This is a genomic window from Streptomyces sp. NPDC001604 (assembly GCF_042893475.1).
In the GTDB taxonomy this organism is placed as follows: domain Bacteria; phylum Actinomycetota; class Actinomycetes; order Streptomycetales; family Streptomycetaceae; genus Streptomyces.
Map to the genome: position 1 here is coordinate 1 of NZ_JBIAUY010000033.1, position 57,671 is coordinate 57,671.

The window sequence follows — 57,671 nt, forward strand, 5'->3', positions numbered from 1 at the left end:
TCGCCGATCCTCTACTACGGCGACGAGATCGGCATGGGCGACAACATCTGGCTCGGCGACCGGGACGCCGTACGCACCCCGATGCAGTGGACACCGGATCGCAACGCAGGTTTTTCGTCCTGTGACCCCGGGCGGCTGTTCCTGCCGACCATCATGGACCCCGTCTACGGCTACCAGGTCACCAACGTCGAGGCGTCGATGTCGTCGCCCTCGTCGCTGCTGCACTGGACCCGCCGGATGATCGAGATCCGCAAGCAGAACCCGGCCTTCGGCCTCGGGTCCTACACGGAACTCCAGTCCTCCAACCCGGCGGTACTGGCCTTCCTGCGGGAGTACGAGGACGACCTGGTGCTGTGCGTGCACAACTTCTCGCGCTTCGCACAGCCGACGGAGCTGGATCTGCGTATCTTCAACGGGCGGCATCCGGTCGAGCTGTTCGGCGGGGTGCGTTTTCCGGCCATCGGGGAGCTGCCGTACCTGCTGACGCTGGCGGGGCACGGCTTCTACTGGTTCCGGCTCCGCAAGGACCCCGCGTAGTGCCGCGCAGCGTCTCGCAGAACCCGGGGTGGGGCGGTTTCTCCTGTCCCACCCGGGGCACGCATCAGTAACACCCCGCCCACCCGGGGAAAGGAATGTGACACCATGGCGGAAACTGTCACACTTTCCGGCAAGACAAGTCCTGGCCTGCTCGCGTCCCTCGATCCCCTCCTTCGGGAATGGCTGCCGCGGCAGCGCTGGTTCGCCGGCAAGGGACGACCGGTCACCGGGTTCTCGCTGGTCGCGGCCACCGAACTGTTGCGGGCCGACGGCAGGCTCGGCCTGTTCCATCTCCTGGTGCGCGCCCACCAGCCGCTCACACTCGGCGCCGAGCCCCACCCCGGCGACTGCTACCAGCTGCTGATAGGCGTGCGCGAGGCGCTGCCGCCCCGGCTGGCGCCCGCGCTGATCGGACACGTGGACCAGGGCCCGCTCACCGGACGCACGGTGTACGACGCCCTGTACGACTCCCGGCCCGCCGAGGTGCTCCTGGAGGCGCTGCGCACCCAGGCCCACATCGGCGGGCTGCGCTTCGAGCGGGAGCCAGGGCAGGAGATCCGGACCGGGCTGGTCCCGCGGCTGGTGACGGCCGAGCAGTCGAACTCGTCGGTCGTCTACGGAGATACGTTCATCCTCAAGCTGTTGCGCCGGGTCGTGCCCGGCGTCAACCCCGACCTGGAACTGCCGCTGGCGCTGGCCCGCGAAGGCTGCCCACGAGTGCCCGCGCCGACGGCGTGGCTGCGGGCGGAGCTGGCCGGGGAGTCGTATGTGCTCGGTGTGCTCCAGCCGTTTCTGCAGGGTGCGACGGACGGCTGGGAGCTGGCGCTGCGCGAGCTGGCCAAGGGCGAGGACTTCGGCGCCGAGGCGCGCGCGCTGGGCCGCGCCACGGCCGAGGTGCACACGGCACTCGCCCGCGCCCTGCCGACCGTCACCCTGGGTCACACCCAGCTGCAGCCGCTGGTCGACGGCATGATCGAGCGCCTCGACGTGGCCGCGCAGGCGGTGCCCACGCTACGGCCGTACGCCCCCGCCCTGCGCTCCGCGTTCACCGCGCTCGCCGACCTGGCCTCGGAGGGCCGCACCTGGACCGCGCAGCGCATCCACGGTGACCTGCACCTGGGGCAGTGCCTGCGCTCGCCGGCCGGTCAGTGGTGGCTGATCGACTTCGAGGGCGAGCCGTCCAAGCCGCTGGCGGAACGGCGGATGCCGCAGCCGCCGGTGCGGGACATCGCAGGGATGCTGCGGTCCTTCGACTACGCGGCCCACTCGGCCGCATCTCAGGCAGAGGGCTGGGCCGAGGCCTGCCGGGCCGCCTACTGTTCCGGATACGCCGAGGTCAGCGGCCGGGATCCGCGCACGGACCCGGTACTGCTGCGCGCGTACGAAACAGACAAGGCGATCTATGAAGTCGTCTACGAGGCCCGTCACCGCCCCGACTGGCTCCCCGTTCCCATGGCGGCGATAGAGCGTTACGCCGCATCCGACCCTCACTGACCCGACCTCACCTTCGCCGAGGAGGCGCCGCCCGTGACCCCCCGCCCCACGCCCAGCGGTTCGGATCCGAAGAAGAAGGCCGCGAAGGCCGCGGACAAGGCGACCGAGCCCAGGAAATCGGTGAAGAAGGCGGCGGCGAAGACCACCGCCGAGAAGGCAGTCACGAAAAAGGCCGTCGCGGCGAAGACGACGGCGGCCAAGACGACAGCGAAGAAGAGCCCGGCGAAGAAAAGCACGGCGAAGAAGACGACTGCGAAGAAGACGGCCGCCGAACAGACCACGACGAAGCAGACGACGGTCAAGACAGCAGCCAAGAAGCCGGCCACCAAGAAGGCAGTCGCCAAGAAGCCAGCCGCCAAGAAGACGACGGCCACGAAGACTCCCGCCAAGAAGACCGTCACCGCCGCGAAGAAGATCACCGCACCGGCTCCGGTTGCCTCGCCGGAGGTGCCCGCCGGGGACCGCGAGCGGCTGCTCGCCGGTACGCATCACGACCCGCACACCGTGCTGGGTGCCCACCCGGTGCCCGGCGGGGTCGCCTTCCGGGCCTTCCGGCCGTACGCGCTGTCCGTGACCGTCGTCGCCGCGGACCTGCGGGCCGAGCTGCACGACGACGGGGACGGGTTCTTCTCCGCCCTGCTGTCCCTGACCGAGGTCCCCGAGTACCGGCTCCTCGTGCGGTACGAGGAGACGGTCCTGGAGACCGAGGACGCGTACCGCTTCCTGCCCACGCTGGGCGAGCTCGACCTGCACCTGATCGGCGAGGGACGGCACGAGTATCTGTGGCAGGTGCTCGGCGCGCACCCGATGACGCACCAGGGCGTGCCCGGCACCCGTTTCTCCGTGTGGGCGCCGAACGCGCGCGGTGTGCATGTGGCCGGCACCTTCAACTTCTGGGACGGCACCGGTCACCCGATGCGCTCGCTCGGCTCCTCCGGTGTCTGGGAGCTGTTCGCGCCGGGGATCGGCGAGGGCGAGCTGTACAAGTTCGAGATCACCCGGCCCGACGGTTCCAAGACCCTCCGCGCCGACCCGCTGGCCCGGCGCACCGAGGCCCCGCCGAACACGTCGTCGATCGTCACCGCCTCCCACCACGAGTGGCAGGACGCGCAGTGGCTGGAGCAGCGTGCGAACGTGCCCGCGCACGAGGCCCCGTTCTCGGTCTACGAGGTCCACCTCCCCTCCTGGCGACCGGGCCTGACGTACCGTCAACTGGCGGAGCAGCTCCCCGCCTACGTCAAGGACCTGGGCTTCACGCACGTCGAACTGATGCCGATCGCGGAGCACCCCTTCGGCGGCTCCTGGGGCTACCAGGTCACCGGCTTCTACGCCCCCACGGCCCGCCTGGGCACCCCCGACGACTTCAGGTACCTGGTCGACGCACTGCACCAGGCGGGCATCGGCGTCCTCATGGACTGGGTGCCGGCACACTTCCCGCGCGACGACTGGGCCCTGGCGGAATTCGACGGCCGGCCCCTGTACGAGCACGAGGACCCGCTCCGCGCCGCACACCCCGACTGGGGCACCCTGGAGTTCGACTACGGCCGTCGCGAGGTGCGCAACTTCCTGGTCGCGAACGCCATCTACTGGTGCGAGGAGTTCCACATCGACGGCCTGCGTGTCGACGCGGTCGCCTCCATGCTCTACCTCGACTACTCGCGCGAGCCCGGCCAGTGGACCCCGAACGAGCACGGCGGCCGGGAGAACCTGGACGCGGTGGCGTTCCTGCAGGAGATGAACGCGACGGTGTACCGGCGGGTGCCGGGCGTGGTCACGATCGCCGAGGAGTCCACGGCCTGGGACGGCGTCACCCGGGCCACGCACCACCGGGGGCCTGGCGGCTTCGGCGGGCTCGGCTTCGGCCTCAAATGGAACATGGGCTGGATGCACGACTCCCTCGACTACATGAGCCACGAGCCGATCCACCGCAAGTACCACCACAACGAGATGACCTTCTCGATGGTGTACGCGTACAGCGAGAACTACGTGCTGCCCATCTCGCACGACGAGGTGGTCCACGGCAAACGCTCACTGGTCTCGAAGATGCCGGGCGACTGGTGGCAGCAGCGGGCCAATCTCCGCGCCTATCTGGGCTTCATGTGGGCCCACCCCGGCAAGCAGCTCCTCTTCATGGGGCAGGAGTTCGCGCAGGGCGCGGAGTGGTCGGAGGCGCACGGTCCGGACTGGTGGCTGCTGGACCCGGCGTACGGTGCCGAGGCCGACCACCGCGGGGTCCGTGACCTGGTCCGCGACCTGAACATCGTCTACCGCCACACCCCCGCCCTGTGGCAGCGGGACACCGATCCGTCCGGCTTCCAGTGGATCGTCGGCGACGCGGCCGAGGACAACGTCTTCGCGTTCCTGCGCCTCGCCGCGGACGGCACCCCGCTCCTGGCGGTCGCCAACCTGTCCCCCGTGGTCCGCCACGACTACCGTCTGGGCGTACCCGACGACGTCCCTGCCTGGCACGAGACCCTCAACACGGACATCGCAAAATACGGCGGCAGCGACGTGACGAACCCGGACATCATCAAGCCGGAACCCCACGGCCACCAGGGCCGCCCGGCAAGCATCAGGCTGACCCTGCCCCCACTGGCGACGGTGTGGCTCCGCCCGGCCTAGCCCGGGGGCCTCGTCCTCAAGCGCCGGAGGGGCTATTTAGCCTCTCCGGCGTTTGAGGAGCGGGGGTCCGGGGGCCGGCCCCCGGGTCGGGACGGGGAGGGGCGGCGGGGGCGAAATCAGCCGTTACCCCAGCGCCGCGGCCAAAGCCGCAGGCAACGCCCTGCTGTGCAGCACCCCCAACCGCTGCGTGGCCCGGGTCAACGCCACATACAGATCACTCGTGCCGTACAGCCCCGGCTCGACCACCAGCACCGAGTCGAACTCCAGCCCCTTGGCCCCCCGCGGATCCAGCAGCACAACCCTCCGCGTCAGATCCGGCGCCTCCCCCGCCACCACCCCGTCCAGCCGAGCGGCCAGCTTCCCGTGCAGATGCCGCGGTGCAATAACAGCCAGCCGCCCCTCCGCGGGCGTAAGTTCCTCCACCGCCTTCGCCACCGCGTCCGGCAGATCATCCACCGCCCGCGCCCAAGGCCGAACGCCAGTGGCCCGCACGGAACTCGGCGGTTCAAAGCCCGGCTGCTCGGCCCGCACCACCGCCGCCGCGACCTCCATGATCTCGGCAGGCGTACGGTAGTTGACGCCGAGCCGGGCGTGCTCCCAGCGGTCCTCGACATACGGCTCGAGAATCCCCGCCCAGGAACCGACCCCCGCCGCCTCCGCCGTCTGCGCCGGATCCCCCACCAGCGTCATCGACCGCGTCGGGCAGCGCCGCATCAGCAGCCGCCACGCCATCGGCGACAGCTCCTGCGCCTCGTCGACGATGATGTGCCCGAACGTCCAGGTCCGGTCGGCCGCCGCCCGCTCGGCGGCGCTGCGGTGGTCGTCCTCCTCCTGCCGCTCGGCGAACCGCTCGGCGTCGATGATGTCGTGCGCGGACAGGACCTCGGAGTCCTCCTCGTCCTTGTCCTCGAACTCGTAGGTCCGCGAGGCGTACGAGACGTCCAGCACGCCCTGCGCATACGCGACCTGCGTCTCCCGCTCCCGCTCCGCCCGCGCCCGCGCCACCCGCTCGTCCACGCCGAGCAGTTCGGCCGCCTCGTCGAGGAGCGGTACGTCCGCCACCGTCCACGCCCGCGTCACCGGACGGCGGATCGCGGCCGCGTCCTCGTCGGGGAGGTAACCGACGGGATCGGCGAGGAAGTCCGCGACCAGGCGCTGCGGGGTCAGCCGCGGCCACAACTGGTCGATGGCGGCCCACACTTCGGGGTTCTCGGCGATCTCGTCGCGGATCTGCGTGATGTCGCTCGGGTCCAGCAGGCTCGTGCCGTCGAAGGGGTCTGTCCCGACCCGCTCGGCGTACATCTCGGTGAGCGTGTTGAGGATGTGCCCCTCGAAGTGCTCCCGGGCCACGTTGTGCGGCAGCCGGGCGGCACGGGTGCGCTCGCGGGCCACCTTCACCAGGCCGTCGTCGAGCATCAGGATCTCCCGGTCGTGCTCGATCGCGATCACCGGGTCGGGCAGCGCCTGCCAGTCGCGTACGGCCTCGGCGAGGACGTCCGCCATGTCGGCGCGGCCCTTCACCGCGGCCGCCGCACGGCTGTCGCTCGCCGTCGCCTTCACCCCGGGGAACAGCTCCCCGACCGTCGCGAGCAGCACGCCCGTCTCGCCGAGCGAGGGCAGCACCTCGCCGATGTAGCCGAGGAAGGCGGGGTTGGGGCCGACGATGAGCACGGCACGCTTGGCGAGCAGTTCCCGGTGCTCGTAGAGCAGATACGCGGCCCGGTGCAGGGCGACGGCCGTCTTGCCGGTGCCCGGACCGCCCTCGACCACCAGCACGCCCCGGTGCGGCGCCCGGATGATCTCGTCCTGCTCGGCCTGGATGGTCTGCACGATGTCGTGCATACGGCCGGTGCGCGCGGCGTCGAGTGCGGCGAGCAGCACCGCGTCGCCGGTGGGGTCCTCGTGGCCGGTCCGCTCCTGGTCCCCGAGGTCGAGGATCTCGTCGTGCAGGGCGGTGACCCGGCGCCCCTCGGTGGTGAGGTGCCGGCGGCGGCGCAGGCCCATCGGGGTGTGGCCGGTGGCCAGGTAGAAGGGGCGGGCGACGTCGGCACGCCAGTCGATGAGGACCGGAGTGCGCTCGGCGTCGTCGGTGCGCAGCCCGATACGGCCGATGTGGTGCCGGGTGCCCGAGGTGAAGTCGATACGGCCGAAGCAGAGCGAACCGTCGACGGCGTTCAGCGCGGCGAGCAGCCCGGACCGCTCGGCGACCAGGATGTCCCGCTCCAGCCGGGCCTGCATGGGCGTGTTCCCCTGGGCGAGCGCATCCGTGACGCCCGCTTCGGTGTGGCCGCGCAGGGCGTCCACGCGCGCGTACAGGGCGTCGATGAATTCCTGTTCCCTGCGAATTTCATCGCTGTTTGACAATTCCACTCCCGGGCCGATACAATGACGCCAGTGAACTTCTTTGCGACCCAATCCCCTTGAAGTCGCGAATCATTAAACTTACACAGAGAAATCCCCCGGGCGCAATTGCCCGGGGGATTTCTTCTGTACTGCGTGCGGTCAGAGGACGTCCGCCAGCTCGGCCAGCAGCCGCCGCTTGGGCCTGGCCCCCACCATCGCCTTGATCGGCTCACCGTCGCGGAAGACCATGAACGTGGGCATCGAGAGCACCTTGTAGGCGTTCGTGGTCTCCGGATTGCGGTCCACGTTCAGCTGCACCACCTTGAGACGGCCGGCCTCCTCGGCGGCCAGGGCGTGCAGCACCGGACCCATCTGCCGGCACGGCGGGCACCAGTCCGCCGTGAACTCAACCAGCACCGGCAACTCGGACCCGATCACCTGCGCCGCGAAATCCTCGTCCGTCACGTCGATCACAGTTCCTGCCCTCCCATTTCGCACAACGGTGGTTCCCCGTCGGCCACGGCCAGCCGCACCGCGATCCGCGCCCGCACGGCCTGCAGCTCGCCGATCAGCGCGTCGAGTTCGTCCAGCTTGCGCCGGTAGACCGCGAGCGAGGCCGGGCAGGAGTCGCCCTCCGGGTGCCCGGCCCGCAGACATTCCACGAACGGCCGCGTCTCCTCCAGGTCGAACCCGAAGTCCTGCAGCGTCCGGATCTGCCGGAGCAGCTTCAGGTCGCTCTCGTCGTAGGTGCGGTAGCCGTTCCCACCGCGCCGCGCGGGCAGCAGCCCGCGCGACTCGTAGTACCTGAGCGTCCGCGTCGTGGTCCCGGCCCGTTCGGCCAGCTCGCCGATTCGCATGCGTACGAACGTAATCCTTGACGCCGACGTCAGGGCAAGGCCGGCAAACGTTCGAAGCGGCGGGCCCGCCTCCGGACCCGCCGCTTCGCTCCCCCGTGATTCCCCCGTCGGTCGGTCCTCCGTGGTTCCCCGCCTCACTGCTCGTGCGCGGTGGCGGCCGGGCGGAACACCGGTGGCTCGCATGCCGGCCGGTGCTGCGCCGTCGTCCAGGGCGGCTCCTCCGCCTCACCGGCCCCGGCGCGCTCGAACCAGGCACGGGCCGCCTCCGGTCGCCCCGTGAGCAGCAGGAGGAGGGCGGCGACCGGTCCGCGGATCTCCTCTCCGGCCTCCCCCCGCGCCCACTCGATGTCGGTGGCGACGAGCCGGGCGTGCGGGAGGGGCCAGGGCCGGGGTGGCACCCGCATCGTCCACACACGGTCGGCGGCGTCACGGGCGGCCGCGCGGGGCATCTCACGCATCCGGCCGAGGGCGAGGGCGATGTCCTGGCCGTGGACGAGGACGTCGAGCAGGGACTCACGGGGCGTGGTGAGCGGTGCCATGCGGCGCGAGCCGACGAGCGAGCGCAGGTCGGCGAGGATCTCCTCGACCGGCGCCGCCCCCGCCCGGACAGAGGCGTCGTGGATCATCCGGTCCATGTTGCCGCGGGCCCGGACCAGTTCCCGTAGCACCCAACGGTAGTCGGAGCGCGCCCCCAACGTCAGATGCGCGGCGACGTCCCGGATCCGCCAGTCCCCGCAGCGGGTCGGCGTATCCCACTCCGTGGGACCGAGCCGCTCCAGCAGATCGGCCAGATCTGCCCGCTCCCGGTCCACGACCCGCCAGAGCTCGTCCGTCTCCAGAGCCACGCCCACAGGGATCACCGCCCACTCAAGTGGTAAGCTTCTCTGACCAAATTAGTCAGAGACTCTGACCAGTGTCAAGGGTGCGGGGAAGGAGCGTCGACGATGGCGGCGGAGAGCGAGCTCAATACGGGAGTGCTTCTGTTCCTCCCCTATCGGGCCCTGGAGAACCGTATCTTCGCCACCCTCGCCGAGGCCGGGTACGACGACATCACGCCGGCCCAGGCCCGGGTGCTGCAACGCGTCGGCCCGGACGGCACCCGGCTGACCGAGCTCGCGGAACAGGCTCAGGTCACCAAGCAGACGGCCGGCTTCCTGGTCGACCAGATGGAAAAGACCGGCTATGTACGGCGCACCCCGGACCCGACCGACAGGCGGGCCCGGCTGGTGTGCCTGGCGGAGCGGGCCTGGGCGGCCAAGGAGATCGCCGACGGCGTGGTCGCCGAAGTGGAGCAGGAATGGGAGGCCCACCTCGGCAAACGCCGCATGAAGCAGCTGCGCGAGGCGCTGACGGCACTGCGGGAGATCACGGACCCCTGGGCCTAGGAGGCCCGGCCGCCCGGAACGGCCCGGACGGTTCAGACAGCCGGCGCGGTGTGGGCCGGCACCCCGGCCGACTCCTCGACCTCCAGCAGCGAGGCGCTCTCGCGCTCCTCCTCGAACGCCTTGCGGCCGCCCCTGAGGCCGAACAGCCGCTTGGCGAGGGCGATGTAGAGGACGGCGAGGACGTTGAGGACGAGAGTGCCGATCTTCAGCCAGCTGATGTGCTCGGTGAGCTCGTAGATCTCCAGGGGGAGGAAGGCGGCGGTGGCGACCACCGTGAGGTACTCCGCCCAGCGCTTGGCGTACCAGAGGCCGACCGCCTCGACGAGCTCGATCAGGGCGTACGCCAGCAGCAGTGCGGCCACCAGCAGCAGCGTGGAGTGCTTGTAGCCGAAGGTCTTCTGTATCGTGCCGACGATCGGCGAGTGGTCGAGGTCGTAGTGGAAGTGCCGGAAGACGGGCCGGAAGACGTCGAGGTACTCGTCGAAGAGCCGGCGCACCGAGTCCTGGCTGTTGCTGAACTTCCACACGGCGAGCGCCACCAGCACGATGAAGACGCCGCGCACGGCCCGCTCGATCGCCAGGAAGCGCAGGATGAACAGGTCCCGCAGGACCTTGCCGCGCGGCACGAGGGGCGCGTGGTCCGCCGGTCCCGAGCCGTGCGGCTCGCCGAGCACGAAGTCGCCGCAGCGCAGACAGCGCCAGACGTCCCCGAGAGCGGTCTGCGCGTGCAGCCGCTCCTTGAGCCCCGGCTCGTCCGGTGCATACGTCACGTGCCCCTTGCGGGCACATGTGCGCCGATCCCAGTCGATCTTCATCCCCCGTGCCTCCAACCAACCGGCGAACGCGCCGCGCGTGTACTGGACCGGCGCCGAACGCTAGTGGACTTCGGTAAGAGATCGGTGAGGATCGCCGGGCGTCTTTCCAGGTCGGAGGAGTTCCGGAGGAAACGACGAAGCCGAGCGGTCGGGTCCACGGGGGAGGAACCCGACCGCTCGGCTTCTGTGCCGGGCCGCTGATCCACGGGGGAGAGTTCAGCCGCCCGGAGTCCCGGCGGGGCTCAGGCCTTCGCCAGCTCCTTCTCGCCGCCCTGCTCCGGCACCTCGGCGAGCGGCCGGACCTCCTCGTCGTCCAGGAGGGTCGTCTCGTCGAAGGGCAGCTCACCGGCGAGCACGCGGCCCACGCGCTCCTTGTCGATCTCCTTGGTCCAGGTGCCGATCAGGACCGTGGCCACGGAGTTGCCCGCGAAGTTCGTCAGGGCGCGGGCCTCGCTCATGAAGCGGTCGATGCCGACGATCAGGCCGACGCCGTCCACCAGGGCGGGCTTGTGCGACTGCAGACCACCGGCCAGGGTCGCGAGGCCGGCGCCGCTGACACCCGCCGCGCCCTTGGAGGCGAGCAGCAGGAAGAGCAGCAGCGGGATCTGCTCGCCGATCGCCATCGGCGTACCCATGGCGTCGGCGATGAACAGCGAGGCCATGGTCATGTAGATCATGGTGCCGTCGAGGTTGAAGGAGTAGCCGGTCGGGACGGTGATGCCGACGACCGACTTGCTGACCCCGAGGTGCTCCATCTTCGCGATGAGGCGCGGCAGCGCCGACTCGGAGGAGGAGGTCGAGAGGATCAGCAGGAACTCACGGGCCAGGTACTTGAAGAACGTGAAGATGTTGAGTCCGGCGACGATCCGCAGCAGGGCACCGAGCACGATGAAGACGAAGAGGAAACAGGTGACGTAGAAGCCGAGCATCAGGATGGCCAGCTGCTTCAGCGCGTCGAAGCCCGCGGACCCGGTGACGGCGGCGATGGCGCCGAAGGCACCGACGGGGGCGGCCCACATCACCATGCCGAGGATGCGGAAGACGAGCTTCTGGAGGTGCTCCACGCCGCGCAGGATCGGCTGCCCGGCCGAGCCCATGGCCTGCAGGGCGAAACCGGTGAGCAGGGCGACCAGCAGGGTCTGCAGCACCTGCTGCTGGGTGAAGGCCGAGATGAAGGTCGTCGGGATGATCGACAGTACGAAGTCGACCGGCGACAGCGCCTCACTGTCCACCTGGTCGTGCCCGGTGGCCTTGATCGCATCGGTGATGTGCAGCCCGTCGCCCGGGTGCAGGACGTTGCCGACGACCAGGCCGATGGTCAGGGCGACCAGCGACATCGCCACGAAGTAGCCGAGCGCGATACCGCCGACGGCGCCGACCTTGGCGGCCTTCCGTACGGAGCCGATGCCGATCACGATCGTGCAGAAGATGATCGGGGAGATCATCATCTTGATCAGGTTCACAAAGCCCGTACCGAGCGGCTTGAGCTCGACGCCCACGCTCGGCCAGATCAGACCCACGGCGATACCGAGGGCCACCGCTGCGATGACGGCGATGTAGAGATAGTGGGTGCGGTCCCGCTTCCCAGCGGGTGCGGCAGGTGCCGTATCGGGGGTGCTGGCGGCCACGGCTGCCCTCCTTGACGTCTTCGTCGGCATCACCGGCGTGCGGCTCACGTCCGGGGGATGGGGATGGGGGTGCGGTTCACTGCACGGGAGGCGGTGGCTGGAACCGTATGTCCCGCTTCCACTGCTTCCTCGATGCCGTGACTATCCCCTGCGCCTGTGAGGGCGGTCACCCTTCCGTTCATTTAGTTCATGCTTAACCTGCGAGGCACACTGACGACATGCGCATCCCCGTCCCGCGCCCCCGCAGCCTGGCCACCCAGCTCTTCGCCATGCAGGCCGTGCTCATAGCGGTGCTCGTGGCCGGATACGCACTGTTCACCTACGTCAGCGACAAGCAGCAGGCCGAGGACGCGGCACGCCGGCAGGCCCTGGCGGTGGCCCGCTCGATCGCGGACGCCCCGTCCGTCCTGGCGGCGACCCGCACCGCCGACCCCAGCGCGCAGCTCCAGCCGTACGCGCTGCGGGTGATGCGCGACGCCGACGTCGACTTCGTCACGATCATGGACCCCCAGGGCATCCGCTGGACCCACCCCCACAAGGACGAGATCGGCAAGCACTTCCTCGGCAACATCGAGCAGTCCCAGCACGGCGAGACCATCACCGAGAGATACAAGGGCACCCTCGGCCTGTCGGTCCGCGCGGTGACCCCCATCGAGGACGCCGACAAGCGGGTCGTCGGCCTGGTCAGCGCGGGCATCAAGGTCAAGGCGATCAGCGAACGGGTGCAGGGCCAGGTCTCGGCCCTGCTCAGCGTCGCCGCCGGCGCCCTCGCCCTGGGGGCGATCGGTACGTACGTCGTCAACGCCCGGCTGCGCCGGCACACCCACGGCATGAACGCGACCCAGCTCAGCCGGATGCACGACTACCACCAGGCGGCGCTGCACGCGGTGCGGGAGGGGCTGCTGATGCTGGACGGGCAGTACAGGGTGGCCCTGATCAACGACGGCGGCCGGGAGTTGCTGGGCGTCGGCCCGGAGGGGGAGGTGGTCGGGAGGTCGGTGGCTGACCTCGGGCTGCCCGGCCCGCTGACCGGGGCGCTGCTGGCGTCCGAGCCACGGGTGGACGAGGTGCATCTGACCGCGGACCGCGTCCTCGTCGTCAACACCTCCCCGGTGTCGGGCGGCGAGCGCCGAGGCACCGTGGTCACCCTCCGCGACGTGACCGAACTCCAGTCCCTGATGGGCGAGTTGGACTCCGAGCGGGGCTTCACGCAGGCCCTGCGCTCGCAGGCCCACGAGGCGGCGAACCGCCTCCACACGGTCGTGTCGCTCATCGAACTCGGTCGCGCGGAGGAGGCGGTGGACTTCGCGACGGCCGAACTGGAGCTGGCCCAGGCGCTGACCGACCAGGTGGTGGCGGCGGTGAGCGAGCCGGTGCTGGCGGCTCTGCTGCTGGGAAAGACGGCTCAGGCGAACGAGCGGGGCGTGGAGCTGGTGGTGTCGGAGGACAGCCGCCTCGACGACGGCCTGCTCCCGCCGACCCTCCCGGCCCGCGACCTGGTGACGATCCTCGGCAATCTGATCGACAACGCGGTGGACGCGGCCCAGGGCAGCATCGGCGCCCGGGTGACGGTGACGGCGTACGCGGAGGGCACGGAGCTGGTGATGCGGGTCGCGGACACCGGCACGGGGGTGGATCCCGCCCATGCCGAGCTGGTATTCCAACGGGGGTTCTCGACGAAGCCGGCCGGTCCGGGCGGGCGGGGCCTCGGGCTGGCCCTGGTACGGCAGGCGGTCACCCGGCAGGAGGGCACGTTGACGGTGGCCGAGAGCGAGGAGGGCGGTGCGGTGTTCGAGGTACGGCTGCCTCTGGACCCGGGCGTCACTCCGGCCGCGGCGACCGGGCGCGCCACGGTGAGAGGTGACGCATGACGACCCTGCAGCGCATCCGGGTCCTGGTCGTGGACGCCCCCGTAGCGCCGGACCCGCACACCGTCCGGGTGCCGGACACCGCCGGCCACCGCGACCGGCACACACGGCCCGCGGCGCAAAGGCAGCAACGCGGCGCCGCGTTCGAAGCACGACTGCCTCCGGACGCAGCCGCCCGGCCCACCGGAGCGACCGGGCAGGCCGCCACGAGAGGTGACGCATGACGACCCGGCAGCCCATCCACATCCTCGTCGTGGACGCCGCCACGAGAGGTGACGCATGACGACCCAGCCCATCCGCGTCCTGGTCGTGGAGGACGACCCGGTGGCCGCCGACGCGCACGTCATGTACGTCGGCCGGGTTCCGGGCTTCGTGGCCGTCGGCAAGGCACACACGGGCGCGGAGGCCCGCCGGCTGCTGGACCGCACACCGGTGGACCTGCTGCTGCTGGATCTGCATCTGCCGGATGTGCACGGGCTGCAGCTCGCCCGCTCGCTGCGGGCGGCCGGTCACCACACGGACGTGATCGCGGTGACGTCGGCGCGGGACCTGACCGTGGTGCGGGAGGGGGTGTCGCTGGGGGTCGTGCAGTACGTACTGAAGCCGTTCACCTTCGCGACCCTGCGGGACCGGCTGGTGCGGTATGCCGAGTTCCACGCGGCGGTCGGCGAGGCGAGCGGGCAGGACGAGGTGGACCGGGCGCTGGCCACGCTGCGGGCGCCTTCGCCGGCGGCGCTGCCCAAGGGGCTGAGCGCGCCGACGCTGGAGCGCGTGACGGTGGCGCTGCGGGACTGCGGGGAGGGGCTGACCGCGGCGGGGCTGGCGGAGGCGGTGGGGATATCGCGGATCACCGCTCGGCGGTATCTGGAGCACCTGGTGGACGCGGGACGGGCGGCGCGGGCTCCGCAGTACGGGACGGTGGGGCGGCCGGAGTTGCAGTACCGGTGGGTGCGGAACGAGAAGGGGGAAGCAGATCGGGGACGTTAGGTCGCCGCACGGTCATTGACCTGACTAGACCACTCCTCCTACCTTCACCGGGCAACCATCTCGGCCGACAACGACGTTGAGCCCGCAGGAGGTCATGCCCGTGCGCCCCACCGCCGCCTTCCCCCTCCTCCCCGTCCTCCTCACCACCGCCCTCGCCGCAACCACCCTCACAGCCTGCGGCAACGGCTCCGGCAGCAGTCCGAACACCCTCAAGGTCTCCTTCAAGCAGTCGACGGACAACTCCATCAAGGTGATGGACGGCTTCCTCGCCGACATCAAGAAGCAGTTCGAGAAGAAGTACCCCGGCAAGAAGGTCGAACTCGTCCCGATCAAGGCCCCGGACTCGGAGTACTACACCAAGCTCCAGCAGATGCTCCGCTCCCCCAAGACGGCCCCGGATCTCGTCTACGAGGACACCTTCCTCATCAACTCCGACATCACCAGCGGGTACTTGAAGCCGCTGGACCCGTATCTCGACAAGTGGCCGGACTGGAAGCAGTTCATCGGCACGGCGAAGACCGCGGCCAGGGCCGAGGACGGGAGGACGTACGGCGTCCCGGACGGCACCGACACCCGCGGGCTCTGGTTCGACAAGGGCATCTTCAAGAAGGCCGGTCTGCCGGCGAACTGGCAGCCGAAGACCTGGGACGACGTGCTCGGCGCCGCCCGCGCCATCAAGAAGAAGGTTCCCGGGGTCACCCCCATCAACGTCTACACCGGCAAACCCGCCGGTGAGGCCGCCACCATGCAGACCTTCGAGATGCTGCTCTACGGCACCGGCGACGGAACCACCGACCCCCTCTACGACAAGTCGGCCAAGAAGTGGATCGCCGGGAGCCAGGGCTTCAAGGACAGCCTCCGGTTCGTCGAGACGGTCTACAAGGAGAAGCTCGGCCCGGACGTCTCCGACGCCCTTGATCCCAACATCCAGACCATCGTGGCCGGCGACCTGCTGCCGAAGGGCAAGCTGGGCATCGCCCTCGACGGCTCGTGGCTGCCGCAGGCCTGGCTGAAGGGCAGCGGCCACGAATGGCCGGAGTGGTCCAGCGAGTTGGGCCTGGCGTACATGCCGACCCAGCACGGCCAGGCCCCCGGCAAGGTGAGCATGTCCGGCGGCTGGACCTGGGCGATCCCCTCCAAGGCGGGCAACCCCGACCTCGCCTTCGACTTCATCAGGACGATGCAGACGAAGGCGAACGCGGAGAAGTGGTACATCGCCAACTCCGGTATCTCGGTCCGCAACGACGTGGCGCGCGACCCCTCGTACACAAGCGCCCAACCCGGCATCAAGTTCTTCACGGACCTGGTCGCGAGCACCCACTACCGGCCCGCGTACCCGGCGTATCCCAAGGTCTCCACGGCCGTCCAGGAGGCCATGGAGGGCGTCACGACGGGCGACATGTCCGTGGACAAGGCGGCGAGCGGCTACGACGACGCGCTCAAGGACGCCACCGACAACCAGGTCGTCAAGAAGTGACCGGCGGCCACGCATGACCGCCGCGACCCCGCACACGGCAGGCGTGGAGGCGGCCAAGTCGCCCTCACGCCCGCCCGCCCCGTCCGAGCGCCGGCCCCGCCGGACGCTCCCCCGCGCCCTCGCCCGCCTGCTTCCGCTTTCCCCCGCCGTCGCGCTCCTGCTCCTGTTCCTCGCCGGTCCGATCGCCTACTGCGCCTACATCGCCTTCACCGACCTCCAGCTCACCGGCCAGGCCCACTCGTCCTTCGTCGGCCTCGCGAACTTCCGCAAGGCCTTCGGGGACGAGGAGTTCCTCAACGCCGTCTGGCTGACGCTGGTGTTCACGGTCGTGTCGTCGCTGCTCGGCCAGAACACCCTCGGGCTGGCGCTGGCGGCGCTGATGCAGCGCGCGTCGAAGCCGGTCCGCACGCTGACGGGCGGCATCGTGGTCACGGCATGGGTCCTTCCGGAGGTCGTCGCCGGGTTCCTCCTCTACGCCTTCTTCCGCCGCGAGGGCACCCTGAACGCCATCCTGGACCGGCTCCATCTCCCCTCCCAGAACTGGCTGTTCACCCTCCCGATCCTGGCCGTGTCCTTCGCGAACGTCTGGCGGGGTACGGCCTTCTCGATGCTGGTCTACTCGGCTGCGCTGGGCGAGATCCCGAAGGAGATCACGGAGGCCGCCGAGGTCGACGGCGCGGGCGGCTGGCGCCGTATGTGGCACATCACCCTTCCGATGATCCGCCGCTCCATCGGCACGAACCTGATGCTGAACACCCTCCAGACCCTGTCCGTCTTCGGCCTGATCTGGGTGATGACGAGAGGCGGCCCGGGCGACAAGAGCCAGACCCTCCCGCTCTTCATGTACGAGCAGGCCTTCCAGAACAGCATGATCGGCTACGGCACCGCCGTCGCCCTGCTGCTGCTCCTGGTCGGCTCGCTGTTCTCCCTGGTGTACCTGCGCCTGCTGCGGACGGAGGTCTGACCCTCACCATGGCCCGCACACTCGCCTCCCGCCGCCGCAGCCGCCGGCTGGCCGCCGACGCCGGACTGCTGGTGGTGGCCGCCGCCTTCGCACTGCCGCTCGCCTGGGTGCTGCTGTCGTCGGTGGACCCGCATGCGAACTTGCAGGTGAAGGCCCCCGACGGTTTCACCTGGTCCAACTTCGACGCGATCCTGACCTCGGACATCACCTTCACACCCCTCCTCAACAGCCTGATCCTGTGCGGCGGCGCGACGCTGCTGACGGTGGTGTGCGCAGCCCTGGCGGCGTATCCGCTCTCCCGTTTCCGGTCCCGGCTGAACCGCCCGTTCCTCCTGACCATCCTCTTCGCGACGAGTCTGCCCATCACGGCGATCATGGTGCCGGTGTACGCGCTGTTCGTTCAGGTGAACCTGATCGACACCGTGCAGGGCACGATCCTCTTCTTCGCCGCCTCCCAACTCCCCTTCGCCATCTGGCTGATGAAGAACTTCATGGACGGCGTGCCGAAGGAGCTGGAGGAGGCGGCGTGGACCGACGGGGCGTCGTCGATGCAGTCGCTGGTGCGGATCGTGCTGCCGCTGATGGGTCCGGGGGTGGCGGTGGTGACGGTGTTCTCGTTCGTGGTCATGTGGGGGAACTTCTTCGTCCCCTTCATGCTGCTGCTGACCCCCGACCAGATGCCGGCCTCGGTGAGCATCAACGAGTTCTTCGGCAACCGGGGCATGGTGGCGTACGGGCAGCTGGCCGCGTTCTCGATCGTCTACTCGACGCCGGTGATCCTGCTGTACGTGCTGATCGCCCGGCGGCTGGGCGGCGGGTTCGCGCTGGGCGGGGCGGTCAAGGGGTGAACCTGTCCGGGAACCCCGCTCAGGCCTCCGGCAACACCCCCGCCCGAAACGGCTCCACCCCCACAACCCTCCGCACCCGCACCGGCTCGATCAGCAGCATCACCCGCCGCTCACCGGGCAGCAGCCACGGGTACCGGTCCTCGCCGATGTACTTCCGGGCCAGCCGGTCCATGCCCCGCTCCGCCTCCTCCCCCTCCACGAACCGGACGACCCGCCCCCGGATCTCGGCGCGGTCGTACGGGTTGCCGGCGTCGTGGTGGGACAGCGAGACGTTGGGATTGAGCCGCAGGTTGTCGATCTTCACGCGGCCGATCGACGTATTGACCATGGCGTACTCGTCTTCGATGTCCGCCCACATGGGCGAGACGTGCGGCATCCCGTCCGCGCCCACCGTGGCGAGATGCCAGAAGTTCGGCGCCAGCAGACGCTCGCGAATATGCCCCTCGAGCTTGACGTTCACAAAGTCACCGCCCCTCGGGCCGCCCGCCCGGACGGCTTCGCGCCATCGTCGCCAGCACACCCGCCACGACGACAGACGATCTTCGGCCACCCCCGTCCAATCCGCACGGGTGGCCGAATCCGTACGTTCCTACAATCCGTGATCCTGGCCGAACAGACCGTAGTCATCGCGTCACGGGCCGCCTACGTTGTGGCCCGTGCGCCATCGTCCCGCCCGCTCGAACCAGCCCGCCCCGCCCTTCAACGCCCCCGCCGCCCGCCGGCTCCGCACGGCCCTCAACATGGGCCCCGAACATGTCGCCTACGGCCTGCGTGCCTCATACGGGCTGCCGTATGTCTCCCCGGATCTCGTCCTCGCCTGGGAGCGCGGTTCCGTCGCCCCTTCCAGCCCCGAACTCACCGCTCTCGCAGGCGTGTTGTGGTGCTCCCCCGGCGAGATCACCGGGCCGCCCCGCACCCTGCGCGAGCACCGCATCGCCCGCGGCCTCGCCCCGGAGGACGTCGCCCGCACCGTCGGACTGGAGTTCCCCGCCTATATGCACATGGAGGAGCACAACGCCTGGCGCGGCAACGAGCGCCAGTCGGCCGTCCTCGCCGACGTGCTCGACCTCTCGCTCCCGGACTTCGTCACCGTCACGGGACGCGAACCGAAGCTGACCGAGCTGCTGTGCAGTGCGGTGACCACACGCTGGCAGGCGTACGTCCGCCCGGTGGCCAGAACCGTACCCCTGGACCGGCACCTCCTTCAGGACGCCCTCCAGACGCTGCACCAGGACTACCAGGGGCAGATGGCCGCCTCGCTGAGCTGGGGCGCCGGAAACGCGGCCAGCGAGTCGAGCGACGCCGGCCGCGAGTTCCTGGACCGCATCGTCGACCACTTCTGGGCGGCGGTCCAGGACAACACCGGATGATGTTTTCAGCCCGTCCGCCGTCTGAGGACGAGGCCGTTCAGGCCGAAGCGGCGGTCTGGGGGCGGCAGCCTCCAGGGAAGTCCCAGAAGTCCCAGAAGTCCTAGAACACAGACTCCGCCTCGTCCATCCGGTCCTTCGGGACCGTCTTCAGCTCGGTCACCGCCTCCGCCAGCGGCACCATCACGATGTCCGTGCCGCGCAGGGCCGTCATCCGGCCGAACTCGCCCCGGTGCGCCGCCTCCACCGCATGCCAGCCGAAGCGGGTGGCGAGGACGCGGTCGTAGGCGGTGGGGACGCCACCGCGCTGCACATGGCCGAGGATGACCGGCTTGGCCTCCTTGCCGAGCCGCCGCTCCAGCTCGTACGCCAGTGCCGTACCGATGCCCTGGAAGCGCTCGTGGCCGTACTGGTCGATCTCGCCCTTGCCGTAGTCCATGGTGCCCTCGGCGGGATGGGCGCCCTCCGCCACGCACACGACCGCGAACTTCTTTCCGCGGGCGAAGCGCTCCTCGACCATCTTGACCAGGTCGGCCGGGTCGAAGGGGCGCTCGGGCAGGCAGATGCCGTGCGCGCCGGCCGCCATGCCGGACTCCAGGGCGATCCAGCCCGCGTGCCGGCCCATGACCTCGACGACCATCACGCGCTGGTGGGACTCGGCCGTGGTCTTCAGGCGGTCCATCGCCTCCGTGGCGACCCCGACCGCGGTGTCGAAACCGAAGGTCCGGTCGGTGGAGGAGATGTCGTTGTCGATCGTCTTCGGTACGCCGACCACCGGCAGTCCCGCGTCGCTGAGCATCCGGGCCGCGGTCAGCGTGCCCTCGCCGCCGATCGGGATGAGTGCGTCGATGCCGAAGTCACGGGCGATGTCGGCCGCGCTCTCGCAGGCCTCGCGCAGGCGGTCACGCTCCAGCCGGGAGGAGCCGAGGATGGTGCCGCCGCGGGCCAGGATGCCGCCGACGTCATCGAGATCCAGGGTGCGGTAACGGCCGTCGAGCAGACCGGCGTAGCCGTCCTCGAAGCCGATGACCTCGTCGCCGTACTGGGCGACCGCTCGGTGCACGACCGACCGGATCACGGCGTTCAGGCCGGGGCAGTCGCCGCCTGCGGTGAGAACTCCGATGCGCATCGTGCTGTGTCTCCTGCTCGCTGTCGTTACCGGTGAGCCAGCCCGGTGGTTTCCGGTGAGCCGGTCCGATTGTTTCATGCCCGACAGGACGATATCCCTTCTGTCAGCTATGACCCGATTGGCCCTATCGGGTCATAGGCCCCGGCCCCGGTCCTGACGGGCGCCTTATCCAGCGCCAGGGGTATTGTCAAGAGGGTTCTGCTCACCTCGGTGGGCGATTTTTATAACGGCGCAAGGAAGGGGCGAGCACGCGTGACGCGCAGCGTGTACGTGACCGGGATCGACCGAGGCGACGGCCGACAGGTGGTGGAGCTGGGGGTCATGGAGCTCCTGACCCGGCAGGTCGACCGGGTCGGGGTGTTCCGGCCGCTCGTCCACCACCAGCCCGACCGCCTGTTCGAGCTGCTCCGCGCCCGCTACCGGCTCTCCCAGGACCCGGCCACGGTCTACGGCATGGACTACCACGAGGCCTCCGCCCTGCAGGCGGAGCGGGGGACGGACGAACTGGTGTCCACCCTCGTGGAACGCTTCCTCGTGGTCGCACGCGACTACGAGGTCGTCCTCGTCCTGGGCACGGACTTCGCCGACACGCAGCTCCCCGACGAGCTCTCCCTCAACGCCCGGCTGGCGAACGAGTTCGGCGCGTCCGTGCTCCCGGTCGTGGGCGGCCGTGGGCAGCCCACCGAGTCCGTGCTCGCCGAGACGCGCAACGCCTTCCGCGCGTACGAGGGCCTGGGCTGCGACGTCCTCGCCATGGTGACCAACCGGGTCGCGCGCGAGGACCGGGAGGAGATCGCGCAGAAGCTCGGCTCCCGCCTGCCCGTGCCGTGCTACGTCGTCCCGGACGACCCCGCCCTCGCCGCCCCCACCGTCTCCCAGATCGGCCAGGCGCTCGGCGCGAAGGTCGTCCTCGGCGACGACTCGGGGCTGGCGCGCGACGCCCTGGACTTCGTGTTCGGCGGGGCGATGCTGCCCAACTTCCTGCCCGCCCTGACCCCGGGCTGTCTGGTGGTGACCCCGGGCGACCGCGCCGACCTGGTCGTCGGCTCGCTGGCCGCGCACAGCGCCGGTACCCCGCCGATAGCCGGGGTGCTGCTCACCCTGAACGAGGTGCCGAGCGACGAGATCCTCACCCTCGCCGCCCGCCTCGCCCCGGGCACCCCGGTGCTCTCGGTGTCCGGCAACAGCTTCCCGACGGCCGCGGAACTCTTCGCCCTGGAGGGGAAGTTGAACGCGGCGACACCGCGCAAGGCGGAGACCGCGCTCGGCCTCTTCGAGCGTTACGTCGACACCGGCGACCTCAACAAGCGGGTCTCCGCGCCCAGCAGCGACCGCCTCACCCCGATGATGTTCGAGCACAAGCTGCTCGAACAGGCCCGCTCCGACAAGCGCCGGGTCGTTCTCCCGGAAGGCACCGAGGAGCGCGTCCTGCACGCCGCCGAGGTGCTCCTGCGCCGCGGGGTCTGCGACCTCACCCTGCTCGGCCCGGTCGAGCAGATCCGCAAGAAGGCCGCCGACCTGGGCATCGACCTGGGCGACTGCCAGCTGATCGACCCGGCCACCAGCGAGCTGCGCGACTCCTTCGCGGAGAAGTACGCGCAGTTCCGCGCCCACAAGGGCGTCACCGTGGAGCTGGCGTACGACGTCGTCGCGGACGTCAACTACTTCGGCACGCTGATGGTCCAGGAGGGGCTCGCGGACGGCATGGTGTCGGGCTCGGTGCACTCCACGGCCGCGACCATCCGCCCCGCCTTCGAGATCATCAAGACCAAGCCGGACGCCGACATCGTCTCGTCCGTCTTCTTCATGTGCCTCGCCGACAAGGTCCTCGTCTACGGCGACTGCGCCGTGAACCCCGACCCGGACGCGAAGCAGCTCGCGGACATCGCCATCCAGTCGGCCGCCACCGCCGAGCAGTTCGGTGTGGAGCCGCGGATCGCGATGCTGTCGTACTCGACGGGTACGTCCGGCTCGGGCGCCGACGTCGACAAGGTGCGCGAGGCGACCGAACTGGTCCGGGAGAGGCGCCCCGACCTGAAGATCGAGGGGCCGATCCAGTACGACGCCGCGGTGGAGCCGACGGTCGCGGCGACCAAGCTGCCGGAATCCGAAGTCGCCGGGCAGGCAACGGTTCTGATCTTCCCTGACCTCAATACAGGTAACAACACCTACAAGGCCGTGCAGCGTTCGGCCGGCGCGATCGCCGTCGGGCCGGTGCTCCAGGGCCTGCGCAAGCCCGTCAACGACCTGTCCCGGGGCGCTCTCGTCTCGGACATCGTCAACACCGTCGCCATCACCGCCATACAGGCCCAGCACCCGAACGAGAAGGCGTCCGCCCAGTGAGCCCGACCCGTGTCCTCGTCCTCAACTCCGGCTCCTCGTCGGTGAAGTACCAGCTGCTCGACATGCGGGACGGCAGCCGGCTCGCCGCGGGTCTCGTCGAGCGGATCGGCGAGGAGACCTCGCGGCTCAGGCACACCCCGCTCGGGACGGGCGGCGGGACCCGTGAGTGGAGCAGGACCATCGCCGACCACGAGGCGGCCCTGAAGGCCGTGGCGGAGGAGCTGGCGAAGGACGGGCTGGGGCTGGACTCCCCCGAGCTCGCGGCGATCGGGCACCGGGTCGTGCACGGCGGGCAGTCCTTCACCGAGCCGACCGTGATCGACGACGCCGTGCTCGCCGAGATCGAGCGGCTGATACCGGTGGCACCCCTGCACAACCCGGCCAACCTGACCGGCATCCGCACCGCGCAGGCGCTGCGGCCCGACCTGCCGCAGGTCGCCGTCTTCGACACCGCCTTCCACACCACGATGCCGGAGTCGGCCGCCCGCTACGCGATCGACGTGAAGACCGCCGACGAGCACCGGATCCGGCGCTACGGCTTCCACGGGACCTCGCACGCGTATGTGTCCCGGGCCACCGCCGAGCTGCTCGGGAAGGCGCCCGAGGAGGTCAACGTCATCGTGCTGCACCTCGGAAACGGGGCGTCCGCCTCCGCCGTGCGGGGCGGGAGGTGCGTGGACACCTCCATGGGGCTGACGCCTTTGGAGGGGCTCGTGATGGGTACGCGATCCGGGGACATGGATCCGGCCGTCATCTTCCATTTGATGCGGGTTGGCGGAATGTCCACCGACGAGATCGACACTCTTCTCAACAAGAAGAGCGGGTTGATCGGGCTGTGCGGTGACAACGACATGCGGGAGATCCGTCGCCGGATCGACGAAGGTGACGAAGAGGCGCAGCTCGCCTTCGACATCTACATTCACCGGCTGAAGAAGTACATCGGCGCCTATTACGCCGTACTCGGCCGGGTGGACGCGGTCGCCTTCACGGCGGGAGTCGGGGAGAACGCGAGCCCGGTGCGGGAGGCTGCCCTGGCGGGCCTTCAGGAGCTGGGCCTGGCGGTGGACAGCGAGCTGAACGCCGTACGCAGTGACGAACCGCGGCTGATCTCGCCCGCGCAGGCGCGCGTGGCGGTAGCCGTGGTGCCGACCGACGAGGAACTGGAGATCGCCACACAGACCTATGCGCTGGTCGGGCAGTAACGAATGCGGCTTCGCCGCATGACCGGCTGAAGAACCCCGAGGAATACACCGCAGTAACACGCCTGAGCGCGGACCCGCCCATTTGTATCTTCCGCCAGACGGAATATTCCGCGGCGAAACAAACCGATAGGATCGCCCCATGCGCCGTTCGAAAATCGTCTGTACTCTCGGCCCCGCGGTCGACTCCCACGAAATGCTGGTCTCGATGATCGAGGCCGGAATGAACGTGGCCAGGTTCAACTTCAGCCACGGCACCCACGCCGAGCACCAGGCGCGGTACGACCGCGTCCGGGCCGCGTCCAAGGAGACCGGCCGTGCCATCGGTGTCCTGGCCGACCTGCAGGGTCCGAAGATCCGTCTGGAGACCTTCGCCGAAGGCCCGGTCGAGCTCGAGCGCGGTGACGAGTTCGTCATCACCACCGAGGACGTCCCGGGCGACAAGTCCATCTGCGGTACGACGTACAAGGGCCTGCCCGGTGACGTCGACCGGGGCGACCAGATCCTGATCAACGACGGCAACGTCGAGCTGAAGGTCCTGGACGTCGAGGGCCCGCGGGTCAAGACGATCGTCATCGAGGGCGGTGTCGTCTCCGACCACAAGGGCATCAACCTGCCCGGCGCGGCCGTCAACGTGCCGGCGCTGTCCGAGAAGGACGTCGAGGACCTCCGCTTCGCGCTGCGCATGGGCTGCGACATGGTCGCGCTGTCCTTCGTGCGGGACGCCAAGGACGTGGACGACGTCCACCGGGTGATGGACGAGGAGGGCCGTCGCGTCCCCGTCATCGCCAAGGTGGAGAAGCCGCAGGCGGTCGACAACATGGAGGCCGTCGTGATGGCGTTCGACGCCGTGATGGTCGCCCGCGGTGACCTCGCCGTCGAATACCCGCTCGAGAAGGTCCCGATGGTGCAGAAGCGGCTCATCGAGCTGTGCCGCCGCAACGCCAAGCCGGTGATCGTGGCGACCCAGATGATGGAGTCGATGATCACCAACTCCCGTCCCACCCGCGCCGAGGCCTCGGACGTGGCCAACGCGATCCTGGACGGCGCGGACGCGGTCATGCTGTCCGCGGAGTCCAGCGTGGGCGCCTATCCGGTCGAGACCGTGAAGACGATGTCGAAGATCGTCGCCGCGGCCGAGCAGGAGCTGCTGAGCAAGGGCCTGCAGCCCCTCGTCCCCGGCAAGAAGCCGCGTACGCAGGGCGGTTCGGTCGCGCGCGCCGCGTGCGAGATCGCGGACTTCCTGGGCGGCCGGGGCCTGGTGGCCTTCACGCAGTCCGGTGACACGGCCCGCCGTCTGTCGCGCTACCGCGCCCAGCAGCCGATCATCGCCTTCACCACCGACGAGAACACCCGCAACCAGCTCACCCTCAGCTGGGGCGTGGAGTCGCACGTGGTGCCGTTCGTGAACACCACGGACGAGATGGTCGACATGGTCGACCAGGAGATCGCCAAGATCAACCGCTTCAACCCGGGCGAGATCGTCATCATCACGGCCGGCTCGCCCCCCGGCGTCCCCGGCACCACCAACATGCTCCGCGTGCACCACATCGCGGGCGGCGGCGCCAACTGACACAACCTCAAAGGCTCTTGTACGGCGCTGAGGGCGCCCCCTGCGGACAGGGGGCGCCCTCACGCATGTGCAGTGACCACCGACACTGAGAACCCCCTACCGGTTTTACCTTTCATATGTAAATCTTGAGGCGCCCTTGGGGAGAGGGCGTGGGGGGCGTGTGCCTGACCAGCACACAGCGCTCAGACCAGCGCATGAACGGCTCTTGGTGGACGTCGCGCGTCCGCAGTACGACCACGTTCGCCGCACAGCCATGCCCGCCTGCCTCTTTCCTGGGCCGACCATTCGACCCGTAGACAGGCGAATCACATGCGAAGAGCCCTGCGCTCAGGGGGAGTGACCGGGACCGCTCTGCTGGCGGCCTCGGCACTACTGACAGGACTGGTGCACGCGGTACCCGCTCGCGCCGATGAACCGGCCGAGGACCCGGATGCCGGGCGGCTCCGGATCAGCCTCGGAGAGGACGCCCGGATCGACCGCTGCATCGCCGGGGTGGCGCTGCACATCGGTGGCCCTGCCCTCAAAACCGCGGCCGCCAAGGCCCTGAACGGTACGGCCGCCGACCTCACCGCCGCCCTCGAAGGCGCTCGATCGGGGCTCGGCACCCTCGGCGACGCCCGCCGCAAGGACCAGGACGCCGTCATCGCGTACCTCGATCAGTCCAGAGACCGCAAGGCGCGCTGGGAGGCGGCCAACAAGGTCTACGCGCAGACCGGCTGGGACTCCGGCACCAGCCTCCACGCCCCCGAGTTCGACGCGGACGTCGTGGCCTTCACGCTCGGCCCCCAGAACGACCTGCTGGGCCGGCTCGGTCAGGACGGCCGCAGCGTGCCCACCAAGGACTCGGTCGAACAGGCGAAGAAGGTCGCCGCCGAGATCAAGGGCCAGGACGACTGGAACGACCTCGCGGCGAGCACCATGTTCGGGGACACCGACGTCCGGGGCCCGTGGAACAGCACCACCGCCGGCGACGTCGCCTCCTTCCTGCGGCACGGCGGCTTCGTCACCAAGCCGCTGGAGGAGGGCTCCGCCGAGGACCGCATGGAGGTCGAGGCCCTCAAGGTCGCCTGGGGCGACTGCGACAGCTTCAACCCCGTGGACGCCCGGCGGGTCCTCTCCCCCGTCGTCCTGACGGCCCACCAGGAGTGGGAGCAGGAGTACGCCGCCCAGGCCAAGCCCCGCGCCACCATCATGAGCGCCGAGACGAACGCGTCCGCGGAGGCCCGCAAGGCCACCGAGGCGATGATCGAGTCCATCGGGCAGGCGTGGCTCGCCGAGCAGATCCTCCTCTGGCAGAAGTACTGGGCCGACCAGCCCAAGGACAACATCCACCGGCCCAAGCCCGCGGTCTTCACCCAGGCCAAGACGGACCTGGCAGCCGCCCAGAAGAAGACCGCCGATCAACTGGTGCTGGCCAACAAGGCCGTGGCCGCCGCCAAGACGGCCTCGGAACAGGCCGACAGCGCGCAGAACGACGCGTACGCCATCGCCGACGCGGCCAAGGCGCCGCGTGGCCGCGGGCTGTTGTACGCACAGCAGTCGGTGCAGGTCGCCAAGGCCTCGTACGCCGCGGCCCAGGCGGCCGCGAAGGCCACCCAGACCACGGTGAACGCCGCCAAGGCCACGGTGGCCGACAGCAAGGCGCTCTTCGCGCTCTCCCAGACCCAGGCCCACGCCGTCAACACGGAGTTCCGGCGGATCGCCGCGCAGGAGGCTGCGGCCCAGGCGAAGGCGGCCGCCGTGTCCGCGGACGCGCTGGCCAAGGAGGCCGCCGCGAACGCCACCAAGGCGAAGAACGCACAGGCCACCGCCGAGCGGGCGCAGGAGACGGCCCGCGTGGCGGCGGAGACCGCCAAGGCGCAGCGCGCCAAGGCCGAGCAGGAAAAGGCCGTCGCCGCCGAGGAGCGCAAGACCGCGGCCGCCGAACGCGCCACGGCACAGGCGGCCGAGAAGCGCGCGGCCACCGAGCGCGAGACGGCCGGGACCGCCCGTACCAAGGCGGAGGACGCCGCCGATACGGCCGACGAGCAGCTCACCACGGCGCTCCTCGCCGAGGGCAGGGCCGCCGCCGCGCGCGAGAAGGCCGAGGACGCCGAGCGCGAGAAGAAGGCCACCGCCGCGCGGGCCGCCGCCCTGGAGTCGGCCGCCGCCGCGGCCGTCGGCACCAGCGCAGCGGGCGAGACCCGCGAGGCGGCCACCGAGGCCCGTGCCGCCGCCGGCGAAGCGGCCGGCGCAGCCACCCGGGCGCGGGCCGCCGCCGACGACGCGAGCACTGCGGCGCAGAACGCCCGCGCCGCCGCCACCCGTTCCGATGCCGCGGCGAAGCGCTCCCGCGCGGCCGCCGACAAGGCGTGGTCGGCCTACCAGACAGCCGCCGCCGCGGGTGCGGAAGCGCACGCCGCGGCCGCGGAGGCCATCGACGCCTCCAAGGCCGCGTCGGCGAAGGCCGCCGAGGCCGAGCAGGAGGCCAAGAAGGCCCAGGCCGCCTCTCTCAAGGCGCACCAGGAGGCCGCAGCCGCCCGCGACGAGGCCGCCAAGACCAAGGAGTGGGCCGCCGTGGCGGCCGGACACGCCTACGCGGCAGGCCAGGCGGCCACCGCGGCCCGTGATTCGGCGGCCGAGGTGATCAAGCCCGCCAACACCGCCATCGCCGCGGGCACCCCGTACCGGGAGTCCGACTCCGCGGCCGCCTTCGCCGTCCTGATCGGCCAGACCTCCCTGTCCGTGTCCGAGCAGCAGGCCGCTGCTGCCGCCGCCAAGGCCAAGGAGGCTGCCAAGGCCGCCGCCGACGCCAAGAAGCTGGCCGAGAAGGCCGCCGGAGACGCCAAGCTCGCCGCGCAGGCGGCAGCGGCAGCCGCAGCCGACGCGGCGGCCGCCCTCAAGTCCGCGGCCGCGGCCCGGGCTTCGGCTGCGGAAGCCGCCAAGGCCGCCGAGGCGGCGAAGAAGGCCGACACCAGGACCAGCGAGTACGTCACGCAGGCGGGCACCGACTGGTTCTACGCCAACAGCGCCGCCACCGACGCCTCGAGCGAGGCGACCGCGGCGAACAACGAGGCCACCGAGGCCGAGAAGAGCGCCACGAACGCCCGTGCCTCCGCCGATGCCGCCACCCGCGACGCCGGCGCAGCGGACTCGGCGGCCACCCGGTCGGAGAAGGACGCCGACGACGCGGAGAAGTCGGCTGCCAACTCCAACGAGGACGCGAAGGCGGCGGACGGGGCGGCCGACCGCGCGGAGGAGGAGTTCCGCAAGGAGCAGGAGGAAGCCCGCAAGGCCGCGATGGAGGGCCCCAAGCCCGACACCGGGGCGGACCTCAGCAAGGACGAGGAGTCACTGCTCCTCGCCCAGTGCGGCCAGTCCTGCGTGGACGACTTCCGCGAGGCCAGGCAGATCCTGGCCGGGGACGTCATCGACTGGGTGGTCGACAACGGCGGCCAGATCCTCCTCGACGAGCTGGGCTACACCGACGCCAAGAAGTGCTTCACCCAGCGCGACGTCGAGGGCTGCCTGTGGACGCTCGTCAACGTCATCCTGGTCGGCGCGGCCGTCACCAAGATTCCGGCCGTGAGCAAGGCGATCTACCGGGTCAGCAAGGGCATCAGCTCCTTCTGGGAGAAGCTGGACAAGGCCAAGGACACCCTGGACCGGCTCCGCACGGTCCTGGACCGGGTCAAGAAGGGCCAGAGCGCCCTCGAGTGCCTCGCTTCGACCGTGGCAGGCGCCGCCGCCCAGCGGGCCGCGTTCCACGGTGCCTCCGCGAAGGCCGCCGCCGGCAAGCCGAAGATCTGCGTGACCTCGGCGCTCGGCAAGAACAGCAGGCTCGCCAAGCTCGCCGAGAAGTCCACGAAGAACGAGGCCGTTCAGCGCGAGATGAATCAGCTCATCAACAAGCTTCTTGACGGCAACGATCAGCCGGGCAAGGGCTCCAGGGCACTGTCGCACGGCATCCGGTACCTTCGGGGCGACGCCGGCGCACGGCTCTTCTTCCGCGAGGTCGAAGGCGGCTTCGAGATCATCGGCAAGTCCGACAAGCCGAACGAACCGAACGTCATCAAGGAGCTGCTGAAGATCTATGGTTCATGAGCCGCTGGTGACCGTGGAGACGGCCGACTTCTCCGTCACCTATGTACTCGCCCTGGATGACGACGCCGACAGCGTCGAGGACGTCGACGCTGTCATCCGCGCCCGTGACGGCAAAGGGTGGACCGCGACCTTCATGACCCCTCGGAAGATCGCCGAGGTGATGAACCACCGGTCCGCCACCGGCGAGTGCGCCGGCGGCCTGTACCTGCGGATCCCCGACCTCGTGATCGTCCGTGAAGGCGGCCTGGACGCCATGACCAGGGCCCTGGTCGACCTCTTCGGCAAGTACGGCATGGACACCGAGGTCCTGCCACGCTTTGCCCATGAGGACGACGAGGTCGACTGACCCTTCAGAAACGCAACTGTGCCCCGCCGAGTCGACACTCGGCGGGGCACAGCCCTGTTGCGGCTCCCGAACGGGCCTGTGACGGCGCTCAGCCGGTTCCGTCGGTCGTGTAGATGCGCATGCCGGGCACGTTCAAGGTGCCGCCGAACTGCGCGGCCTGGACGACCTTCACGTTGGTGAAGAGGATCTCCGGCAGGTTCAGCGGAGGCGGGCTGTCCGGAGTGAACGTCAGCGGGATCAGGCCGAGCAGGTTCCCGGAGATGGACTCCGTGTACATCGTCGTCGGGCCGCCGGTGATCTCGGACGTCGTACCCCGCCCGGCCTGCACGTGGTAGGTCTTGTTGATGCCGTGGTCCTTGACCGTCTGATGCAGGTCGCCGATCTCGGTGCCGCCGGAGATGACGTACTTCAGCACCCTCTTGATGGTGCCGTTGGCCGTCCTCACCTTGACGACGCCCTGGTAGTCGGCGTGATGCAGCTTCAGCACACTGGCGCTCAGGTACCAGGGGTCGTCCGCCACCGGCACCTTGTTGTCGACGCCGCCCGTGTCGTCCGTGGCGGCCGGGCAGTTCGCCGCGTCCGTGGACGAACTCGGCGAGGGGCTGGCAGAAGTGGCCGAATCGGCCGTCTTCTGGGCCGCCTTGGTGGCCTCCTCGGCCGCCTTGGTCGCCGTGTCGGTCGTGTCCTTCACGGTCTTGTCGACAGTGTCGGTGACCTTCTTGGTCGTGTCCTTGACGGTGTCCGAGGCGCTCGTGCCCGAAGAGCCCGAGGACGCGGTGTCCTTGCTGGTGCTCGCCGAGGCGGACGGCGTGGGCGTCGGGCTCGCGCTCGACGTGGAGCTGCCGCCGGTGAAGATGCTGCCGATCGCGTTGCCCAGGTCGTCCAGCAGACCGCCGCCGCTGCTCGCGGACGCCGAGGGGCTCGGCGTGGCGGTGCCGCCGCCCGACGTGTCCTTGCCCGCGCTGTCCGAGGCGGACGGCTCGGGCGTGGCCTTGTCGCCGGAACCTGAATCCGACGAACCGGTCTTGCCCGACGTCGAGTCCGAGGAGTCCTTGGACGTGCCGGCGGAGGACGAGGGCGAGGGCGTCGCCTTGTCGGCCGTGTCAGCGGAGCTCGCCGAGGCGGACGGCGACGGCGAGGCCGACGCGTTGTCGCCCAGCGCGGCCACGCAGTCCTTGTACTCGTCCGCGGTCAGGCTCTTCGACGACGGCGACGTGGAGCCGCTGCTGTCGGCGAGCGCGAGCGAGGACGTGAACCCCATTCCCATGAGGACCGCGGTCGGCATCGCCACCGTGGCTATCGCCTTGCCCGCCGGCATGTGGAACCTGGTGAACAGCGGCTTCTTGGGTGCCGCGTGGCGCGGCCCGGTTCTCACACGGGACTTGTCCACATCAGTCCCGTGGGTCACCTCGTCAGCCGGCACTGTGCCTCCCGTTCGCCCCGTTCGCCGGGCTCGTTCCTGACAGATCGATCGGCTCGCCCACCACGGGCTTGAGGATGGTGGTGTCCGGGTCCAGTGCCTGCGGGGCACCGCCCGTTCCCGGCGCGTCCCCCTGCGCCGCCTCGGCCGGCGGCTCATTCGGCGCCCAGGCCACGGCCATCGCCCCACCGACCAGGGCGAGCAGGAAGCCCATCAGGAAGCCGCCGAGGTTGGACACGGGGATGGACACCAGCCCCAGCAGGATCGCCGCGACGCCCGCGAAGGTACGCACGTGCTTCTGGAACCAGAGGCTGAAGCCCAGGACGATCAGCAGCACGCCGATGATCAGGGATCCGGCACCGGCAGTGGTGGACATCGCCAGCGTCAGATGCCCCACCTGCAGGTGGGCGTACGGGAAGTAGGCGATGGGGAGTCCGCCGAGCATGACGAACAGGCCGGCCCAGAACGGCCGCGTGCCCCGCCAGGTGCGGAACTGCGCCCTCCGGCGACTGAACTGGCCGGAGGGTACGGCAGGAGTCTCGGCGCTCATGGAAAACAGCTCCCTGGTGCGGCTTTGCTGTGGTGATGGTGCTGTGGTGGTGAGTTGCAGTACGTGTGAAGAATGTGGTGGAAGGTGGACGGGCGGGGGCGCCATAGGCTCCCCCGCCCGTCACCAAGCGCCTAGTAGCACTCGTGGGTGCCCGCCTGCACGGACATGCTCAGACCGCTGAGCTTGAAGGTTCCGGCAGTGGTCGCCCACGCCGTCTGCTTCACGTCGGTCAGCTCCGCTTTCTCGGCCTGCTGTGCGAATCCGAACGGGTTGGCGGCCTCGCCGCCACCCTTCATGCCCGGACCCTTGCCGCCCTTGTCCTGGCCTGTGTTGCCCGCGGCCACACCGATGTCGATGTTGTGGAACGTCGCATCGGTGGCGTCCAGCTTGTCGAGGTCGATGTACAGCTTGTCGGCCTCGACCGCATCCTTGCCGTCACCTGCATGCAGGATCAGGCTGATGCTGCCCAGCACCGGGATGTTCGGGGTGACCACCGACTGGCACAGATGGGTGATGGTCGCGTGATCGAACGCCGAGACCGCCACCGGGCGGGCGGCCTTCTGGCCGTCGAGGGTGTACCCCGAGTCAAGGGCCCCGTACTGCTCGAAACCTGTACCTTCCAGCGTGGCGGCCCGCACCTTGAACTGCTGGCCGGACACGCTGAACGACGCGGCGAGAGCGCCCTGCGCGAGGGCGACACCTATCGCGGCCGTAGCGGCGACGCTGGGCACCATGACCACAGCGAACCGCTTCCATCTGGTCCCGCCACGCACCTGGGACTCCATATTTCCTCCTTCTCGGACGTACATCTCCTGGCCCTGACTGCTGCCTGTCGGCGCCTCAGCCGGGCAGGGATGGGAGAAGTGCTACGTCCTCGGGAAGGAGAGCGCCCGCACTCGGAGGCGCAAACCGCGCACCGATCACCGGCGATCACCCCCGAGCGACAACCACTGGTCGCGCCTGACACACATCACGCACAACCTTGCTGGACAGGCTTCGCCGAGCCGGCGAAGACCCCCCTGCCCAAGAGCCGGTGCCAGTGGCACAGGCTCTGCTCGGTGGGGACCCAGGAACTCCCGCGACCCAACCGGCTGTCGGGGTACGGGAAAGGACCGAGCGTCGCCGATCGTGGTGCATTCTCGCCGCCCGCACAAGGGGCTTCGTTACTGGGTAGTAACGGCGGGATAACCGAAGGACGACCCACAGGTCTCGGGTGGCGACAGAGGGTGCAGCCGGGGGCCCGGACAAAACTATTGATCGTTGGACAGAAACCGACAGATCAACGGCCGGAACTTACTCCCAGTAACAGCGGCCGCGTTTACCAAGATTTGGTAAAGCGCGGCCGCACTGACGTTCCTTCGGCAAATCTTTCACTCGGGCATCACATGCCCTGGTGTTTAGCGACTGGTCAGAACAGCGCCCGGGCGAGCGCCCTGCGGGCCGCCGCCACCCTCGGATCGTCCGCCCCGACGACCTCGAAGAGCTCCAGCAGTCGCAGACGTACCGTGTCCCGGTCGTCACCCGCCGTACGCCGGACGGTCTCGATGAGCCGCCCGAAGGCGTCCTCCACATGACCGCCGACCAGATCCAGATCGGCCGCTGCGATCTGCGCCTGCACGTCGGCGGGCTTCTCGGCGGCGTCCTTGCGCACCTGCTGCGGGTCGAGGCCGCCCACGCGCTGCAGCAACTCGGCCTGGGCGAGGCCCAGTTTGGCCTCCGGGTTGCCCGGGTCCTCGCTCAGCACGTTCTTGTACGCCTGCACCGCACCGCCGAAGTCCCCCGAGTCCAGCGCCCGTACGGCCGCCTCGAGCAGCGCGTCGTACGGTCCGGCCGGCGCCGCCTCGGCCGCGGCCCGGTCGCCGCCCGGCTCGGCGTCGGGGTCGACGGTCAGACCGGTCAGGCCGAAGCGCTGTTCGGCCACCTGCACGAGCTGGTCGAGGGTCTGGCGGATCTGCTGTTCGCCGGCGGCTCCCTGGAAGAGCGGCAGCGCCTGCCCCGCCACCACGGCGAAGACGGCCGGGATCCCCTGGATCCCGAACTGCTGCATCAGCATCTGGTTGGCGTCGACGTCGATCTTGGCAAGCAGGAAGCGGCCGTTGTACTCGACGGCGAGCCGCTCCAGGACCGGGCTCAGCTGCTTGCAGGGCTCGCACCACTCGGCCCAGAAGTCGATGACGACGGGCACCTCGGTGGACCGCTGCAGGACCTCGCGCTCGAAGGCGGCCTCGTCGACGTCGATGACGAGATCGGCCGGGGAGACGGCTCCCGGGCCGCCGCCCTGGCGGGCCGCTTCGGCGCGCGCCTGCTCCGCCTTCGCCTTGGCCTCCTGGGCCGCCTTCACCGCGGCGAGGTCGACGACTCCGCTCATGGACATGTTCCGTGGCTGCATGCGTCTATCCTCCCCCGTTCCCGCGCATGAGAGAAAAGCGTTGAGAAAGCCGGTCCTGTTGCGTTCTGTTCGACGCCGGGTCCCCACCCCACGTCAGTGGTTGCCGCCCGTGGAGGCACCCACGAGCTTTCGCTACGAGTCGTAGCGTAATGGCACCGAGTGCCTCACCGGTACCACCCCCCGGTGATCTCCCTCACGGCCTCACACGAACCGCCGGTTATGGTCGTGGGATGCAGAGCCGCACTCCCGCCACCCGCGCCTCAGGACGCCCGCGCAGCGCCGAGGCGGACGCCGCGATCCTCGCGGCCACCCGGGAGGCCCTGGTGGAGCTGGGCTGGTCGAAGCTCACCCTGGGAGACGTGGCGACCCGGGCGGGGGTTGCAAAGACGACCCTGTACCGCCGCTGGGCGGGCAAGAACGAACTCGTGGTCGACGCGGTGGCCGAGCTCTTCGACGAACTCGTCCTTCCCGACCGCGGCACCCTGGCGGCCGACATCGAGGGCGTGGTCCTGCAGTTCGCGGCCATCCTGGCCCGCCCGGAGGCCAAGAGCGGCCTGATGGCGGTGGTCGCGGAGTCCACCCGCGACGATGCGCTGCGCGAGCGCATCAGCGACTCGATCGTGCGGCGCCAGAAGCGACTGGTCCTGGAGGGCCGGGAACGCGCCCAGTGCCGCGGCGAGCTGCCCCCCGAGACCGACCCCGCCGAGGCGGCCCGCACGGTCGACCTGATCTTCGACGTGGTCGCGGGCGCGGTGGTGCACCGCACCCTGGTGAGCGGGCACCCGGCGGACGAGGAGTGGGTGCGCGCGTTCACGACCCTGCTCCTGGGCGGCCTGGGAGCGGGCACCCAGGAGCCGTAGCCGCTCCCGCCGGTACGAGGTCAGCTGCGACGAGGTCTGCTGCTACGAGGTCTACGACGACGGGCCGGCCGGCGGGGCGCCGGTGACCGCGTCGCCGTAGAGCTGGCCGACGCTCTTGCCGAAGTAGGCGCTGTAGGAGATCTGCGGGGTGTAACCGCCGGTGTGGTAGCCGCCGATGACGCCCACCACCGCCCAGCCGCCCTTCCACGGCACCAGCATCGGTCCGCCGCTGGTGCCGTCCACGAAGGCGTCGCAGGCGATGCGCGGATAGCTGCCGGGCTCGTCGGGGTCGTCGCTGTCGTAGCGGGTGGTGCGGCTCCAGCACTCCAGCGGCTTGTCCGCGCCTCCCGGGTAGCCGATCATCCGCACCGGGGCGTGGTGGTACCCCGTGTCGGTGAGCAACTGCACCGCGCCGGCCGCGTCCTGCAGCAGCCTGCCGTCCTGGTTGGGCTCGGTGACGGCGAAGCCGTAGTCGTACTGGGCGCCGGCGTGCTCCTTCAGGTCGTAGTACTGCTGCGGGACGTAGACGCCGTTGACCCGGACCGGGAACACGCCGAACGGCTTGAGTCCGTCGTGGTACTGCGGCACGAAGGCCAGATTGCGGCGCGGGGAGGTGCCGGAGTACCCCCGCAGACAGTGGCCGGCGCTCAGCACCAGGTCGTGGCCCGGGCTGCGCACCACGGAGCCGGTGCAGGTGCGCCCGGTGCCACTGGGGTCGGTCCAGAAGAAGGTGCCGGTCTGGGGGATGCCGTCGAAGCTGTGGCTGGGCGGGATGAACTCGCCGGGCATGGGGCCGTCCACCGCGGAGGAGGCGGCGGCGCCGGTGTCCGGGGCGGTGGAGTAGACGGAGTCCTTGTCCAGGCCGGTGTCGACGGGCAGCGCGGCCGTCAGCCGGGCCGGGTTCCAGTAGGCGTCCAGCCGTTGCGCCACCGGGTTCACCGGCGGCGCGACGGAATGTGCGGACGCGACCGGCACGAGCGCGGCGCACGGCAGCATGGCCACCGCGATCGCGACTGCGGTCCGTACCACTCTGGGCCTGAAAAACCTACGCACCGTCAGTTCCCCTGGATATCGGCGGACTCGACGGGCCGATGCTATGCACGGGAACGATCGCGGAAAAGGAGGCAGGTCACATTTTTATAAACGCTTCTGCGGGGTAGGCGGTCAGAACCCCGCCGGCTCGGTGTACACCCCCCACTCGTCCCGCAGCACCCCGCAGATCTCGCCCAGGGTCGCCTCGGCGCGTACGGCGTCCAGCATGGGCTCGATCATGTTGGCGCCCGAACGGGCGGCGGCGAGCATGGCGTCCAGGGCCGCCCGCACCCCGGCCTCGTCCCGCGCGGCCCTGCGGCCGCCCAGCACCCGCACCTGCTCCCGCTCCACCTCGTGGCTGACCCGCAGGATCTCCAGATCCCCGGTGACGGACCCGTGGTGGACGTTCACCCCGACGACCCGCTTGTCGCCCTTCTCCAGGGCCTGCTGGTACCGGAAGGCCGACTCGGCGATCTCGCCGGTGAACCAGCCGTCCTCGATCCCGCGCAGAATCCCGGAGGTGATCGGCCCGATCGGGTGCTGCCCGTCCGGATGTGCCCGCAGCCCCCGCTCCTTTATCTGCTCGAAGATCTTCTCCGCGTCCGCCTCGATCCGGTCCGTCAGCTGCTCGACGAACCACGAACCGCCCAGCGGATCGGCCACGTTGGCGACCCCGGTCTCCTCCATCAGCACCTGCTGCGTGCGCAGCGCGATCTCCGCCGCCTGTTCGCTCGGCAGCGCGAGGGTCTCGTCCAGGGCGTTGGTGTGCAGCGAGTTGGTCCCGCCGAGCACCGCGGCGAGCGCCTCCACGGCCGTACGGACGACGTTGTTGTACGGCTGCTGGGCGGTCAGGGAGACACCGGCGGTCTGCGTGTGGAAGCGCAGCCACTGCGCCTTCTCGGACTTCGCCCCGTACACGTCCCGCATCCAGCGGGCCCAGATGCGCCGCGCCGCGCGGAACTTGGCGATCTCCTCGAAGAAGTCGACGTGCGCGTCGAAGAAGAAGGACAGCCCGGGCGCGAAGACGTCCACGTCCAGCCCGCGGGAGAGTCCCAGCTCCACGTACCCGAACCCGTCGGCCAGCGTGTACGCCAGCTCCTGTGCGGCCGTCGCCCCGGCCTCGCGGATGTGGTAGCCGGAGACGGACAGCGGCTTGTAGGCGGGGATGCCGGCGGCGCAGTACTCCATCAGGTCGCCGATCAGCCGCAGATGGGGCTCCGGCTGGAAGAGCCACTCCTTCTGGGCGATGTACTCCTTGAAGATGTCGGTCTGGAGCGTGCCGTTGAGCACCCGCGGATCGACGCCCTGCCGCTCGGCGGCGACGAGATACATGCAGAACACGGGCACGGCGGGCCCGCTGATGGTCATGGACGTGGTCACGTCCCCCAGCGGGATGTCCTTGAACAGGACCTCCATGTCGGCGGCGGAGTCGATGGCGACCCCGCAGTGCCCGACCTCGCCGAGCGAGCGCGGGTCGTCGGAGTCGCGCCCCATGAGGGTCGGCATGTCGAAGGCGACGGACAGACCGCCCCCGCCGTTGGCGAGGATCATCTTGTAGCGCTCGTTGGTCTGCTCGGCGTTCCCGAACCCGGCGAACTGCCGGATGGTCCACGTACGCCCTCGATAGCCGGTCGGGTACAGCCCGCGCGTGAAGGGGTACTCCCCGGGCCAGCCGATCCGCTCGAAGCCGTCGTACGTGTCCCCGGGCCGGGGCCCGTACACCGGCTCCACGGGATCCCCGGAGAGCGTGGTGAAGTCGGCCTCACGCTTGCGCGAAGCGTCGTACCGGGCCTGCCAGCGACGGCGGCCCTCCTCGATGGCGTCAGCGTCCATACCTCGAATTTACTAGGACGTCCTACTAAATGTCGAGGGGAGCCAGAGGGCAGCCACCCGAGCCACGACGGCCGGCACCCTCCCGGAAAAGCCCTGCGCTCGCGAACGTGCCGGGGCCGTCACGGACGGTGACCTACAAGGGCCTCGTCCACGGCGGCCCGGCGGCCGTCACGGCAGTGATCGTCAGACCTTCGCGACCGCGGGCGAGCCCTCGGTGAACTTCGGCTCCAGCTCGTGGGTGACCTTGCGCTCGACGAAGAAGGCGGCCGTCGGAACCGTTCCCGCAAGCAGTACCCACAGCAGCTTGCCGACCGGCCACTTCGCCTTGTTCCCCAGGTCGAAGGCGAAGACCAGGTACACCACGTAGAGCCAGCCGTGCGCGAACCCCACGACCGTGGTGAACTTGTCCGCGCCGTCCACATGCAGCCCGTACTTGGCGATCACACCCAGGGTCAGCGCAACCAGCAGCACACCAGTGACGTAGGCCATGACCCGGTAGCGGGTCAGCACGCTCTTCTTCATGGCGTCGAGCGTAACCGCCCGTTCCGGGAGATCTTGGGCCGGGTCAGTCCTCGGCGAAGTCGTTCGCCGCCACCCGCAGCGGCCGGAGCATCGCGAAGATCTCCGCGCACTCCTCGGCGTCGTACGCACCGAGGCCGAAGTCCATCGCCATCAGGTCGCGGGTGGCCGCCTCGACGACCTCGCGGCCCTTGTCGGTGATGGAGGCGAGGGTGCCGCGCCCGTCGTTGGGGTTGGGGCGCTTGGCCACCAGGCCCGACTTCACCAGGCGGTCGACGGTGTTCGTCACCGAGGTGGGGTGCACCATGAGCCGCTCGCCGATCTTCGACATGGTCAGCTCGCCCTCCTTCGAGAAGGTGAGCAGCACCAGCGCCTCGTACCGTGCGAACGTCAGTCCGTACGGCTTGACCACCGCGTCGACCTCGGCGAGCAGGATCTGGTGCGCGCGCATGATCGAGGTGATGGCGGCCATGGACGGCACGTTCCCCCAGCGCTGCTTCCAGAGCTCGTCGGCGCGGGCGATCGGGTCGAAAGGAAGACTGAGCGGCTTCGGCACAGAACCGACCTTACCGGCCGGTCACATGGTGGTCAGCCCCGTCTCGCCTTTCGGGCCGCCGGGCGTCCAGGGCGAGCGGTACACAGCACACCGCGCCCAGCGCTCCCGCCCCGAGAGGCGTCGACGGACGCCCGGCCCGTCCCACGGCTGCCATGTCTAACCCTGCAGGCTGAAATCCCTTGTGCAACGATTGCTGACGAATCATCAGTAAATGTCACCTTCGCCCCAGGGAGCTGCATGTCCCGGCTGATCCACATCTTCGCGGCCGTCGCGGTCCTCGGGCTTGCGGCGGGCTGCTCGTCCCCGTCCGGCATCGACACGGCCGCCGCGGCGGGCAGCGCCTCGAAGAAGGCGGCCCGCGCGGGCGCCTTGGACTTCTGGGTCGACCCGGACAGCCCGGCCGCCAAGCAGATCAAGGAGTGGCGGCGGGCGGGCCGCGCCCAGGACGCGCACCTGCTCAAGCGGATCGCGGACGAACCGCAGGCGCTGTGGCCGGCGGGCGAGATCGATCCGGGCCCCATCGTGAAGGCGGCCATCGAGTCCGCGGCCGAGGAGAACCGCACGGCGCTCTTCGTGGCGTACGACATCCCGCACCGCGACTGCGGCCAGCACTCCGCGGGCGGCGCGGCCGACGCGGACGCCTACCGGGAGTGGATCGGGAAGTTCGCGGACGCCCTCGGGGACGGCAAGGCCCTGGTCGTCCTCGAGCCGGACGCGGTCGCCCACATCGTGGACGGCTGCACACCGGCCGGCTACCACGACGAGCGCGAGCAGCTGCTGAACGAGGCGGTCGTCCGCCTGAAACAGCAGCCGAACACCAAGGTGTACCTGGACGCGGGCAACCCGGCCTGGATCCGTGATCCGTGGAAGCTGGTCGACCCGCTGAAGCAGGCCGGCATCGAGAAGGCCGACGGGTTCTCCCTCAACGTCTCCAACTTCCAGACGGACGAGCTCACCAAGGCGTACGGCCTGGAGCTCTCCGCCGACCTCGGCGGCAAGCACTTCGTCGTCGACACCAGCCGCAACGGCAACGGCCCGCTGCCCGGCGCCTGGTGCAACCCGCCGGGCCGTGCGCTGGGCACCCGCCCCACGACCGACACCGGCGATCCCCTCCTCGACGCCTACCTGTGGATCAAGCGGCCCGGGGAGTCCGACGGGACCTGCGGGAGCGGGCCGGCCGCGGGGAAGTGGTGGCCGGAGTACGCCCTGGAGCTGGCACGCAACTCCAAGCCGTAGCCGCCGTTCGGGGCATCGGGTCCGGCCGTCACTTCACCTGGATCCACCTGGCCTCGGAGGGCGTGCCCTGCGCGTCCGTCACGAACAGCATGTACCAGCCGGGCGGTACCAGGGCCGGGTCGTCCGGCACGGTGACCGTCACCGAGTGCCCGTCCTTGGTCAGGCCCAGCTCGATGGAGCGCTGCTCGACGTCAGTGGTGTGGGTGACCGCGCTGGGCCGCATGAGCCGGGCCTTCGCGACCCTTTCGGGGTGGTCGGTGCGGTAGGTCGCACGGCGGTCCTTGCCGAGAGCCTGCGGGCCGCCCTCCAGCACGGGGCGGTGCTCGCCGTTCCGGTGCAGCGCGGGCGGGGTGAAGACCTCCATGCGCTGCTCGAAGTGGCCGAGCTTGGTGTTCTGCTGGTCGTCGAAGAGCGGGTCGGAGCCGAAGGTGGCGACCCGGCCGTCGGGCAGCAGCAGCGCCTCGGAGTGGTAGTTGCGGCCGACGGTGGGCGCGGCCGCCTCGCGGAAGGTGTTGCTCTTCGGGTCGTAGAACTGCGCCTTGAAGATGTTGCTGGCGCTGCGGCCGCGGTAGTCCTCGGAGCCGTTGGTGGTGAACACCGAGTCGTCCGGCATGATCACGCTGTTCAGGTACCGCGTGCCCTGCGGGAGGTCGGGTCCGTCCTTGAAGACCGGGTTGTCCTGCTTCAGATCGACGACGGCCGTGCGCGGGGTCGACCTCCTGGACTCGCCGACGCCTCCACCGCCGAGAATCATCACCTTCTGGTCCTGCGCCGGCGGCAGCAGCACGGAGGAGGAGGTCTCCGTCTCGTCGGGGTCGCGCAGCCCCGGAACCTTGCGGAAGGTGTTGGTCTTCAGGTCCCACAGCCCCGGCTCCCGCCCCTGGTCGGCGGGCCCGTAGCCGGCGTTGGAGGACGTGTAGAAGAGCTTGCCGCCCTTGGTCAGGAAGAGTGCGGGGTAGGTGGGGAAGTACCGCTTCGGGCCGGGGGACCACTTCTTGGTCCTCGGGTTATAGATCTCGTTGTCCCCGGGGTCGATCTGGCCGACGTCGTCCAGGCCCGAGACGGCGAGCACCCGCCCGTCGTCGAGCCCGACCAGCGTCGGGTACCAGCGGGCCTTCTGCATCGGGTCGACCGGCACATACCGCTCGGCCACGGGATCGAACTCGTAGGCGGCACGGATGCCCTGGAAGTCCTGCTTGTCGAGGGTGATCTTCTCGCTCAGCCCGTAGGTGTTGGCCGCGTCCTTGCCGGTCAGCCCGACGATGTCGTACTGCGCCTGCTTCTCGGTGACGGACAGCGGACCGGCCTCCACGGCCTCGACGAAGACCCGGGCCTCGCCCGCCACCACCGGCGCCGGGGCCGGGGCCTGCCCGGGCCGCGCCGCGCCGACCGGCCCGGCTGCCGCGCCCGCGGCGGGCCTGGCCTTCGGGACGGTGACGTCGAAGCTGCTGACGTACTCGACGCCCGCGGGCGAGCGGAAGCGGGTGCCCTTCTTCAGGAAGACCGACTTGAGGGGGTTCTCGTTCTTGACCCGCATACCGCCGCCGGCCCGTTTGACCTCGCCGTCGAGCAGTTCGTAGCGGGCGGTGCCGCCGGCCACGAGGAGCCGCCCGTCCGGGAGCTGGGTGTGGCCGGAGCAGAAGAAGTCGGCCGGTGTGGGGATCTTCTTGAAGGTGTTCGCCTTCGGGTCCCACAGGACGGTGTCGAAGGACCCGGCGTTGAATTTCTTCTGCTCGTTGCCCGACCCGGCGACGATCAGCACCTTGCCGGTGTGCAGGAGCGCCGCGTGGATGGCGTTGGTGCGGTACTTCGCGGGGATGTCGACCCGCTGCCAGGAGCCGTACTTCGCCTGGTACTCGGGCTGGGCGATCTTGTACTCGTGGTACTCCTCACCCGCGAACTCGACCGCGGCGGGGGCGTTGAGACCGGCCAGGACCATGATGCCCCCGACCCCGAGGACGGCCCTTCTGGTCGTCCTGTTCCCCGGGCTCTTGCGGTACTTGTTCTCAGCGTTCCGGGCCATGGTGCTAGCTGCCTCCTGTCGTGGTTCCGGAGACCGGGGAGACCGCGCCGCTGGTGGCGAGGGCGGGCTCCGTGCCGTCGACGGCACGTGTGGGCCGGTGCGGTGCCTGCCGCTCCCGCCGCTCCCTGAGGAGCGTGGAGCACCACACCGCGACCGGTGCGAGGGCGATGACCATGGCCAGGACCGCCCAGGTGCGCATGGCCGCATGGGTGTGGTCCAGGACGACCGAGGCGGCCAGGGAGGTCGCGAGGAGGATCGCCCAGAAGAGGTGGATACGGAAGGTGAGCAGCCGGTCGGCACTGGCGTCCGCGCCCTTGGGGGTCACGACGAACCTGCTGGGCCGGCGGAGGAGGGCCTCACCGAAGGACTTGAGGTAGATCGGCGCGGCCAGGGCCGACATCGCCATGCCCGCGAGCCCGCCGGAGCCCTCCGGCTCGTGGGGCGAGATGTTGTGCCGCCGGTTCCACAGATACAGCCCGATCTGCAGGGCGGCGGCGTCGCTGTAGAGCATCAGCCACACCGAGGAGGCGACCTGCGTCCCGGAGGCCCCGAACCAGAGGAAGAGGACACAACTGAGGATGCCGAGCAGCCAGTTGACGGCAGTCATCGGGTAGTAGACGAGCATCAGGGTGTACGAGAACAGCCGTCCCGGAGGCATCCTGAACAGCGCCCTTCCGTACTGCTTGAGCAGCGTCTCGTAGGTCCCCCGCGACCAGCGCATCTGCTGCGTGAAGAAGTCGGTCCAGGAGGCGGGCCCCTCTCCGACGGCGAGTACGTCCGGTGTGTACACGGACCGCCAGTGATTGCCGGTGACGGGATTGCGGCGCTGGTGTATCTCGAACCCGGTGGCCATGTCCTCGGTGATGGAGTCGTACAGCCCGCCTATCTGCTTCACGGCGGCGATCCGCACCACGTTGTTCGTACCGACGAACATGGGCGAGCGATACCGGTTCCCGGCCCGCTGGATCAGCGCATGGAAGAGGAACTGCTGCGACTCGGCGGCCTTGGTGACGGGATGGTCGGCGTAGTTCCCGTACACCTGGGGTCCGACCACGAAGGCGACATCGGGGTCCCGGAAGTAGCCCATCATCCGTTCGAGGAAGTTGGGGCGCGGGACGTGGTCGGTGTCGACGGAGGCGAAGAAGTCGTACTCGTCGCCGTGCCTGGCGATCCAGGCGTTGTAGTTGCCGTGCTTGGTCAGGGCCTTGTGGGGGCCGTGGGCCTGGTTCCACTGCGGAACGCCGCGCCGGGTGAAGTGCCGGACCCCGAGTTCCGCGCACAGGGCCTTCGCCTGCTCGTCGTCGCCCTCGTCGAGGAGCCAGACGTCGAGGACGCTGCCGGGCCCGGCGTGGGTGATCCGGACGGCTCCCTCCAGGGTGGCGCGGACCATCGAGAGGGGTTCCTTGCCGGGGACGTACGTGGTGAGGAACGCGACGCGGGTACCGGCTTCGGGGACGACCGGGACGGGGTCACGGGCGACCAGCGTGGCATGGGCGACGGAGGCGACGTTGACCACCATGAACAGCTCGATGAGCCCGATGGATATGAGCATCGTGACATCGAGCCCGACCAGCCAGCTCTCCCCTCCGTCGCGCTCCACCCAGTGCGTGGGCCAGACGAGGTAGACGAGCAGCGTGCCGGTGAGCACCGGCGCGAGGGTCATCAGCAGGACGGCCTGTATTCGGCGCGGCTCACTGGACAGCAGCGAGGTGTACTGCACCTGGTACGAGGCGTCGCTCGGCTCGGTGAGAGGTCCGGCCAGTCGGCTGTGGGTGTCGTATGCGTAGCCCTCCGACTGCACGGCGCCCTCCAGTGAGTGAGGTGTGATCGGCAGAGGAGTACCGATCACCCCCTACACAACTGGAGTTTCGGGGGCAGGGCGACCTGGAGACGTCCAGGCGGGTGGGGCGGCCGCATCTCCCGCCCCACCATGAGCAGTTCGTGCGCCGGGCCGACGCGGCGGAGCCCCGGCGGCCCTAGTCGGCGAGGTACCGCTCCACCGTCTCCACCTTGGCGGTGAGACCGTCCGTCACTCCGGGGCGGATGTCCGCCTTGAGAACCAGGGAGACCCGCGGCGCCCGCTCCTCGACGGCGGCGACGGCGCGCTTGACGACCTCCATGACCTGGTCCCACTCGCCCTCGATGCTCGTGAACATCGCGTCGGTGCGGTTGGGCAGACCGGACTCGCGGACGACGCGGACGGCATCGGCGACGTACTCCCCCACGTCGTCGCCGACGCCCAGGGGTGTCACGGAGAAGGCGACGATCATGCGTTCACGATTCCTTCCTGGCGGGCGCGGGAGGCGATGACGGCGTCCTCGGCGGCGCGCTTGAGCTTGCGCTCGGCGAAGAAGCCGCCGGTGGGCAGCACGGAGAGCAGGAAGTAGAGCCCCGCGGTCTTCTTGTCCCACTTCGTACGGTTCCAGGCGTCGGCCCAGAAGATCACATACAGGATGAACAGGACACCGTGCACCATGCCCATGACCGGCACCGCGTTGAAGTCCGTGGTCCGCTTCAGCACGGAGCAGACCAGCAGGAGGAGGAAGGACACGGCCTCGGGAGCCGAGACGAGGCGCAGGCGGCGGAGGGCGGTGGCGGTCTTGATGTCCACGGGTCACCTTCGGTGGGAGACGGATCGCTCTTTGTGAACGGAAGCACAAGCGTCCGCCCATTGTGACAAACGGTTCCCCTACGGGTGCGCTCAGGGTGCTTCTCCACCCACGGGCCCTGTGCGCCGCACCCCGCGGGCGGCTACCTTCCCAGCGTGGCGATGTTCCGACTTCAAGGAAGCAAGGTGCTCGCCGTCGACATGACCGGGGACGCCGTGAAGGCGAAGAACGGCTCGATGGTCGCGTACGACGGGCAGATGGCCTTCAAGAAGCTGAGCGGGGGCGGTGAGGGCATCCGGGGCATGGTGACCCGGCGGCTCACCGGTGAGCAGATGACGGTGATGGAGGTGAAGGGGCACGGGACGTGCTGGTTCGCGGACCGGGCCTCCGAGATCAACCTCGTGAGTCTCCAGGGGGACAAGCTGTATGTGGAGTCGAGCAATCTGCTCGCGACCGACGCCGGCCTGAGGACCGGCACGACCTTCACCGGCCTGCGCGGCGCCTCCCAGGGCAACGGGCTGTTCACGACGACCGTCGAGGGCCACGGCCAGGCCGCGATCATGTCGGACGGCCCGGCGGTGGTGCTGCGGGTGAGCGCGCAGTACCCGCTGACGGTCGACCCCGGTGCCTACATCGCGCACCAGGGGAATCTGCGGCAGTCCTTCCAGTCCGGTGTGACGTTCCGCACGTTCTTCGGGGAGGGCGGCGGCGAGGCCTTCCAGATCCGGTTCGAGGGGGACGGGCTGGTGTACGTACAGCCGAGCGAGCGGAACACGATCGCGGGTGATGTGTGACATGCCCTTCCGTGAGATCAACTCCAAGATGGTCGAGGCGACGGTGCTGCCCGGCCAGCGGCTGTTCAGTCAGCGCGGCGCGATGCTCGCCTACAAGGGCGAGGTGTCCTTCACCCCCAACATCCAGGGCGGCCAGGGCGGGATCATGTCGATGATCGGGCGCCGGGTCGCGAACGAGGCCACGCCCCTGATGAGCGTCGAGGGCAACGGCACGGTGATGTTCGGGCACGGCGGTCACCACGTCCACGTGATCAACCTCACCGGCGACACCCTCTATGTGGAGGCGGACCGGCTGCTCGCCTTCGAGGGCACGCTCCAGCAGGGCACGATGTTCATGGGCTCGCAGGGCGGGGTCATGGGCATGGTCCGCGGCCAGGTCACCGGCCAGGGGCTGTTCACGACCACCCTCAAGGGGCACGGCTCGGTGGCCGTGATGGCCCACGGCGGAGTCTTCGAGATCCCGATCACCCCACAACGGCCCGTGCACGTCGACCCGCAGGCGTACGTCGCCCACCACGGCGACGTCCGCAACAAGCTGTCCACGGCGCTGGGCTGGCGCGACATGGTGGGCCGCGGCTCCGGCGAGGCCTTCCAGCTGGAGCTCAGCGGCAACGGCACGGTGTACGTCCAGGCCTCGGAGGAGAAGCTGTGAGCGCGTACGGGACTCCGGGCGGCCCGACGGTCTTCGACCCGATGACGCTGCCGGTGGACGACAACGTCAACAAGTACACCTTCTGCGTGGAGCTCAAGGGGAGCCAGTGGTTCCTGCAGAAGGGGAAGATGATCGCCTACTACGGCTCGATGGACTTCAACGGCATCGGGCACGGCCGGCTCGACCGCCTGGTCCGTACGTCCTTTCATTCGCCACTGCATGCGAGCGACTGGGTCGTGGCGGAGGGCTCGGGCAAGATGCTCCTCGCCGACCGGGCCTTCGATGTGAACTCGTACGACCTGGACGACGGCAATCTGACCATTCGCTCCGGCAATCTGCTCGCTTTTCAGCCAAGTCTCGCGCTCAAGCAATCGATTGTGCCGGGTTTTCTGACACTCATCGGAACCGGAAAGTTCGTGGCCGCATCTAACGGTCCGGTGGTGTTCATGGAACCGCCGATCCGGGTGGACCCGCAGGCGCTCGTCGGCTGGGCCGACTGCCCGTCGCCGTGCCACCACTACGACCATGGTTACCTGACGGGCGTAATGGGCGGTCTACGTGCGATGACGGGCCTCGGCGGGGCCTCCGGGGAGGAGCATCAGTTCGAGTTCGTAGGGGCCGGCACCGTCCTGCTCCAGTCCTCGGAAACCCTCATGGCCGAGCAGGCCACGGGGGCGGTTCCACCGGAGCCCGGCGTGCCCGGTGGCGGCGGGGCACACATGGGCCCTTCACAGCAAGCCGGCACACCGCGCCTTCCCGGACAGCTGGGAGACCTCCAGCGTCGCTTCGGGCTGTGAGCGGTAGTCTGCGGAGTGTGACGTCGAACGTGTGCGCGCCGACACCACACCACCCTCACTAGTTCGCCTTTCAACATTTTAGGTAGACTTCATTCATGGAGACCGAGACGGCCACGCGCTGGCTGACCGATGCGGAGCAGTGCGCCTGGCGCACCCACCTGGAGGTCAACAGGCTGTTGACGTACCAGCTCGAGAGGGACCTGCAGCCGTTCGGACTGACGATGAACGACTACGAGATCCTGGTGAACCTCTCCGAGTCGGAGGACGTACGGATGCGGATGAGCGACCTCGCGTCCGCCACCCTCCAGTCCAAGAGCCGCCTCTCCCACCAGATCACCCGGATGGAGAACGCGAACCTGGTCCGCCGTGAGAACTGCGAGTCCGACCGCCGCGGGCTCTACGCGGTCCTCACGGAGCACGGCATGGAGACGATGAAGAAGGTCGCCCCGCACCATGTGGCGTCCGTGCGCAGGCACTTCATCGACCTGCTGTCCCCCGAGGCCATGGCGGAACTCGACAAGGCCCTGAAGCCCATCGCGGAGCACCTGCGCGGGCAGCGGGGGCGTCCCTAGCGGTCCTGCGGCGCAGCCGGCAGGCGGAGCCCGAACGGGCCCCACCTGCCGGTGCGTCCCGGAGGCCGTGCCTGTGCTGCCGGGAATTGGCGAGCACTCGCCCCAACGGCCCTGGCGATCCGGCCACTTCCGGCCGACGGCCCGTCAGGCGGCGGGGACGCTCTCCGCGCCGTTCCGCTCCGGCACGGCCCGAAGAGTGCTCCTCGCACGGCTGCGCCGCACCGTCGCCAGGGCCGTCAGCAGGGCTGCCGTGCCGGCCGCCGCGAAGCACAGCGCGGTCGGCATCGCGCCCACCAGGGGCCCCGCGACGGCCGCGCCTGCCGTGCTGCCCGCGTTGACACCCGTGTTGACCCAGGCACCGGCACGGACCCGTGCCTCCGGCGCCGCCGCGTCATCGGCGATCAGATAGGCGGTCGTCAGCGCCGGCGAGACGAAGAAACCCGCGGCCGCCAACTCGACGGCGAGCGTGCCGAGCCCGGGGGCGAACCCGGCGCCCAGCAACGCCACCCCCAGGCCCGCCGCCGCCAGGGGCAGCCGCACCGGGGCCGGGACACGCCAGCGGACAGCCCCGTTGACCAGACCGCCGACGGCGCTCCCGGCCGACAACGCGGCCAGTGCCCAGGCCGCAGCCCCGTCCCCGTGATGCCGCTGCTCCGCAAAGGCCACCACCACCAGATCAACCACCCCCAGCGTCAGCCCGACCCCACCGGCAGCGACAACGGGCTGCAGAATCCCCCACAACACTCCCCGGCCGGCGCGGACTCGCCGCAGCGCACTGAGCCGCGCACTACCTGCTCCACGGACAAGCCCGCGCAGCCACCCCCGCGCGCCCCCGTCCCACCTGCCTCCCTGCTGCTCCGTGCCCGCCTCGGTGGGCCTCGTCGCTCCGACGGCCGGTGATGTGGTGAAGCCGGTCGTGCCTGCCACGATCAGGAAGGTTCCGAGGACGATGCCGGCCGTCGGTGGGGCGAAGCGGGTGAGGATGCCGACCAGGAGCGGGCCCGAGACGAAGAGGAGTTCCTCGGCGACGCCGTCGAGGCTGTAGGCGCGCTGCAGCAGGGCGCGGTCCGGGGCGAGCCTGCCCCATACGGCGCGCATCGTCGGGCCCAGTGGAGGGGTGCAGGCACCCGCCGCCGCGGTCACGGCGCCCAGGACGAGCGGTGAGACGGCACCGGGGCGCCGGACGAGCAGCGTGAGCAGCCCGAGCAGGGCCGCGTACGCCGTGACCATGGGGACGAGCGTGCGGTGCGGCCCGTGCCGGTCGATCAGGGCGGCCCTGGCGGGCGACAGGAAGACGCTGGTGGCGCCGAACAGCGCCATGACGGTGCCCGCCACCGTGTACGACCCGCAGGCGCGGTTCACGGCGAGCATCACCGACAGGGGGACGATGCCGTACGACAGCCTGCCGAGCAGGGCGGCGCCGAAGGTGCGGCGGACATGCGGGATGCGGAGGACGGCGGCATACGACGGCCGTCCCACTGGCGTGGAAGACACGGGAGTTCCTCGACTCGAGGCGGAAAGGGGGACGCCTGAGCGCCGCGTCGGCCGAGCGGTCGGTCAGTCGGTCGTCGGTCGACCGCCGCTCTCCGTACGCGGGCTCGGGCGTGCCCTATGCCAAGAGGAGGTACATGGGAATCAACGTAACAGCGCGGGCCTGGAGTCGGCCACGCGGCAACCCGCCTCAGCCCTGCGTCAGCCCCGCCACCAGCTCGTCCGCCGCACGGTAGGGGTCCAGGTCCCCGGCCACGATCCGTTCCGCGAGTGCGCTCAGCCGGCGGTCGCCGTGCAGGTCGCCGATGCGTTCGCGCAGGGCCGTCACGGCGATGGTCTCGACCTCACGGGAGGCGCGGGCCAGGCGGCGTTCCGCCAGCACGCCCCGCTCCTCCATCCATGCGCGGTGCTTCTCCAGAGCCTCGACGACCTCGTCGACGCCCTCGGCGCGGGCGGCGACCGTCTTGACGATCGGCGGGCGCCAGTCGCCCGGGCTGCGGGACTCGCCCAGGCCCAGCATGTGGTTCAGCTCTCGGGCCGTGGCGTCCGCGCCGTCCCGGTCCGCCTTGTTGACGACGTAGACGTCACCGATCTCGAGGATGCCCGCCTTCGCCGCCTGGATGCCGTCGCCCATCCCCGGAGCGAGCAGGACGACGCTCGTGTCCGCCTGGGAGGCGATCTCGACCTCCGACTGGCCGACGCCCACCGTCTCGACCAGGATCACGTCGCAGCCCGCCGCGTCCAGCACCCGGATCGCCTGCGGGGCGGCCCACGCCAGGCCGCCCAGGTGGCCGCGGGTCGCCATCGAGCGGATGTACACCCCCGGGTCGGAGGCGTGCTCCGACATCCGCACCCGGTCACCGAGGAGGGCGCCGCCGGAGAAGGGCGACGACGGGTCGACGGCCAGGACACCGACCCGTCTGCCCTGCTTGCGGTACGCCGTGACGAGCGCGGAGGTGGAGGTCGACTTGCCGACGCCCGGCGAGCCGGTCAGACCCACCACATACGCATTGCCGGTCAGCGGAGCGAGCGTCTCCATGACCTCCCTGAGCTGTGGGGACGCCCCCTCCACCAGGGAGATCAGCCGGGCCACGGCCCGCGGCCGGCCTTCCCTCGCCTGGGCGACGAGTGTGGAGACGTCCTGCATCACAGCTCCGTTCAGAGAAGTACGTGGAGAGAGGGCTCAGGCCTTGGGTACCCGCACGATCAGCGCGTCACCCTGACCGCCGCCACCGCACAGCGCGGCCGCACCGACACCGCCGCCCCGGCGCTTGAGCTCCAGGGCCAGATGCAGGACGAGCCGGGCGCCGGACATGCCGATGGGGTGGCCCAGGGCAATGGCGCCGCCGTTGACATTCACCTTTTCCGTTGAAACTCCGAGGTCCTTCATTGACTGCACCGCCACGGCGGCGAAGGCCTCGTTGATCTCGATGAGGTCGAGGTCCTCGACCCCCAGGCCCTCCTTCTTCAGGGCGTGCAGGATCGCGTTGGACGGCTGCGACTGGAGCGAGTTGTCCGGGCCCGCCACATTGCCGTGGGCGCCGATCTCGGCGATCCAGTCCAGGCCCAGCTCCTGCGCCTTGGCCTTGCTCATCACGACCACGGCCGCCGCACCGTCCGAGATCTGCGAGGAGGAACCGGCCGTGATCGTGCCGTCCCTGGTGAACGCCGGGCGCAGCTTGCCCAGGGACTCCGCCGTCGTGTCGCCGCGGATGCCCTCGTCCTTGCTGAAGAGGACCGGCTCGCCCTTGCGCTGCGGGATCTCCACCGGGGTGATCTCGGCCTCGAAGATGCCGTTCTTCTGCGCTGCGGCCGCCCGCTGGTGGGACAGGGCGGCGATCTCGTCCTGCTCGGGGCGCTGGATGCCGAGGCGCGTGTTGTGCTTCTCCGTGGACTCGCCCATGGCGATGTTCTCGAAGGCGTCGGTCAGGCCGTCGTACGCCATCGCGTCGAGCATCTCGATCGCGCCGTACTTGAAGCCCTCGCGGGACTTCGGCAGCAGGTGGGGCGCGTTGGTCATGGACTCCTGGCCGCCCGCGACGATCACGTCGAACTCGCCGGCGCGGATCAGCTGGTCGGCGAGCGCGATGGCGTCGAGGCCGGAGAGACACACCTTGTTGACGGTCAGCGCCGGGACGTTCATCGGGATGCCCGCCTTGACGGCGGCCTGGCGTGCCGGGATCTGCCCCGCCCCGGCCTGCAGCACCTGGCCCATGATCACGTACTGCACCTGGTCGCCACCGATCCCCGCACGGTCGAGGGCGGCCTTGATCGCGAAGCCGCCGAGGTCGGCTCCGGAGAAGGACTTGAGGGAGCCCAGCAGCCGTCCCATGGGCGTACGTGCGCCCGCGACGATCACCGAGGTCGTGCTGTTCGATCCAGACATGAGCTGCGATCCCCTTACCGGCTGCACTGCCGAGGAGTGAACGAGGGTTTACTTCCAAGGTACTGAGTGGCACTCCGTGCCGTCACCCGGCGGTCGGTGTGATCGCTGGCACGTTGCGTAACCATCCGAAGAGCGCTGCACTGACAAACATGCTGACGCGAATCGACCACATCGGAATCGCCTGTTTCGATCTCGACAAGACCGTCGAGTTCTACCGGGCCACATACGGCTTCGAGGTGTTCCACTCCGAGGTCAACGAGGAGCAGGGCGTCCGCGAGGCCATGCTCAAGATCAACGAGACCTCCGACGGCGGAGCCTCCTACCTGCAGCTTCTGGAGCCGACGCGGCCGGACTCGACCGTCGCCAAGTGGCTCGACAAGAACGGCGAGGGTGTCCACCACATCGCTTTCGGTACGGCGGATGTGGACGCCGACGCGGCCGACATCAGGGAAAAGGGCGTACGCGTTCTGTACGAAGAGCCCCGGATCGGCTCCATGGGGTCACGAATCACGTTCCTGCACCCCAAGGACTGCCACGGCGTTCTGACAGAACTGGTCACTTCCGCGCCTGTTGAGTCACCTGAGCACTGACCCCCGTACATATGGGCCGGTAGGGTTGGGGGCGGTCGCCGTCTCTGTGGGGGGTGACCGCACGCCGGGGACCGTGTTTCGGGGGTCGAGCGTCGGGGCAGCAGCCCATGCTCCGCCGTTGATCTGACACCATTCCCCGGGGGCCCCGTTCGGCGGATGGACGGAGCTCGTTTGGCCAGACTTGCGACCAGGGGACGGATGGGACCGCGCAGTGCGGGGCTACGAACGCCAGGAGCGAGAGCCGGCGGCTGACGTCGACCACCTCTCTCGGTTCGAGGCCGAGATGGAGCGGCTGAAGACCGAGCGGGAAAAGGCGATCCAGCACGCCGAGGACCTCGGCTACCAGGTCGAGGTGCTGCGCGCCAAGCTGCACGAGGCGCGCCGCACCATCATGTCCCGGCCCGCCTTCGACGGCGGTGACATCGGCTACCAGGCCGAGCAGCTGCTGCGGAACGCGCAGATCCAGGCCGACCAGCTGCGAATGGACGCCGAGCGCGAGCTCAGCCAGGCCCGTGCCCAGACCCAGCGCATCCTCCAGGAGCACGCGGAGCAGGCCGCCCGGCTGCAGGCCGAGCTGCACCAGGAGGCGGTCACCCGCCGCCAGCAGCTGGACCAGGAGCTGGCCGAGCGCCGGCAGACCGTCGAGTCGCACGTCAACGAGAACGTGGCCTGGGCGGAGCAGCTGCGCGCCCGTACCGAGTCCCAGGCGCGCCGGCTGCTCGACGAGTCCCGTGCCGAGGCCGAGCAGGCCCTGGCCGCCGCCCGTGCGGAGGCCGAGCGGCTCGCCAACGAGGCCAGGCAGCGGCTGCAGAGCGAGGCCGAGGAGGCCCGCGCGGAGGCCGACCAGCTGCTGCGCCGGGCACGTGCGGACGCCGAGCGGCTGCTGAACGCCGCCTCCACCCAGGCCCAGGAGGCCACCGACCACGCCGAGCAGCTGCGCAACTCCTCCGCCACCGAGTCGGACTCCGCCCGCCGCCAGGCGCAGGAGCTGAGCCGGGCCGCCGAGCAGCGCATGGCGCAGGCCGAGGAGGCGCTGCGCAAGGCGCAGGCCGAGGCCGACAAGCTGGTCACCGAGGCCACCGCGGCCGCCGAGAAGGCCCTCGCCAGCGCCGAGTCGACCAACGAGCAGCGCACCCGTACGGCGAAGGAGCAGGTCGCCCGGCTGGTCGAGGAGGCCACCAAGGAGGCCGAGGCCACCAAGTCGGACGCCGAGCAGATCGTCGCGGACGCCCGTTCCGAGGCCGAGCGGATCGTCGCCGAGGCCTCCGAGAAGGCCCGTACGATCACGGCCGAGGAGAGCGCGACCCAGCTGTCCAAGGCGGCCAAGACGGCCGAGGACGTCCTCAACAGGGCGCAGGAGGACGCGAAGAACACCACCAAGGCCGCCGCCGAGGAGGCCGAGCGGATCCGCTCCGAGGCCGAGGCCGAGGCGGACCGGCTGCGCGCCGAGGCGCACGACCTGGCCGAGCAGCTCAAGGGCGCGGCCAAGGACGACACCAAGGAGTACCGCGCCAAGACGGTCGAGCTGCAGGAGGAGGCGCGCCGGCTGCGCGGCGAGGCCGAGCAGCTGCGTGCCGACGCGGTCGCCGAGGGCGAGAAGATCCGCGCGGAGGCCCGCAAGGAGGCCGTCCAGCAGATCGAGGAGGCGGCCAAGACCGCCGAGGAGCTGCTCGCGAAGTCCCGGCAGGACGCGGACGAGCTGCGCCAGAAGGCCACCGCGGACAGCGAGAAGGTCCGTACGGAGGCCATCGAGCGGGCGACCACCCTGCGCCGGCAGGCCGAGGAGACCCTCCAGCGCACCCGTCAGGAGGCGGAGCGGCACCGCGAGGAGGTCGTCGAGCAGTCCGAGGGCATCAAAGCCGAGGCCGAGCGGGCCGCGCGGGAGCTGCAGGAGGAGACCGAGCGGGCCATGGAGGCCCGCCGCGCCGAGGCGGCCGAGGAGCTGACGCGGCTGCACACGGAGGCCGAGGAGCGCCTCGCCGCCGCCGAGCAGGCCCTGACCGAGGCCCGCGAGGAGGCCTCGCGGATCCGCCGCGAGGCCGCCGAGGAGAGCGAGCGGCTGCGCGCCGAGGCCGCCGAGCGGATCCGCACCCTGCAGGCGCAGGCCGAGGCGGAGGCCGACCGGCTGCGCAACGAGGCCGCGTCGGACGCGTCCGCGTCCCGGGCCGAGGGCGAGGCCATCGCCGTACGCCTGCGGTCCGAGGCGGCCGCGGAGGCGGAGCGGCTGAAGTCGGAGGCGCAGGAGAGCGCCGACCGGCTGCGGGCGGAGGCGCTGGCCGCTGCCGAGCGGCTCGGCACCGAGGCGTCCGAGACGCTGGCCGCCGCGCAGGAGGAGGCCAACCGGCGCCGTCGCGAGGCCGAGGAGACCCTCGGCGCGGCGCGCACCGAGGCCGACCAGGAGCGCGAGCGGGCGCGCGAGCAGAGCGAGGAGCTGCTGGCCTCGGCGCGCAACCGCGTGGAGGAGGCGCAGGCCGAGGCCGTGCGGCTGGTCGAGGAGGCCGACCGGCGCGCGACCGAGATGGTGTCGGGCGCCGAGCAGCACGCCCAGCAGGTACGGGACTCGGTGGCCGGGCTGCACGAGCAGGCCCAGGAGGAGATCACCGGGCTGCGCAGCGCCGCCGAGCACGCGGCGGACCGTACCCGGCGTGAGGCGCAGGAGGAGGCGGACCGGGTCCGCTCCGACGCCTACGCCGAGCGGGAGCGGGCCAGCGAGGACGCGAGCCGCATCCGTTCGGACGCGGCGGCGCAGGCGGACGCCCTCATCACCGAGGCGCGGGCCGAGGCCGAGCGGCTCACCACGGAGACGGTCCGGGACACCGACCAACTGCGCACCGAGACGGTCGCGGAGGCCGAGCGGGTGCGCGTCGAGGCGGTCGCCAAGGCGGAGAAGCTCATCTCGGACGCCACCGGGGACGCGGAGCGGCTGCGCGCCGAGGCCGCCGACACGGTCGGGGCGGCACAGCAGCACGCCGAGCGGATCCGCAGCGAGTCGGAGCGGGTCAAGGCGGAGGCGGCGGCGGAGGCCGAGCGGCTGGTCAACGCCGCGCGCGAGGAGGCCGAACGCACCCTCGACGAGGCCCGCAAGGACGCCAACAAGCGGCGCCAGGACGTGGCCGAGCAGGTCGACACCCTCATCACGGAGACCACCGCCGAGGCCGACAAGCTGCTCTCCGAGGCGCAGCAGCAGGCCCACAAGACCACCGCCGACGCCGAGGCGCAGGCCGACACCATGGTGGGCGCGGCCCGCAAGGAGGCCGAGCGTCTGGTCGCGGAGGCGACGGTCGAGGGCAACGCGCGGGTGGAGAAGGCCCGTGCCGACGCGGACGAACTGCTCGTCGGCGCCCGCCGGGACGCCACCTCCATCCGCGAGCGTGCGGAGGAGCTGCGCGAGCGCATCACCGCTGAGATCGAGGCGCTGCACGAGCGGGCCCGCCGCGAGTCCGCGGAGACGATGAAGACCACCGGTGACCGCTGCGACGCGCTGATCAAGGCCGCCGAGGAGCAGCTGGCCAAGGCGCAGGCGAAGGCCAAGGAGCTGGTCTCGGAGGCGAACTCCGAGGCGGGCAAGGTCCGTATCGCCGCCGTGAAGAAGGCCGAGGGGCTCCTGAAGGAGGCCGAGCAGAAGAAGGCGGCGCTCGTGAAGGAGGCCGAGGAGCTCAAGGCCGAGGCGATCCGCGAGGCCAAGCGCACGGTCGAGGAAGGAAAGCGCGAGCTGGAGATCCTGGTGCGCCGGCGCGAGGACATCAACGCCGAGATCTCCCGTGTCCAGGACGTCCTGGAGGCGTTGGAGTCTTTCGAGGCCCCGACTGCGGGCAAGGACGGTGGCGTCAAGGCGGGGGCCACGGTCGGCGCCCCCCGTTCGGGTAAGCCGTCGGACAGCTGATCGACAGGGTCAAATGCGGCGCCGTCTGGGGCCTTTGACCAATTTTTTGGCAAGTGGTCCGAGGGTTAGCCACCCAAAAGGGGTCTCATTCTCCAGATCAAACACGTATCCGCTCGATGACACACCGCTTCGGCCCCTAGGATTCCCCCTATCACCTCACCGGTCTCATTTGACAGGAACCCCATGAGCGACACTTCCCCCTACGGCTTCGAGCTTGTGCGGCGTGGGTACGACCGCGCTCAGGTGGACGAACGAATCTCCAAGCTCGTCTCCGACCGTGACAGCGCTCTCGCCCGCATCACCGCTCTGGAAAAGCGCATCGAGGAGCTCCACCTCGAGACGCAGAACGCCCAGGCCCAGGTAACCGACGCGGAGCCGTCGTACGCCGGTCTCGGCGCGCGTGTCGAGAAGATCCTCCGCCTCGCCGAGGAAGAGGCCAAGGATCTGCGCGAGGAGGCCCGTCGCGCGGCCGAGCAGCACCGCGAGCTTGCGGAGTCGGCGGCCCAGCAGGTCCGCAACGACGCAGAATCGTTCGCTGCGGAGCGCAAGGCCAAGGCCGAGGACGAGGGCGTCCGGATCGTCGAGAAGGCCAAGAGTGACGCCTCGCAGCTGCGTTCCGAGGCGCAGAAGGACGCGCAGTCGAAGCGCGAGGAGGCCGACGCCCTCTTCGAGGAGACCCGCGCCAAGGCCGCGCAGGCCGCCGCCGACTTCGAGACGAACCTCGCCAAGCGCCGCGAGCAGTCCGAGCGCGACCTGGCGTCCCGTCAGGCCAAGGCCGAGAAGCGCCTCGCGGAGATCGAGCACCGTGCGGAGCAGCTCCGCCTGGAGGCCGAGAAGCTGCGCACGGACGCCGAGCGCCGCGCCCGCCAGACGGTGGAGACGGCCCAGCGCCAGGCCGAGGACATCGTGGCCGACGCGAACGCCAAGGCCGACCGGATCCGTTCGGAATCCGAGCGCGAGCTGGCCGCCCTCACCAACCGCCGCGACAGCATCAACGCCCAGCTGACGAACGTCCGCGAGATGCTCGCGACGCTCACGGGTGCCGCGGTGGCCGCCGCCGGTTCGCCGGCCGAGGACGAGCCGATCTCCCGTGGGGTTCCGGCGCAGCAGACCCGCTAGTCAGTAGCACGTTCGAAGGCCCGTACCGTCTCCCCCGGAGGTACGGGCCTTCGTCGTGGGGTGCGGCCCCGTGGCCCGCCGAGCGCGCTCAAGTGGCAGCCCCCGAACCCCCGTCTTAGCGTGACTTCATGATCGAGCTCGAGGGCCTGACCAAACGGTACGGCGAGAAACTGGCGGTCAACAACCTCACCTTCACCGTCAGACCCGGCATGGTGACAGGGTTCCTCGGGCCGAACGGGGCCGGCAAGTCGACGACGATGCGGATGATGCTGGGGCTCGACCGGCCCACCGCGGGGGACGTCCGGATCGACGGCAGGCACTACGACCACCTCAAGGACCCGCTGCGGTACATCGGCGCCCTGCTGGACGCCAAGGCCGTGCACGGCGGCCGCAGCGCCTTCAACCATCTGCTGTGTCTCGCGCAGAGCAACGCCATCCCGAGACGGCGGGTGGCCGAGGTCCTCGACACGGTGGGCCTCACGGCGGTCGCGAGGA

49 protein-coding genes (1 of these 49 running past the window's edge) are annotated in these 57,671 nt (G+C 70.1%); 26 read left to right on the plus strand and 23 right to left on the minus strand.

Features of this window, described 5'->3' with window-relative positions; all coding sequences use genetic code 11:
• The 3 genes from ACFY1E_RS46595 to glgB all read left to right on the plus strand — a co-directional run.
• A partial coding sequence (locus ACFY1E_RS46595; protein WP_389088358.1) for an alpha-glucosidase C-terminal domain-containing protein occupies window positions 1–537 on the plus strand: 537 nt, incomplete at its 5' end.
• 105 nt (window positions 538–642) lie between these two features.
• Window positions 643–2,031 (plus strand): maltokinase, encoded by a 1,389-nt coding sequence (locus tag ACFY1E_RS46600; RefSeq protein WP_389088360.1) that lies wholly within the window; start codon window positions 643–645, stop codon window positions 2,029–2,031.
• A gap of 33 nt (window positions 2,032–2,064) precedes the next feature.
• Entirely contained in the window at window positions 2,065–4,653 is a 2,589-nt protein-coding gene (gene glgB, locus ACFY1E_RS46605; protein ID WP_389088363.1) for a 1,4-alpha-glucan branching enzyme, read from the plus strand.
• A 123-nt stretch (window positions 4,654–4,776) separates the two neighbouring features.
• Here glgB and ACFY1E_RS46610 read toward each other — a convergent pair whose 3' ends face one another.
• From ACFY1E_RS46610 to ACFY1E_RS46625, 4 genes are all read right to left on the minus strand, one after another.
• The gene (locus ACFY1E_RS46610) at window positions 4,777–6,999 is read right to left on the minus strand and encodes a HelD family protein (RefSeq protein WP_389088490.1); all 2,223 of its coding nucleotides are present in this window, start codon (window positions 6,997–6,999) and stop codon (window positions 4,777–4,779) included.
• A gap of 156 nt (window positions 7,000–7,155) precedes the next feature.
• Window positions 7,156–7,470: a thioredoxin family protein gene (locus tag ACFY1E_RS46615; RefSeq protein ID WP_389088365.1), complete on the minus strand. Its 315-nt coding sequence runs from the start codon at window positions 7,468–7,470 to the stop codon at window positions 7,156–7,158.
• A complete protein-coding gene (locus ACFY1E_RS46620) occupies window positions 7,467–7,853 on the minus strand; it encodes a MerR family transcriptional regulator (protein WP_389088368.1) in 387 nt (128 codons plus the stop codon). The genes ACFY1E_RS46615 and ACFY1E_RS46620 overlap by 4 nt, the downstream gene beginning before the upstream one ends.
• Before the next feature lie 134 nt (window positions 7,854–7,987).
• A complete protein-coding gene (locus tag ACFY1E_RS46625) occupies window positions 7,988–8,698 on the minus strand; it encodes a maleylpyruvate isomerase family mycothiol-dependent enzyme (RefSeq protein WP_389088370.1) in 711 nt (236 codons plus the stop codon).
• Between the two features lie 99 nt (window positions 8,699–8,797).
• Here ACFY1E_RS46625 and ACFY1E_RS46630 point away from each other — a divergent pair, with 99 nt between their 5' ends.
• Window positions 8,798–9,238, plus strand: a complete 441-nt coding sequence (locus ACFY1E_RS46630; RefSeq protein ID WP_389088373.1) for a MarR family winged helix-turn-helix transcriptional regulator — start codon at window positions 8,798–8,800, stop codon at window positions 9,236–9,238.
• Between the two features lie 32 nt (window positions 9,239–9,270).
• Here ACFY1E_RS46630 and ACFY1E_RS46635 read toward each other — a convergent pair whose 3' ends face one another.
• Together ACFY1E_RS46635 and ACFY1E_RS46640 are read right to left on the minus strand one after the other, a co-directional pair.
• Complete coding sequence (locus ACFY1E_RS46635; RefSeq protein WP_389088375.1) at window positions 9,271–10,053, minus strand: DUF2127 domain-containing protein; 783 nt, start codon at window positions 10,051–10,053, stop codon at window positions 9,271–9,273.
• Between the two features lie 242 nt (window positions 10,054–10,295).
• Window positions 10,296–11,681 (minus strand): cation:dicarboxylate symporter family transporter, encoded by a 1,386-nt coding sequence (locus ACFY1E_RS46640; protein ID WP_389088378.1) that lies wholly within the window; start codon window positions 11,679–11,681, stop codon window positions 10,296–10,298.
• A 218-nt stretch (window positions 11,682–11,899) separates the two neighbouring features.
• On the opposite strand from ACFY1E_RS46640, the gene ACFY1E_RS46645 reads away from it, so the two are divergent.
• The 6 genes from ACFY1E_RS46645 (at window position 11,900) to ACFY1E_RS46670 (ending at window position 17,825) form a co-directional block, all read left to right on the plus strand.
• Entirely contained in the window at window positions 11,900–13,552 is a 1,653-nt protein-coding gene (locus tag ACFY1E_RS46645) for an ATP-binding protein (protein ID WP_389088380.1), read from the plus strand.
• On the plus strand, window positions 13,549–13,773 hold the full coding sequence (locus tag ACFY1E_RS46650) for a hypothetical protein (RefSeq protein WP_389088383.1): 225 nt from the start codon (window positions 13,549–13,551) through the stop codon (window positions 13,771–13,773). The genes ACFY1E_RS46645 and ACFY1E_RS46650 overlap by 4 nt, the downstream gene beginning before the upstream one ends.
• A gap of 55 nt (window positions 13,774–13,828) precedes the next feature.
• Complete coding sequence (locus ACFY1E_RS46655; protein ID WP_389088385.1) at window positions 13,829–14,536, plus strand: response regulator; 708 nt, start codon at window positions 13,829–13,831, stop codon at window positions 14,534–14,536.
• 94 nt (window positions 14,537–14,630) lie between these two features.
• Window positions 14,631–16,013: an extracellular solute-binding protein gene (locus tag ACFY1E_RS46660; RefSeq protein ID WP_389088388.1), complete on the plus strand. Its 1,383-nt coding sequence runs from the start codon at window positions 14,631–14,633 to the stop codon at window positions 16,011–16,013.
• Between the two features lie 13 nt (window positions 16,014–16,026).
• Window positions 16,027–16,977 carry a carbohydrate ABC transporter permease gene (locus ACFY1E_RS46665; RefSeq protein ID WP_389088390.1) on the plus strand — a complete coding sequence of 317 codons (951 nt, stop codon included), beginning with the start codon at window positions 16,027–16,029 and terminating at the stop codon, window positions 16,975–16,977.
• Between the two features lie 8 nt (window positions 16,978–16,985).
• On the plus strand, window positions 16,986–17,825 hold the full coding sequence (locus ACFY1E_RS46670; RefSeq protein WP_389088393.1) for a carbohydrate ABC transporter permease: 840 nt from the start codon (window positions 16,986–16,988) through the stop codon (window positions 17,823–17,825).
• Window positions 17,826–17,844: 19 nt separating this feature from the next.
• Here ACFY1E_RS46670 and ACFY1E_RS46675 read toward each other — a convergent pair whose 3' ends face one another.
• The gene (locus tag ACFY1E_RS46675; protein WP_389088395.1) at window positions 17,845–18,285 is read right to left on the minus strand and encodes a TIGR03618 family F420-dependent PPOX class oxidoreductase; all 441 of its coding nucleotides are present in this window, start codon (window positions 18,283–18,285) and stop codon (window positions 17,845–17,847) included.
• Window positions 18,286–18,472: 187 nt separating this feature from the next.
• On the opposite strand from ACFY1E_RS46675, the gene ACFY1E_RS46680 reads away from it, so the two are divergent.
• Complete coding sequence (locus ACFY1E_RS46680; protein ID WP_389088398.1) at window positions 18,473–19,195, plus strand: helix-turn-helix domain-containing protein; 723 nt, start codon at window positions 18,473–18,475, stop codon at window positions 19,193–19,195.
• Between the two features lie 100 nt (window positions 19,196–19,295).
• Here ACFY1E_RS46680 and ACFY1E_RS46685 read toward each other — a convergent pair whose 3' ends face one another.
• Complete coding sequence (locus tag ACFY1E_RS46685; protein WP_389088400.1) at window positions 19,296–20,321, minus strand: ATP-dependent 6-phosphofructokinase; 1,026 nt, start codon at window positions 20,319–20,321, stop codon at window positions 19,296–19,298.
• A gap of 252 nt (window positions 20,322–20,573) precedes the next feature.
• On the opposite strand from ACFY1E_RS46685, the gene pta reads away from it, so the two are divergent.
• From pta to ACFY1E_RS46710, 5 genes are all read left to right on the plus strand, one after another.
• Window positions 20,574–22,664, plus strand: coding sequence for a phosphate acetyltransferase (pta, locus tag ACFY1E_RS46690; protein ID WP_389088403.1), 2,091 nt, complete (start codon window positions 20,574–20,576; stop codon window positions 22,662–22,664).
• Entirely contained in the window at window positions 22,661–23,866 is a 1,206-nt protein-coding gene (locus ACFY1E_RS46695; protein ID WP_389088405.1) for an acetate kinase, read from the plus strand. Before pta ends, ACFY1E_RS46695 begins: the two co-directional genes overlap by 4 nt.
• A gap of 139 nt (window positions 23,867–24,005) precedes the next feature.
• The gene (gene pyk / locus ACFY1E_RS46700) at window positions 24,006–25,436 is read left to right on the plus strand and encodes a pyruvate kinase (protein WP_389088408.1); all 1,431 of its coding nucleotides are present in this window, start codon (window positions 24,006–24,008) and stop codon (window positions 25,434–25,436) included.
• Between the two features lie 309 nt (window positions 25,437–25,745).
• The gene (locus tag ACFY1E_RS46705) at window positions 25,746–29,519 is read left to right on the plus strand and encodes a hypothetical protein (protein ID WP_389088410.1); all 3,774 of its coding nucleotides are present in this window, start codon (window positions 25,746–25,748) and stop codon (window positions 29,517–29,519) included.
• A complete protein-coding gene (locus ACFY1E_RS46710) occupies window positions 29,509–29,865 on the plus strand; it encodes a hypothetical protein (RefSeq protein ID WP_389088412.1) in 357 nt (118 codons plus the stop codon). Before ACFY1E_RS46705 ends, ACFY1E_RS46710 begins: the two co-directional genes overlap by 11 nt.
• 88 nt (window positions 29,866–29,953) lie before the next feature.
• Here the strand turns inward: ACFY1E_RS46710 and ACFY1E_RS46715 are convergent, their stop codons facing one another.
• From ACFY1E_RS46715 to ACFY1E_RS46730, 4 genes are all read right to left on the minus strand, one after another.
• Window positions 29,954–31,288 carry a hypothetical protein gene (locus ACFY1E_RS46715; RefSeq protein ID WP_389088415.1) on the minus strand — a complete coding sequence of 445 codons (1,335 nt, stop codon included), beginning with the start codon at window positions 31,286–31,288 and terminating at the stop codon, window positions 29,954–29,956.
• Window positions 31,278–31,835 carry a DUF6114 domain-containing protein gene (locus ACFY1E_RS46720; RefSeq protein WP_389088417.1) on the minus strand — a complete coding sequence of 186 codons (558 nt, stop codon included), beginning with the start codon at window positions 31,833–31,835 and terminating at the stop codon, window positions 31,278–31,280. The genes ACFY1E_RS46715 and ACFY1E_RS46720 overlap by 11 nt, the downstream gene beginning before the upstream one ends.
• A gap of 131 nt (window positions 31,836–31,966) precedes the next feature.
• Window positions 31,967–32,620, minus strand: coding sequence for a DUF6230 family protein (locus ACFY1E_RS46725; protein WP_389088420.1), 654 nt, complete (start codon window positions 32,618–32,620; stop codon window positions 31,967–31,969).
• Between the two features lie 623 nt (window positions 32,621–33,243).
• A complete protein-coding gene (locus tag ACFY1E_RS46730) occupies window positions 33,244–34,224 on the minus strand; it encodes a tetratricopeptide repeat protein (protein ID WP_389088422.1) in 981 nt (326 codons plus the stop codon).
• 230 nt (window positions 34,225–34,454) lie between these two features.
• Here ACFY1E_RS46730 and ACFY1E_RS46735 point away from each other — a divergent pair, with 230 nt between their 5' ends.
• Window positions 34,455–35,084, plus strand: a complete 630-nt coding sequence (locus tag ACFY1E_RS46735) for a TetR/AcrR family transcriptional regulator (protein WP_389088425.1) — start codon at window positions 34,455–34,457, stop codon at window positions 35,082–35,084.
• A 51-nt stretch (window positions 35,085–35,135) separates the two neighbouring features.
• Here ACFY1E_RS46735 and ACFY1E_RS46740 read toward each other — a convergent pair whose 3' ends face one another.
• The 4 genes from ACFY1E_RS46740 to ACFY1E_RS46755 all read right to left on the minus strand — a co-directional run bounded on the left by ACFY1E_RS46740 (window position 35,136) and on the right by ACFY1E_RS46755 (window position 39,024).
• Window positions 35,136–36,113, minus strand: coding sequence for a trypsin-like serine peptidase (locus tag ACFY1E_RS46740; protein WP_389088428.1), 978 nt, complete (start codon window positions 36,111–36,113; stop codon window positions 35,136–35,138).
• Window positions 36,114–36,248: 135 nt separating this feature from the next.
• Window positions 36,249–37,949 carry a methylmalonyl-CoA mutase gene (locus tag ACFY1E_RS46745; protein WP_389088430.1) on the minus strand — a complete coding sequence of 567 codons (1,701 nt, stop codon included), beginning with the start codon at window positions 37,947–37,949 and terminating at the stop codon, window positions 36,249–36,251.
• Between the two features lie 183 nt (window positions 37,950–38,132).
• Window positions 38,133–38,471, minus strand: coding sequence for a DUF3817 domain-containing protein (locus tag ACFY1E_RS46750; RefSeq protein WP_389088433.1), 339 nt, complete (start codon window positions 38,469–38,471; stop codon window positions 38,133–38,135).
• A gap of 43 nt (window positions 38,472–38,514) precedes the next feature.
• A complete protein-coding gene (locus ACFY1E_RS46755) occupies window positions 38,515–39,024 on the minus strand; it encodes a MarR family transcriptional regulator (RefSeq protein WP_344399083.1) in 510 nt (169 codons plus the stop codon).
• A gap of 237 nt (window positions 39,025–39,261) precedes the next feature.
• Between ACFY1E_RS46755 and ACFY1E_RS46760 the strand changes: the two genes are divergently transcribed.
• Entirely contained in the window at window positions 39,262–40,260 is a 999-nt protein-coding gene (locus ACFY1E_RS46760) for a glycoside hydrolase family 6 protein (protein WP_389088436.1), read from the plus strand.
• Window positions 40,261–40,288: 28 nt separating this feature from the next.
• Here ACFY1E_RS46760 and ACFY1E_RS46765 read toward each other — a convergent pair whose 3' ends face one another.
• From ACFY1E_RS46765 to ACFY1E_RS46780, 4 genes are all read right to left on the minus strand, one after another.
• Window positions 40,289–42,199 carry a galactose oxidase-like domain-containing protein gene (locus ACFY1E_RS46765; RefSeq protein WP_389088492.1) on the minus strand — a complete coding sequence of 637 codons (1,911 nt, stop codon included), beginning with the start codon at window positions 42,197–42,199 and terminating at the stop codon, window positions 40,289–40,291.
• 88 nt (window positions 42,200–42,287) lie between these two features.
• Window positions 42,288–44,084: a glycosyltransferase family 2 protein gene (locus ACFY1E_RS46770; RefSeq protein WP_389088438.1), complete on the minus strand. Its 1,797-nt coding sequence runs from the start codon at window positions 44,082–44,084 to the stop codon at window positions 42,288–42,290.
• A 175-nt stretch (window positions 44,085–44,259) separates the two neighbouring features.
• The gene (locus ACFY1E_RS46775) at window positions 44,260–44,553 is read right to left on the minus strand and encodes an MTH1187 family thiamine-binding protein (RefSeq protein WP_389088441.1); all 294 of its coding nucleotides are present in this window, start codon (window positions 44,551–44,553) and stop codon (window positions 44,260–44,262) included.
• Entirely contained in the window at window positions 44,550–44,894 is a 345-nt protein-coding gene (locus ACFY1E_RS46780; RefSeq protein WP_115905837.1) for a DUF3817 domain-containing protein, read from the minus strand. Before ACFY1E_RS46780 ends, ACFY1E_RS46775 begins: the two co-directional genes overlap by 4 nt.
• A gap of 159 nt (window positions 44,895–45,053) precedes the next feature.
• Here ACFY1E_RS46780 and ACFY1E_RS46785 point away from each other — a divergent pair, with 159 nt between their 5' ends.
• The 4 genes from ACFY1E_RS46785 to ACFY1E_RS46800 all read left to right on the plus strand — a co-directional run bounded on the left by ACFY1E_RS46785 (window position 45,054) and on the right by ACFY1E_RS46800 (window position 47,707).
• Window positions 45,054–45,686 (plus strand): AIM24 family protein, encoded by a 633-nt coding sequence (locus ACFY1E_RS46785; RefSeq protein ID WP_389088496.1) that lies wholly within the window; start codon window positions 45,054–45,056, stop codon window positions 45,684–45,686.
• Between the two features lies 1 nt (window position 45,687).
• On the plus strand, window positions 45,688–46,338 hold the full coding sequence (locus ACFY1E_RS46790; RefSeq protein ID WP_389088443.1) for an AIM24 family protein: 651 nt from the start codon (window positions 45,688–45,690) through the stop codon (window positions 46,336–46,338).
• The gene (locus ACFY1E_RS46795; protein ID WP_389088446.1) at window positions 46,335–47,135 is read left to right on the plus strand and encodes an AIM24 family protein; all 801 of its coding nucleotides are present in this window, start codon (window positions 46,335–46,337) and stop codon (window positions 47,133–47,135) included. The genes ACFY1E_RS46790 and ACFY1E_RS46795 overlap by 4 nt, the downstream gene beginning before the upstream one ends.
• Before the next feature lie 95 nt (window positions 47,136–47,230).
• Window positions 47,231–47,707 (plus strand): MarR family winged helix-turn-helix transcriptional regulator, encoded by a 477-nt coding sequence (locus ACFY1E_RS46800; RefSeq protein WP_123967520.1) that lies wholly within the window; start codon window positions 47,231–47,233, stop codon window positions 47,705–47,707.
• Between the two features lie 144 nt (window positions 47,708–47,851).
• Here ACFY1E_RS46800 and ACFY1E_RS46805 read toward each other — a convergent pair whose 3' ends face one another.
• The 3 genes from ACFY1E_RS46805 to ACFY1E_RS46815 all read right to left on the minus strand — a co-directional run bounded on the left by ACFY1E_RS46805 (window position 47,852) and on the right by ACFY1E_RS46815 (window position 51,584).
• The gene (locus ACFY1E_RS46805; RefSeq protein WP_389088449.1) at window positions 47,852–49,201 is read right to left on the minus strand and encodes an MFS transporter; all 1,350 of its coding nucleotides are present in this window, start codon (window positions 49,199–49,201) and stop codon (window positions 47,852–47,854) included.
• 187 nt (window positions 49,202–49,388) lie between these two features.
• Complete coding sequence (meaB, locus tag ACFY1E_RS46810; RefSeq protein WP_344399091.1) at window positions 49,389–50,345, minus strand: methylmalonyl Co-A mutase-associated GTPase MeaB; 957 nt, start codon at window positions 50,343–50,345, stop codon at window positions 49,389–49,391.
• A 36-nt stretch (window positions 50,346–50,381) separates the two neighbouring features.
• Window positions 50,382–51,584, minus strand: coding sequence for an acetyl-CoA C-acetyltransferase (locus tag ACFY1E_RS46815; protein WP_115905843.1), 1,203 nt, complete (start codon window positions 51,582–51,584; stop codon window positions 50,382–50,384).
• Window positions 51,585–51,733: 149 nt separating this feature from the next.
• Here ACFY1E_RS46815 and mce point away from each other — a divergent pair, with 149 nt between their 5' ends.
• The 4 genes from mce to ACFY1E_RS46835 all read left to right on the plus strand — a co-directional run.
• Window positions 51,734–52,174 carry a methylmalonyl-CoA epimerase gene (gene mce / locus ACFY1E_RS46820; RefSeq protein ID WP_389088452.1) on the plus strand — a complete coding sequence of 147 codons (441 nt, stop codon included), beginning with the start codon at window positions 51,734–51,736 and terminating at the stop codon, window positions 52,172–52,174.
• Window positions 52,175–52,385: 211 nt separating this feature from the next.
• Window positions 52,386–56,057: a polarized growth protein Scy gene (scy, locus tag ACFY1E_RS46825; RefSeq protein WP_389088455.1), complete on the plus strand. Its 3,672-nt coding sequence runs from the start codon at window positions 52,386–52,388 to the stop codon at window positions 56,055–56,057.
• A 183-nt stretch (window positions 56,058–56,240) separates the two neighbouring features.
• Window positions 56,241–57,176 (plus strand): cellulose-binding protein, encoded by a 936-nt coding sequence (locus tag ACFY1E_RS46830; RefSeq protein WP_030950047.1) that lies wholly within the window; start codon window positions 56,241–56,243, stop codon window positions 57,174–57,176.
• Window positions 57,177–57,304: 128 nt separating this feature from the next.
• Window positions 57,305–57,671 carry the beginning of an ABC transporter ATP-binding protein gene (locus ACFY1E_RS46835; RefSeq protein ID WP_389088458.1) on the plus strand. It continues 635 nt past the right edge of the window, so only the first 367 of its 1,002 coding nucleotides appear in the window; it begins with the start codon at window positions 57,305–57,307; the stop codon falls past the right edge of the window.

Coding starts and splice junctions, on each gene's coding strand:
- ACFY1E_RS46600 (WP_389088360.1), top strand. CDS start 643: ATGGCGGAAACTGTCACACTTTCCGGCAAGACAAGTCCTGGCCTGCTC.
- ACFY1E_RS46620 (WP_389088368.1), bottom strand. CDS start 7,853: ATGCGAATCGGCGAGCTGGCCGAACGGGCCGGGACCACGACGCGGACG.
- ACFY1E_RS46630 (WP_389088373.1), top strand. CDS start 8,798: ATGGCGGCGGAGAGCGAGCTCAATACGGGAGTGCTTCTGTTCCTCCCC.
- ACFY1E_RS46635 (WP_389088375.1), bottom strand. CDS start 10,053: ATGAAGATCGACTGGGATCGGCGCACATGTGCCCGCAAGGGGCACGTG.
- ACFY1E_RS46645 (WP_389088380.1), top strand. CDS start 11,900: ATGCGCATCCCCGTCCCGCGCCCCCGCAGCCTGGCCACCCAGCTCTTC.
- ACFY1E_RS46650 (WP_389088383.1), top strand. CDS start 13,549: ATGACGACCCTGCAGCGCATCCGGGTCCTGGTCGTGGACGCCCCCGTA.
- ACFY1E_RS46655 (WP_389088385.1), top strand. CDS start 13,829: ATGACGACCCAGCCCATCCGCGTCCTGGTCGTGGAGGACGACCCGGTG.
- ACFY1E_RS46660 (WP_389088388.1), top strand. CDS start 14,631: ATGCCCGTGCGCCCCACCGCCGCCTTCCCCCTCCTCCCCGTCCTCCTC.
- ACFY1E_RS46665 (WP_389088390.1), top strand. CDS start 16,027: ATGACCGCCGCGACCCCGCACACGGCAGGCGTGGAGGCGGCCAAGTCG.
- ACFY1E_RS46670 (WP_389088393.1), top strand. CDS start 16,986: ATGGCCCGCACACTCGCCTCCCGCCGCCGCAGCCGCCGGCTGGCCGCC.
- ACFY1E_RS46685 (WP_389088400.1), bottom strand. CDS start 20,321: ATGCGCATCGGAGTTCTCACCGCAGGCGGCGACTGCCCCGGCCTGAAC.
- pyk (WP_389088408.1), top strand. CDS start 24,006: ATGCGCCGTTCGAAAATCGTCTGTACTCTCGGCCCCGCGGTCGACTCC.
- ACFY1E_RS46705 (WP_389088410.1), top strand. CDS start 25,746: ATGCGAAGAGCCCTGCGCTCAGGGGGAGTGACCGGGACCGCTCTGCTG.
- ACFY1E_RS46710 (WP_389088412.1), top strand. CDS start 29,509: ATGGTTCATGAGCCGCTGGTGACCGTGGAGACGGCCGACTTCTCCGTC.
- ACFY1E_RS46720 (WP_389088417.1), bottom strand. CDS start 31,835: ATGAGCGCCGAGACTCCTGCCGTACCCTCCGGCCAGTTCAGTCGCCGG.
- ACFY1E_RS46725 (WP_389088420.1), bottom strand. CDS start 32,620: ATGGAGTCCCAGGTGCGTGGCGGGACCAGATGGAAGCGGTTCGCTGTG.
- ACFY1E_RS46730 (WP_389088422.1), bottom strand. CDS start 34,224: ATGCAGCCACGGAACATGTCCATGAGCGGAGTCGTCGACCTCGCCGCG.
- ACFY1E_RS46735 (WP_389088425.1), top strand. CDS start 34,455: ATGCAGAGCCGCACTCCCGCCACCCGCGCCTCAGGACGCCCGCGCAGC.
- ACFY1E_RS46745 (WP_389088430.1), bottom strand. CDS start 37,949: ATGGACGCTGACGCCATCGAGGAGGGCCGCCGTCGCTGGCAGGCCCGG.
- ACFY1E_RS46750 (WP_389088433.1), bottom strand. CDS start 38,471: ATGAAGAAGAGCGTGCTGACCCGCTACCGGGTCATGGCCTACGTCACT.
- ACFY1E_RS46760 (WP_389088436.1), top strand. CDS start 39,262: ATGTCCCGGCTGATCCACATCTTCGCGGCCGTCGCGGTCCTCGGGCTT.
- ACFY1E_RS46765 (WP_389088492.1), bottom strand. CDS start 42,199: ATGGTCCTGGCCGGTCTCAACGCCCCCGCCGCGGTCGAGTTCGCGGGT.
- ACFY1E_RS46775 (WP_389088441.1), bottom strand. CDS start 44,553: ATGATCGTCGCCTTCTCCGTGACACCCCTGGGCGTCGGCGACGACGTG.
- ACFY1E_RS46785 (WP_389088496.1), top strand. CDS start 45,054: ATGTTCCGACTTCAAGGAAGCAAGGTGCTCGCCGTCGACATGACCGGG.
- ACFY1E_RS46790 (WP_389088443.1), top strand. CDS start 45,688: ATGCCCTTCCGTGAGATCAACTCCAAGATGGTCGAGGCGACGGTGCTG.
- ACFY1E_RS46800 (WP_123967520.1), top strand. CDS start 47,231: ATGGAGACCGAGACGGCCACGCGCTGGCTGACCGATGCGGAGCAGTGC.
- meaB (WP_344399091.1), bottom strand. CDS start 50,345: ATGCAGGACGTCTCCACACTCGTCGCCCAGGCGAGGGAAGGCCGGCCG.
- ACFY1E_RS46815 (WP_115905843.1), bottom strand. CDS start 51,584: ATGTCTGGATCGAACAGCACGACCTCGGTGATCGTCGCGGGCGCACGT.
- mce (WP_389088452.1), top strand. CDS start 51,734: ATGCTGACGCGAATCGACCACATCGGAATCGCCTGTTTCGATCTCGAC.
- ACFY1E_RS46830 (WP_030950047.1), top strand. CDS start 56,241: ATGAGCGACACTTCCCCCTACGGCTTCGAGCTTGTGCGGCGTGGGTAC.